The organism is Brassicibacter mesophilus (assembly GCF_050433385.1).
Classification (GTDB): Bacteria; Bacillota; Clostridia; order Tissierellales; family Proteiniboraceae; genus Brassicibacter; species Brassicibacter mesophilus.
The window spans coordinates 77177-134847 of sequence record NZ_JBNPXI010000005.1 but is presented as its reverse complement, the minus strand read 5'-3'; the positions used below and the strand labels follow the sequence as shown (position 1 = coordinate 134847).

Genomic DNA, 57671 nt, shown 5'->3' with positions numbered 1-57671 from the left:
ATGGAACTGAACATAGCATGAGACTCTCATTCCTCTTCTTATTAGCTCCTCTTTTGTTTCTTCTCCTTCAAGACCAACTAATATCATATCTAATGTATTATTTTTCTTACAATACTCAACGAACTTATCTATCCCTATTTTTTTTAATGTGTGTTCATATGATAATACTATTATAGGAAGCTCAGGATGCTTTTCTCTTATCTTTTCAATACCTTCAAGATATTTGTCATAGTCACTACAGTTATCTAAAGCAGCCTTCATTCTTCCACCTATGAACTCACTATCTAAAAAGGCATTATCAGTTGGAAAATCTGCCTCTACCATATCACACCCAGCTTCTACATATTCATCAACCATCTTTATACTTTCTTCAATAGATGGATATCCAAAAGATAAATAACATATTAATTTTGTTGACATTTTAGCACCTACTTTCCGTAATATACTGTTTTTAATAGTTCTGCAAATCCTTCTACCTCTGGTATTACTGGATTAGTTTTTGTACATCCATCTTTCTTTGCTGTTTCAGCCATTTCCATAAGCTTTTCTTCATATTCTTGGTCATTATCTATGATTTCCTTTAATGTTTTAGGTACATTAAGAGCTGCATTTAAGTCTGCAATAGCATCTGCTAAAGAATCTACACCCAATTTATTAGCTAGATATTCATAGCGTGCTTTTGCCTTTTCATCCTGCATATTGTACTCTACTATATAAGGAAGAATAACTGCATCTGCAAGTCCATGCGGTACTCCAAAGAACCCGCCAACAGTATGCGCCATGCTGTGAACTATACCTAATGATACGTTAGTAAATGCAAGTCCAGCTACCATAGATGCATTAAGCATCGCTTCTCTATATTCAAGATTGTCTCCTTCATTATATGCTTTAGGAAGATATTCAAATATATCTAAAATAGCTCTCTCAGCTAAAGTATCCGCTAACATGTTCCCTCTTGTAGAAGTGTAAGCCTCTACTGCATGAGTTAAAGCATCCATACCTGTTTCTGCTGTTATTTTCTTAGGCATTGAAGCTGTTATTCCAGGCTCTAACAATGCTACGTCAGGCATCATCTCCATATCTCCTATACCATACTTCATGTGTGAATTAGCGTCAGAGATAACTACTGAACGACTTACTTCACTAGCAGTACCACTAGTTGTAGGGATACATATCATTTTCGCTTTGTTTCTTAGAGCTGGAACCTTGTTTGGACTCATAATATCTTGAATGTTCTTTAATTCAGGATGCTCATAAAATACCCACATAGCTTTTGCAGCATCCATTGCAGAACCTCCACCAAGACCGATAATCCAGTCAGGCTCAAACTCTAACATTTTCTTTGCTCCTCTTAGTACAGTATCAAATGTTGGATCTGGCTCTACACCACTGATAACTTGAGTTTCTATACCTGCTTCCTTAAGATTGTCTTCTATTACCTTTAAATATCCATTTCTTATAACACTTCCGCCACTAATAACAATCGAAGCCCTTTTTCCCTTTAATGTCTTTAAATAATCAAGAGCGCCTTGTCCAAATACTAAAGCCTCTCCTGCTAATTTCATAGGTCTCATCATTTAAACCAACTCCTTTATTTTAACTCTCCCATAAGTTCTATTACTTTGTTTTTATCTACTGGGTTAGATACCACACCATCTATTTTCAAGCTTGAACCAACAATAGCTCCATCAGCAATCCCCATTTGCTCTTTAATGTTTGAAGTTTTTATTCCACTTCCTACTATTACTGGAACTCTAACTGCTTTTTTTACTCTTTGTACAGCTTCGATAGGTGTTTCCCCACCAGTATGAGTTCCAGTTACAATTATTGCATCAGCACCACAGCTTACTGCTACCTTAGCTGATTCCTCTATAGGAATATTAGGTATTAACATATGAGAGTGCTTTACTTGAACATCTGCAAATATCTTAACTTTTTCTGCCTGTATCTGCTTTCTATAGTACATTGCATCTCTTGCACACGGCTCCATTATTCCACCAAAGAACTCAACTGTATCAACAAATACAGCTAATCTTATAAAATCTGCTCCTGATGCCTTTGCGCAAGCTAGAGCACTTTGATAGTCACAAAATGCTGCATCTATTCCTACAGGAAGGTTTGTGTTCAGCTTAACAACTGCAGCTATTGCTGCTAATGCAGTTGATTGAGCTAAGTCTAAAGTTCTTCCATATGGAGCATCCCCAGCATTCTCAACCATAAGAGCTGTAACTCCACCTTCTTCAAGTGCTTTTGCATCTGCTAAAGCTTGTTGATACACTTTGTCCATATTTCCATCAAACCCAGGGGTTCCTGGAAGTGGCAACAAATGCACCATGCCAATTATAGCTTTTTTATCTTCAAATAAAGAAACAGTATTAACCATTATTTCGCCTCCTTATCATATATAACAAGACCATCTAAAACTACTTTTATTAAATCCTCCTCAGCCTTATCCCTTGCTTCTCCCTTTAAGTAATCCTTTAGGTTTTCTAAAACTGTAGTCATAGTAACAACACAACCCTTTATGCCCATAAGATTAGTTAGTGTAAGTATCGTCCCAGATTCCATGTCTAATCCAGATATATTATATTTCTTAAGCTCTTGTATCTTTTCGAATACATCATTTTGCATTTGCTTAGATAATCTTGACTCTCTCATCTCACTGTAAAATCCATCCATGCTACACATAATAGCATTCTCATATTCAAAGCCGTTTTCTGATACACTTTTATTCATACATGTCATAAGTTCAAAATCTCCTACTGCAGGATATGATGCATCTACATAAGTCTTGCTTGTAGCTTCTTTTCTCATAATTCCAGTTGGAATAATAAATTTCCCTAATAAATGATCCTTAAGACCCATAACTGTACCAAGTCTAACAGCTACCTCCATACCACATTCATACATTTCTTCTAATGCTATTGCTGCTGACGGCCCGCCTATACCAGTAGAAGTAACAGTAATTTTTACCCCTTTATAGTATCCTGTGTATGTGTAATATTCTCTGTTTACAGCTATCTCTTGAACATCATCCATATATTTGATGATTTTTCTCACCCTGCCAGGATCTCCAGAAAAAACAACGTATTTACTAACATCCTTTTCTTCTGATTGTAGATATAGAGTTTTCACTACAGTTCCTCCTCATAAGTTATTTTGTATCTTTCACCAATTTCAATTAAGCTAGGTATATTAGTTAAGCATCCCATCTCTTCTATAATAAATGATGACACTACTGTTCCTATCCTTCCTGCTTGTTCATATGTCTTTCCATTAATCAACCCATATATAAACCCAGTCATATAAGCATCTCCTACTCCTGTTGAATCTACTACCTTATCAGGTTTAGCAATGCTTACTTGCTTAGAAGTGACCTTGTCATCTTCCTTATATATAACTTCACTTCCGTTTATACCTTTAGTGACAACTATGCATTCTGCATTACCATCATGAATAAGCATACTTATATCATCAAATCCTAGCTGTGCTTCTATTTCCTCTCTTTCCCCTTCATTAGTGAAGATGATATTGCTGCTCGTTAAAAACACTTTCAATACATCTAATGGAAAAGCTTTGAAATCACATTTCATTCCAAATACCACTGGGATATTTTCTTCATTGCAAGCTCTCATAAACTGCATATTATAGTCGGTATTTCCTACTGTTATAACTCCGTACTTAGCTTTTTTTACTATGTCTTTATCTATTTTAAATTCGTACTTGCTATCCATTGCACCAGGGTAGAATAGAGTGATATGATGCCCTTCACTATTTTCCACAAGATAAGTGTTTGAAGTAACATCTTCATCAACTCTGTGTATAGCATCAAGATCGATTCCAGCATCCTCTAAAAATTCCTTAAATCCCGTCGATTCAAAATCAGCTCCTACGCTCATCATTGGCATTGACTTAAGACCAAGTCTAGCACCTAAATAAGCTATATTTACATTGCATCCACCATAATATATCTTGCTATTATCAGAGTTCTGTATAATAGAAGTAATACCAATAGAAGGAGTATCGTTCAATTTTATTATTCTATCAAGGCTGGGATAACCTACTGCAATTAGATCAATATCCTTTACCATTACAGTTCACCACCATCTAGCAATGCAAATAGTTCGTCTGTACTTACTACTTTACCAAAGTATTTGTGGATATCTGTCAAGTGCACTTCATTTACCACATCACTGTTTGTTGCAACACATTCTCTTGGAACTATAACGTTATAGTTTAATAAGTATGCATCATGAACTGTTGCTCTGATACAGCAATTTGTCTTTGTTCCACAAATAATTGTATTTTCTATCTTATGCTCTCTTAGTACCATATCTAAATCTGTGCCAAAGAATGAACTATATCTTCTTTTCTTTATTAAATAGTCAGTTTTTTCATTGTATCCAAGCTCAGGCATTAGTTCATCTCCACCTGTTCCCTCCATACAATTCTTCCTAACCATTGTAAGCTCTTTATCATATTTATCCTTTCTATGAGAGTGTTGCATAAATACAATTAAAACTTCTTTTTCACGACACTTATCTATTACTTTTCTAATTCTAGGAAGTATTTCAGCGTTTTGCTCATAGTAAACTAGTCCATTTGGATGTGCAAAATCATAAACCATATCTATAACTATTAACGCAGTTTTACTCATTCTTTAACCCCCTCATTGTGCTACCTTTTTTCTTTATAATACCAACTACAGTAAGTATAACTATAATAAATACAAATGGAATCATCTGAATAAATGAGCCTGGAATATTTAAGCTCTGTAAACGCATTTGTATTGCATCAGCAAATCCAAATAAAAAACTAAAAATATATGAACCAACAGGAGTTCCTTTTCCGCAGAATATAGCGGCTAAAGCTATAAATCCTCTACCACTAGTCATATTTTCAACAAACATAGTTAAATTTTCAAGGGCAAGGTTTATACCTGCAAGTGCTGAAAATACTGAACTAATCATAACAGCCGAATATTTTATTCTATTGATGTTGATTCCTATTGACCTTGCAGCCTCTTCATTTTCACCTACTGCTCTAACGTATACTCCAAACTTCGTTTTATATATTACATAATGAACTATAATAAGACCTATCAAGCTTACATAAACCATAGGAGTTTGATTATTAAGTATTGGTCCTATTACTGGTATTTTACCTAATATCTCTATATTCACAGGCTTAAATCCCACTATCCTAGGATCAGAAAACACTCCTCTTCTTCCAAATACCGTCTGAAGTACAAAAGATGTAAGTCCTAATCCAAAAATATTAACTGCCAAACCAGTTATTATGAAATTACCTTTCAGACTTATTCCAAAAATACAGAATAGAAGTGCAAATACCATTGATGCTGCTACTGCAGCAACCACAGCTAGTGCCATGTTACCTGTAGAATAGCTTACTATTACTCCAATAAAAGCACCTATCAGCATCATTCCTTCAAGGGCTATATTCAAAACTCCAGCTCTATGAGAAAAGAGACCTCCTAATGCTGCTAATGCTATCGGTGTTGCCATTCTAAGTGTTCCATGAAGTATATTTAATATATCCAAAGCTATACCTCCTTTGCTTTATCAGCTAGCCGACTTTTAAGTTTTTCTATTAAACTGAACTTAGTATTTAAGAAGTCAACTGCTAGGAAAAATATTATAAGTCCCTGAATAATATTTATTAAGGAACGAGGTACACCAACCATTAACTCCATAGTACTCCCACCATTTTTCAATATACCGAAAAAAATAGCTGCTGCTAATACTCCTATAGGGTTGTTTTTACCTAACAACGCTATGGTCATACCATCCCAGCCATATCCAGGTGAAAATCCACTTATAAAACGATGATGCACTCCTAGTATCTCACCAGCACCAGCTAATCCTCCAATCATACCACTTATGACCATGATTATTACTGCTTTTCTACCTACATACATACCTGTAGCTTCTGAAAAGTCTACATTCTTACCTATAGCATTTATTTCAAATCCAAGCTTAGTTCTCTTAAATAGAAAATACACGAAACAAACTGCTATCAAAGCTATGAAGAATGATGCATTGAGCTGAGAGCTTTTCATCAGCCTAGGTAAATAAGCACTTTCTGATATCATAGAAGTAGCTGCAAAGCCTACACCTTGTGCTTTAAAAGGATAACTTGCAAGATAAGTTGTAAATAATACTGCTACATAATTAAGCATAATAGTAACAACCATTTCATTCACATCAAGCAGTCCTTTTAATATTCCTGGTATAAATGCAAATAACCCACCTACAATCATAGCTGCTACTAAAGATAGTAACACATGGATTACTGGGCTAAGCCCTGTAAAAGTAAATCCAATATATGCTGCTGCAAATGCGCCCATATATAATTGGCCTTCTACACCCATGTTAAATATATTTGCTCTAAAGGCAATAGCTGTGGCAAGTCCTGTAAATATCAATGGAGTAGCACTAAATAATGTGTTATATATGCTGCCCTTTCCTACTAATGCTCCTCTAAAAAGTGCACCATAAGCCTCAAGAGGATTCATTCCAGATATTCCAATGAGTATAGCACCAATTATAAATGCAAATATAACTGGTAATAGGGAAGTTAAAATTACTTTAAAATATTTTGTTATACTATTCTTCAATGTCATCTCCCCCTTTTTTCTCTTTAATACCAGCCATTAAATAACCTAAGCTTTCTTTAGTTGCATCCTTAGCACTCATTTCTCCAATAATCTTTCCTTTATACATGACAATAATTCTATCGCTTAATCCCATAATCTCAGAGAGTTCAGATGAAATTAAAACTACTGCTTTACCCTCATCTCTGATTTTAACTATCTGTTTATGAATAAACTCTATAGACCCTATGTCTACACCTCTAGTAGGCTGACTAGCAATTAAGACCTGTGGATTCATAGACATTTCCCTTGCAATAATAACCTTTTGTGCATTTCCACCTGAAAGCTGTCCTACTTCTCCATCATCAGAGCCTACTCTTATATCAAATCCTTCTACGAGTTTTTGTCTACGATCTTGCATACCGCTAATATCTAGCATCCCTTTCGAGCAAAATGGCTCCTGCATATGATAACCAGCTATAAGATTCTCTGATATTTTCATAGTTTTACATAATCCATGCTTATATCTATCTTCTGGAATAATTCCTATCCCTTGTTTTCTGATTTTGTCAGGCCAAAGATTAGTAATATCTTTTCCCTCAAATTTTACTTCACCTTCTGTAGCTACCATAAGTCCTGTTAGTACCTTCATTAATTCTGATTGTCCATTACCCTCTACACCTGCAACTCCTAGTATTTCTCCAGAATGTACTTTAAATGAAACTTTATCAAGTACCTTTACGCCTCTCTCATCATTTGTTGAAATATCTTTAACCTCATATACAACGTTGCCTGACTTTTTATCCTTTTTTTCTACTCGAAGTAGTACATCTCTTCCTACCATCATTTTCGCAAGCTCTTCTTCACTTACTTCAGCAGTCTTCACGCGACCTACTACTGTTCCTCTTCTTATGACAGTAACACTATCAGAGCATTTTTTTACTTCCCCAAGCTTATGAGTTATAATAATTATCGTCTTTCCATTTTTCTTAAGCTCCTTTAAGCTTTCAATCAGCTCATCAACCTCTTGTGGAGTAAGTACTGCAGTTGGTTCATCTAATATTAATATGTCTACATCTCTATAAAGCATCTTAAGGATCTCAACGCGCTGTTGCGTTCCTATAGAAACATCCTGAATTTTGCTTTTTGGATTAGTATCAAACCCATATTTCTTTATCAATTTATCTACTACATCTATTTCTTTTTTTCTATTTATAGTAAGCCCCTTTGTTAACTCATCTCCAAGTAGTATGTTCTCATAAACAGTAAAACTAGGTACAAGCTTGAAATGTTGATGTACCATACCTATGCCAAGCTTTATAGCATTCTTAGGATTTGATATTCTTACACTTTTTCCTCTTACAAGAATTTCACCAGATGTTGGAGCTAAAAGACCAAACAGCATATTCATCAAAGTTGTTTTACCAGCTCCGTTTTCTCCAACAATAGCGTGGATCTCTCCTTCTTCAACCGAAAAGTTGATTTTTCCGTTAGCAGTAAAATCGCCGAATTTTTTCGTCAAATCCTTTGTTTCTATTATCTTCAAGAGCCTCCACTCCTTATCAAAAATTTCGTACTGCAGTCATATGACTGCAGTACATATTGATTATTGTTGAGTAATATCAGTTACGACAATTTCTCCATCTATAATTTTTCCTTTTAATTCTTCTACCTTGTCCAAATATTCTTGTGGTAATAAATCCTTAGTATATTGCATTGGACTTAACTGTACCCCACCTTCTTTAAGTCCTAAAACCATGTCATTTGAATCCTTAATAGATCCGTCTTGAAGTGCTTTTGCTAAATCAAACACAGCAACGTCAACACGCTTCATCATACTAGTCAACACATTTCCTTCTGCTATATAGTCTTGATCAGAGTCTACTCCTATTGCAAATACGCCTTTTTCCTTAGCAGCATTTATTACTCCTTCTCCTGTACCACCAGCAACTTGATAAACTATATCAGCGCCCTGCTCCATTTGAACTAAAGCCATTTCTTTTCCTTTAGCAGGATCTCCGAAAGAATTTGAATATCCTGAAATAACTTCTACCTCTTTATCTATATATTTAGCTCCTTCTTCAAATCCAACTAAGAATTTATCAATACCTGGTGACTGAATACCACCTATAAATCCTAATTTTTTATCTGCATTCATTCCTTTAATCTCTGTGTTTGAAGTTACTAATGCTGAAAGTGCCCCAGCTAAGAATGAACCTTCATGCTCTTTAAATATAACTGATGTAACGTTTGGTTGGTCTACCTTGATGTTAAAAATAGCAAATCTTGTTTCAGGAAATTGTGGAGCAACTGTGTTTAATATATCAGCATGTCCATATTCTAAAGTCGCTATTAAATCATAGCCTGCCTTTGCAAGCTCTGTTAAGTATTTTTCTCCTTCTGAAACATCTTTTGGCTCAACTACTTTAATTTCCATTCCTAGTTCTTTCTCAATCTTCTTTAATCCCTCGTATCCTGAGTCATTGTAAGAACGATCTCCTAATCCACCCATACTACAAACCATAGCTACTTTAAGCTTTTCTGTAGCATTTGAGCCATTATCTGACCCATTTGAATCTCCACATCCTGCTAATAAACCAATGGATATTACAAAAACAAGAATTAATGCAAAAATCTTACTTTTTTTAAACATAAACGTCCCTCCCATTTTAATTGTTTTTTTAAATTAAACACATGAATATGTTAAAAAAATTGTCCTGCTTTAAATATCACCTCCATGAATTAGCCTCTTATTTGTTCGATATAAAATTTTGATCGATCTGATCTATAATGGGTTTTAAAAAACTCTACAATAGTTTCTTCTCCATTAACTAGACCGTATACCCAACCTCTGAAGAATAAAATGGGTTTGCTCTCATCTATCTCTAATAATTTTGCTATCTCATCATAAGCAAGAACTGCTTCTATAGTTCTGTTAGCCCTTAAAACTTTAATATTATATTGTTCTTCTAATACTTTATATAAAGAATTCTTGCTAAAATCATATTTTTCGATTCCTGGAACAAGCTTATATGGTATATATGATTTAGTAGTATTTATTGGATACCCATCACCATAAAAGACTCTTTCTGTAAAGAAAACCTTTTCATTTGATTCTAAATTAAAGTATTTCTGTATCTTTTTATTAACCTTCTCTATACCTGCATGTATAAGCTTTGCTTCTGGTTTAAAACCATGTCTTTTTAGTTCTTCTGTACAGCTTGTGAGGTTAATTAACCCTTGAGTAAATTTTTTTCCTTTCACATAAGTACCTTTTCCCTGAACCTTGTAAAGATAGCCTTCATTTACAAGTACATCTATAGCTTTCCTAACAGTAGTTCTACTTAACCCATACTGTTCCATAAGTTCCCTCTCAGAAGGTATCAACTCATCAGATTTTATTTCTTCATTATCAATCATTTTGATAATTTCTTCTTTAAGCACAAAATATTTTGGTACCATTGAATCTATCATTGAATTAACCATAATTGCCCCCTGTAAACATTAGTAATTAGTAACGACGATACAACATCGTGACGTCACTACCAGTTGATTTAATTTTATCATTTAGATAATCACTTTTCAATAGTAAATTTATAAATAATATATTATATTGTTTAATGTGATATACAATATATAAAAATGCTGCTAGTTGTATGCAATTAAAAAAGCATCTAATTCAAAAATTAGATACCTCAATTAATGTTTTGCTAATTATAGATTAGTTCAAGTGAGATTTTAAGCTTTGTTTTGATTTTATTTCTATTCATCGGACAAAGTTCTCTAGATTCATAATATGATTCTTTTCTTCGTGTATAATTATAGATAAAGCTTCATAGCTGCCAGTTTGACTATCCATCTTTTTGCGCACTAACAAACCCTGTATACTTAAAGCTAATGCTAAATTTTTTCTTTCAAAATCAATAACAAATTGTAATAAATCACTTGTATTATTTATGCTAGAATACTTAATACTCTTAGACAGTTCAGAAGCAAGTTTTGATGCTTTATCATACACGTCAAATTCTATTTCTATATTATTTTTTTCTGTTATCTGCTCCTTCAAGTTTTTATATATATTTATATGTCTCTGCTCTTCTCTTGCGAAAACTCCTGCTGCAAGCTTTATACTTCCTTTTAGCTTAGAGTCCTTTGACATATCAGTGTACATTTGAAGCCCCTTTTTCTCAATTTCAATAAACTTGTCTATTAAATCAATTACTGTGTACATTTAAATCACCCTTTCTATTATCACAAATTTACTTGTATACTATTATGATATACCCTAAGTCTATTATAATAAAGCACTATTATATTTGTAATTTTATAATATTTGTATTTTAAAATTACATCAATCTAGTTATAATAGTTTAGTAATGATTTCTTATATGGAGGATTTATATGAAGCCTAACATCATTTTTGAAGATAAAAATATCCTTGTAGTTGAAAAACCCCCTATGGTTCCATGTCAAAGTGACAAGTCAAAAGATGAAGATTTAATAAATATTTTAATAAATCACCTTAAAGGAAAAAATGTTCATTTAGTTGAACCATACTTAGGACTTGTTCATAGATTAGACCGTCCCGTTGGAGGTGCAATGGTGTTTGCAAAAACAAAAGAATCAAACTCAAATCTATCAAAGCAAATATCTGAGCGCCGTTTCAATAAGCAATACCTTACAATCGTATGTGGTAAGCCTGAAACTATATCAGGCAGTTTGAATGACTTCCTAAAAAAACTTGTTACAGTCAATATGAGTAAGGTTGTGTCTAAAGAATCAAAAGGCGCTAAAGAAGCTGTGTTAGACTATCAAGTTCTTGATAGTATTCAAACCGAAGAATATGATGATCTAAGTCTCCTTAAAATAAATCTTAAAACTGGACGCCATCATCAAATTAGAGTTCAACTATCTAATGCTGGGTGGCCTATATGGGGTGATAATAAATATAATAAGGTATTTGTTAAGAAAAAGGAATGGACTCAAATATCATTGTGGTCATATAAGCTTGCCTTTAATCATCCAGTTAAGAAAACTCAGCTAAGTTTTACTTCTTTGCCAAGCAATGAGTATCCGTGGAATTTATTTGATGCTAAATTACTATCTAGCCTATAGATTAGCATTCAAATATAGAAGATCACCATTAAAGCTTAAAATCGGTATACAACAAAGCAGATAACGAAAATTCTAAAGTTTCCATTATCTGCTTTGCTGTATCTTAATGAAGTTGATTGCGTCTCAAAAATTCTTCAAACTGTACATTTGGTACAGGTGGGCTATAATAATATCCCTGTATCTTATCACAGTTATTTTCCTTTAGAAATTTAAGCTCTTCCTCAGTTTCAACTCCTTCAGCAGTAACTTGTAATCCAAGTTGATGCGCTAATAATATTATAGTCTTAGATATTGCCATATTTTTAGGATTTAAGTTTATATCCTTAATAAATGTTCTATCTATTTTAAGTTCATCTACACTCATTTCTTTTAAGTAGTTTAAGCTTGAGTACCCTGTCCCAAAATCATCTATAGAAATATGTACACCTATTTCCTTAAGTCTTTTTAAAACGTTTATAGTATATTTAATATCAATAATTGCAATAGATTCTGTAATTTCAAGCTCAAGATATTGAGGATCTAGTCCTGTTTCAATTAATACCCTTGATACTGTATCAACAAGACTATAATTTTTAAACTGTCTAGCAGAAATATTGACAGAAACACACATTGGCCCATATCCTTTGTCAATCCAAGCTTTGGTCTGTCTACATGCGTTTAGTAGCACCCAATCTCCAATTGAAACTATCAGTCCAGTTTCTTCAGCAATAGGAATAAACTTTGAAGGAAGTATTAATCCGTCTTTACGATGTTTCCATCTTAAAAGAGCTTCCATTCCTGCTATGTTTCCTGTAGAAGCTTCTACCTTAGGCTGATAATATACTATAAATTCATTATTCTCTTCAGCTTGTCTTAGTTTATTAATCAATATAAGATTTTCTAATTCTCTTTCACTCAAAGCTTCATTATATATAAAGTAGCTATTTCCTCCAGTGTCTTTAGCCTTATACATAGCTAGGTCTGAAGTTTTCATTAGCTCCTGAAAATCTTCTCCACCTTCGGGATATATAGATATCCCTATACTTGTAGTAATAAAAAGTTCATAATCAGTTATTGTAAATGGTTTTTTGAACTGTCTAATAATTGCCTCCGCTACTTTGATAACATCCGCATCATTGCTTATGTCCTTTACCATCACAAAAAACTCATCACCTCCAACTCTAGCTAATACATCTGTTTTGTCAAGTATTTCAGCAATTCTTTTTCCAGCCATCATAAGAATTTTATCCCCTATGTCATGTCCTAAAGTATCGTTAATATGCTTAAATCGGTCAATATCTAGATTTAGAATTGCATGCTTTTTGTCATCTTTCCTTGGAGCATCTATTGCTTCATTTAGTGCCTCAGTAAAGTAAATCCTATTAGGTAGTCCAGTCACCGTATCATAATATGCTAGGTTATGTATTTTTTCTTGATGAATAATCAAGTTCCTATTAGCATTTTCAAGTTCAGATGTCCTCTTAGAAACCTCGCTTTTCAATTTTTTATTCCAGAAAACAAAAAATAGTATTACTAAAACAATGATCAGTGCTCCAGAGACTATTTCCTTAATAAAAACTTGCAAAATATACCCTCGTGATAATAGATTCTCTCCAAACCATTTTTTATATATTTTTTGATACGTTCCATTTTTCTTTATAGTTTCTATTCCAAGGCTAAGCTTGTCTCTGACACGTCCATTTCCTTTTTTAGTTGCAGGTCCATATTCTACCACACCTATAGGTTCTCCTGCGATTTTTATTAGATCCGTCTTTTTCTCCTTTTGTAAATAGTAAAGCCCTGTGAGTCTATTTCCAATAAAAACTTCTGACTCTCCGTTTAGTAGTGAATGTATGGCTTCTTTTTGATTTTTTTTAGGAATCGCTATTATTCCTGGTATACTATGTATCATTTCTTCGTTAATATCTCCTTCTTGAAATGATACACGCACATCTGACAAATCAGTAAGCTCCGTAATATAGTTAGTTCCCTTCAGTACAAACATTGCTTGAGAATTAGTAACTGTCGGACTGGCAAACGAAAAGAGTTTTTTTCTATCATTTGTTTTTGACATACCTTGTATGGCATCAACTTCCCCTTCTTCAAGTGCATTTATTGCTTCTTTCCACTCCATTGGAGCAAATTCAATTTCTATTCCAAGCTCAATACCAACTGCTCTCATTATATCTACATTAAACCCTTTGTAATTTCCATTTTCATCAACGTACTCATAAGGAGGATGATCGTTATCTCCTGCAATTCTTAAAACACTGTTCTCACTGTCTCCTGTATTGTTCATAGCTATAGATGGAAAAACAATAACAAATATTAAAGCTATACTTAGAAACAGAACTCGTATTTTCAAGCTAATCTCTCCTCTGTAAAAGAATATTAACTGTCAAAAAATGAATATTCAGTATATTCATACATCTATTGCTATATTTATTCTACATATTTCTGCAAATTCCTTCACGAAAATAGTCCTGATTTACTGCACCCTTGTCTCTCTACACAAAAAAATACTAGCCTTCGCTAGTATTTTTTATCATCAGTCCCTTATAACTGATTCTATTGTAGCACCGCCTATGATCTCATCTCCATGATACATTACAACAGCTTGCCCAGGTGCTACAGCTCTTTCTTTTTTGTCAAATATTACCTTAATCCTATCATCCTCTAACACTGATATAGTAGCTGATAAAAGCAATCCCCAATGGCACACTTTAACATCACACTTCAGCTTCCCTTCCAGCTTCTCAAAAATAGTAAAATTAGGATTCTTTGCAATTAATCCTCTAGAATACGTAAGTTCATCATCGCCGAGTACTACTTCATTTTCTTCTGCATTTATACTAATTACAAACATAGGTTTATTAAAGTATTCTGCTAACCCCCTACGTTGTCCAATGGTATAATTAACTATCCCCTTATGCTTTCCAATAATATTCCCATTTATATCAACAAAATTACCTTCTTTCTTAGCTTCAGGTGCATTTGATGCTAAGTATGAACCATGATTTCCATTTGGTATAAAGCATATTCCGACACTATCAGTCTTCTTTGCCATATTTGGATCTATGTCATATGCAAGTTTTCTCACTTCCTGCTTTGAGCGATACTTTCCAAGAGGCAAAATTATGTGCTTAAGTTGTTCTTGCTTTAAAGAATGAAGCACATATGCTTGATCCTTTCTATCTGCTATTCCTTTGTAGATTCTATACCTTTTAATCTCATCATCATATCTAACAGTTGCATAATGTCCTGTAGCAATATAATATGCACCTAAGCGGTGTGCAGATTCTAACAATTTGCCATATTTGATAATTCTATTGCATGTAACGCATGGGTTAGGAGTCCTGCCCTTTAAATATTCATCTATAAATTCTTTTTTTATAGCATTGTCAAATATTTTACGATAATCTACAACATAGTGAGGTATTTGTAGAATGTCTGCAACTCTCTTTGCATCCTTAATAAATTGCGCTTCAACAACGTTCCCCTTTGCATCATATTCATCAAATAGGAGCATAGTAAGTCCTATGACCTCATATCCTTGTTTTTTAAGAAGATATGCTGTAACAGTACTATCTACTCCCCCACTTAATCCAACAGCTACTTTGTTTTTGCTAAGCTCCATAGTACCACCTTTTCTACCATTATATTAATTAAGCTTTATTCTTTTAATTATACATTATATTGATTCAAATAACTTAATGAATGATAGATAAAAACATTTTTTTCTCTGTAAAAAAATGATATAATTTGGTAATAACTCCGTTATTAATTTTTTTTAGGAGATGAAACCATGAAATTGAATTCTGAAAATATCTCATCCATGCTAGAACGCTCAAAGAAAATATCAACAGAAAATCCGCAGCAATCATTTGAGCTAGCAAGGAATGCATTATATATATCAATGCAAGATAATCTAATAAAAGAACAAGCATATAGCCTTATGTGTATGGCTTATGCCTCTAGAGTTATGTCCCGATATGTAGAAGGTCTGAGATATTCTTTTGATGCTTTAAGGATATTTATATGCATCAATGATGTAGAGGGTAAGATAAGAGCATATAACATAATAGGAATAATTTATTTCTATTACGGCAGCTATAAACAAGCCCTAGAATATATGCTGAATGCTCTTGAACTTCTTAAGTCTACTGAAGACTATTTCCTTACTTCATGTGTTCTTAACAATATTGGAGAAATATATAGAGAAGCTGATGACAGTAATAATGCAATTATGAACTATAATGAAGCTTTGAAGATTTCAGAAAAATATGGTTTTGAACAGAACAAAGCAGCTATTATGTTGAATATAGGTAAAATATATAGTAATCTTAAAAAATACTCTGAATCCTTAGATTTTTTCTATAAAAGCAGAATCATCCTATTAAACACAAATGATATAGTGACTCAAGGAGAAGTTGAGTGCGAAATTGGTAAAATAATGTATAGTTTAGGTCATTTAGATATAGCAAAAAAACATTATTTTACAGCACTAAAGAAATTACATAGTATACAAAATAAATTCTATATAATAGACGTTCTTGTAAATATAGGTATTCTTGAAGCTACGATTTATGGCAATGCGATAGAGTATTTTAATATAGCTCTTAAATATGCTGAAGAAATAAAGTCAGATACAAAAATAAGTATGCTGTATAAGCATTTGTCCAGCTACTATTCTAATCAAAATGACTATAAATCTGCATTGGATTTTTTTAAAAAATATCACTATAAAGAACAAGAAATTGAAGCATCTAACTTAGCCAGAAGACTTGAGATAAAAAAATTAGAGTATGAATATAATAAGAAGAAGAATGAAGTTGAAAACCTACGACATTTGAGCAAGACTCTTGAAGATGAGATATCTGTATCATTTGAAAAAGTTGAAAAGCTAAAAGTTATAAATGAAAAATTAAAAAAAGAGACAATAATCGATGAATTGACAGGTATCTATAACAGAAGAGGATTAAACCAAAAGCTAAAAGAGCTTATAGATAATCACAATAATTCTAAGGAGCATATTGTCATTTTTCTAATAGATATTGATAGATTCAAAAAGTATAATGATTACTAGGGACATCTGCAAGGTGATAAATGTATAATAGATATCTGCAAGTGTATAAATAATATCCAGCAAAAAGATAGTTTCTTTGGAAGGTACGGTGGGGAAGAGTTTCTGTATATAGCCAAAGCTAAAGACTTTGAGTATGCAGTTATGCTTGGTGAAAAAATAAGAAAAAAAGTTGGAGACCTAAATATCAAATATAATGGCAATACAAATTCAGATAATGTCACTATTAGCATCGGTGGAGTATATACCTCTCTTTCACCATCTAAAAGCATTCACCAATTAATAGATGCAGCTGATTCTCAATTATACCATGCAAAAAATGAAGGAAGAAACAAAGTATGTGTAATTTCTTTAGGTATATAATATAGACATTAAAGCATCTATACATTTTGTAAAGATGCTTTTGTTTTTGACTTTTTAGGTTCTTTAATAATACCATATATAGATAATATAATTATCGCACTTCCAACCAAAACATTTATAGTAATACTTTCATGAAAAAGAATAGCACTCATAACGATACTTGTAATAGGTTCAAATGTACTTAAAATAGAGGTGTTCGATGGTCCTATTATTTTTACAGCTACAGAAAAGGCTATTAGTCCAAATATTGAAGTCAGGGCTATCAATATAATGAATATTAAAGAATAACTTTCCATGTGAAACTTTAAAGTTCCTGTTAATAATCCAAATACAAATATCCCTACAGAAGAAAATAATGATACATAAAAAGTTAATACCGTACTATTAATATTCCTTATCTTGCTGTTACCTATTTGTAATATATAAATTGAATAAAAGATCCCTGATGCAAGAGCAAGTAAAACCCCTAAAATATGAAGCTTATTGGAACCAAAACCTATCAAAATATATACTCCAGCTAAAGAAAGAAATAATGATATAACCTTTCTTGCATATAGCTTTTCTTTAAAAATTATAAAAGACAAAAATATAACAACTGCAGGATAAATAAAGTGCAGTATTGTAGATAGTCCAGCAGCAATATACTCATAAGATAAAAATAAAGTCAACGAAGTTGCAGCATAGCCAACTACACCAGTAAAAATCATATTGGGTATAACTTTTTTGTCTAACATAATATCAACTTTTTTAATCTTAAGATATATAAAAAGAAAAACAGCTGAAAATAGAAATCTTAGAGACACAACTGTAATTGCATTAGTACCCCCTCTATATGCATAAATAGCAAAAGTGGGAAGAAGTCCAAATGCAACTGCAGATAACATAGCATAAACTATACCTTGAATTCTTTTCATATTTTCCATCTTCTACTCCTCTAAATACTTATTATCATCAATAAGATATTATACTCGTGAAGTAATAAAAAAGCTATCTTCTATTTGCGAAATAAAGCCTTAATTTCTTCTTATAATCTTGAAAAGCTATGCTTTGCTAATCATTATATTATATTAGTCTAAATTGCATTATTTCTTCAAAACCACAAATGCACCCTTTTTTATGTTGTCAAAAATAAATACATCTTCTTCCTTAGTAATATACTTATTTATAAACGATTTTAAAGTTACTGTTTCCATTTCTGATTCTATATGGAAAAACTTTTTAAAGTAGTCAATGGACTCTTCATAGCTATCAAAAATTTGAGGAAAATTGTATTCTATTTCTTCACAGTAATACTCATATCTAAGTCCATGTAAATCTTCAAGAAGCTTATCTACAGTCTTACTGAATTTTTTTAACTCCCTACCTAACATTCTGCTTAGCTCATTACCATTAAAATTATGATAATTATTTGTAGCTGGACATATTATAAAAGCATATTCATTTATATGACTATAGAGTTTTTGAATACTGCTTATTTCAGAAAATGCATTTCCGCTGTATGCACTTACTGCGAAATCATACACTTCTACATCAGCTCTATGAAATGGTGATACAATGCACTCTATATTTTTTACGTTGTTAAGTTCAGCTTTTCTTTTTAAATTTAATAACATATTATATGATGAATCTAATGCTGTAACATTTACACCCTCTTTTGCCAATTCTATAGAAAAAGCCCCTGTCCCAGCTCCAATCTCTAAAGCACTTTTCCCTTTTCTATTGGGAACCCAGCTTCTAATCTTTTCTAAGAACACATCAGGGTACTCATTTTTTTCATATGATAGTGCTTTTTCATATAAATCTATCTTTGGCTGAGGCCAGAGATACGAGTCTTTCTTTTTTAATTCTATTCCATGTTGATTTAATATATCTATCCCTATTCTATAACATTCATCTCTATTTACTTCATTAACTTCTATAACCTTAACATTTGCTCTCTGTCTTATATTATCTAGAAACTCACTCTCCCTCTGCTTTAATATTCCAAGAACTAATTTTTCACTATCAATTGCTTCATATACTTTCTGTTGGAATTTATAGGCTTTATTTTCTAGTACACCCAATTCGTCCATGACAATAATATCTCTACTATTCAAGCTTTTATCAATTATCTCTACTGCATATGTATCAAAAGTGTCTATATCTATAACAGCCTCTGAAATATCCTCACCTATACCCACTCTTGCAAAAATATGAGTACCATTATAATTGTTTAATGACGTAATCGATATTTCACTGCCCCATTGATAAGTGTTCTTTTTAGTTAAAAATCCTCCTATAGATACATTTACTTCCTCTAATACTCTTTTTAGTGCCGTTGATTTGCCGATTCCCACAGTCCCTGTAAAAAATATATTGTTAATCACAATAATCACCTTCCTAAAATATTACTTCATCATAGAAAATCTTTCTTATACAGTATTGACGAAATATTCTTGTTCCGTTATACTAATATTAATATAACGTTTTTAGTTTTTCAAGCCCAATATATTTTAAAGTTGATTAAAAATATTAAATTTGCCCTTCTGTATATACAAATATACATTTAAGCTTAGCTTCAGCTATATTGAAAAATCTAGCTGAAGCTAAGCTTGTTTTTGTTGATATAAATTTGCTGGTCATTCTTTAATTTTACTTTATTTACAAGTATTGTAAAATCACGCGAATAAAATTGTATTATATGTCAATGATATTCTATGAGAGTATTTATTGGAGGTGTCATAAAATAGATAATACAAGTAAACTCGAAGTAGCTTTATGGAGTATAGCTATTCCAGGGTTCGGACAATTATTGAATAAAAAATATGTTAAAGGATTGTTACTCATTGGATTAGAATTCTTAATAAATATGAATTCTAATCTAAATACTGCTATTGTATCAAGTTTCTACGGCAACACATCTGCTGCCATTGACCAAATAGATTATCAATGGCTCATGTTTTATCCTTGTGTTTATATGTTCGCTATTTGGGATGCTTATAAAGACTCTGTAACATCAACAGCACCATTATCTTTTATACCATTTGCTTTAGCTGCATATTTCGGGACGATAGGAGTAATTTATTCAAAAACATTTATATTATGGGGAGTATTATTCGGTCCTGTTTGGCTTCCAATATTGGCCATATTTTTTGGAATAGCAATAGGTTTATTAATAAGGAAAGCTATCCTATGAATATGCAATGGAATATTGAAACATTTATTTCCGTTTCTGCCATTATTGCTTGTTTAATAGGAAGCTATTCTATAATAAAGATCGATTGGAAAAAGTATGGATTATTATTTATAGTAAGTGCGATAATGGGGGGAATAATATGCTATGTTTTTATAACCATTGGATTTTATTCCTATCCATTTAGAAATTTTCCTACTATTTCAAGAATGCCTTTTGACACTATCCTCACATCATTCCCCTTTTTGGTGCTATTTAGCATAAGATTTAGTCCAAAATCATGGGCATATAAAATACCCTTTTACATGGGTATTGTACATATTGGTATGCTTGGTGAAACTTTATGCTTACTTAATACAGAGCTAATACAGTACAATTTTAAATGGGATTTTTGGGATTCCTACACTTGGTGGTGGATATACCTATTATTATTTGAACAAATTGGCAGACTAATAATACCAGACCATCTTCGCGAGCCTATAGACTCAGAAGCTTTTAACTATGGGAAATGGCTGTTTTACATTCTTCATTTTATTTTTATATTAACAATTTTCTTAGGAGGCTATTATTTAGGATTAGTCAAAGGTAAATCTTTATAATTTCATAACACAATAAAGCCACCAGATTAAATAAGGTGGCCAAATCATATCTATTTGTTTTTGATTTCAATTCTATTTTGAGCAAACTTGATATTCCCATTTTTCAGTAGTTTTCCTATAGCTCTTTTAAATGCACTCTTGCTCATGTTTAGTTCCCTTTTTATTTCTTCTGGTGAACTATTATCATTTAACCCTAATACTCCTCCATTGCTAGTTAAGCTATCCATAATTTTTTTAGCATCTTCGTCCATTTGCTTATATGATTTTTCTCTTAAGCTTATATCAAGCTTTCCATCTTCTCTTACCTTTGTGACTCTTCCTTCAACTCTATCTCCAAGCTTGTAATCTCCATACAGTTCAGTCTTATGTACTAACCCGTGGTACTTGTTATCAACTGCAATAAATGCTCCTATGTCACTTTTCATTCTATAGATTACTCCTTCAACTCTGTCATTTTCTTCATATGGAGATCTCTCTTCAAGTAACTTAGAAATGTTCATAGTAGCACATAATCTATTACTTTTATCTATATATAAGCCTACAAGATATTCCTTGTCCGTTTGAACTTTTGTGGTTTGCTCCTTAAACGGCAAAAGCACGTCCTTTTCTAATCCCCAGTCTAAGAATGCTCCTACTCTAGTTGTTTCTACTACTTTAAGCATTCCTAGTTCTCCAACAGTAAGCTTCGGTCTGTTAGTTGTAGCTATCATCCTATCTTCAGAATCTCTATATACAAATACCTCTATCTCATCTCCTATTTGCACGTCTTCAGGTATTTGCTTTTTAGGTAATAAAATATCATCTTCACTCTTATCATCTTTCGAATTTAAGTATACTCCTATTGATGTACTTCTTAAGACTTCTAGTTTTTGTATTCTACCTAATTCTATCAAACTATAAACATCCTTCCATTTTCTTATTTTCTTTATAGTATTTCCATTAATTATTAAGATTAGCTTTAATATCATATATTATTTGTATGCTACTTATAATATCATAAATTTATACAATTCAAAGTAATATTCTTAACCTCATTATCACTATTATAATAACCCCTTCTTCTTAAAATATATAATGGATATAAGAATAACAAGTCCACTTAAGAAAAATGCAAAAGGATATCCATACACCCAGCTAAGCTCTGGCATATTTTTGAAATTCATTCCATACCATCCTGCAATAAGTCCTAATGGTAAAAATATTGTAGTAATTACTGTAAAAAGCTTCATTATATTATTAAGATTTATGTCCACTTGAGCTTGATAAGCCTCTCTAACTTGAGTTACATAGTCTCTAAGATTGAGTACATTTCTATTTAGGCGTTCTATACGATTAGTCAATATTTTGAAATATCTTGTCATCTTCTCATCTAAAAGTCCATTTTCATTCTCCTCAAGCCCTTCAGCAATATCTAACAACGGTTCATAGTATCTCTTTAAAAACAAAAGCTTTTTTCTCAAATCTATAATTTCTTTGATATAGTCTTTTTTTTCTCCTTTTATAAGATTTTCCTCTATCTCTGATATTTCCATTTCTATGCTATTCAATATTTTATTGTCAGATGATGTTAATTGATCTATTAAAATATATAAAATCTTTTCTAAGCTGTGAGTATTATTTGTTGTTCCTTTAATTGCCAAAAACACGGCCTTTTTTACCATACTTACAAAGTTTGATTTTCCTTTTATAACAAATATAAGATGGTTTTTGGTAAGATAGAAATTTAATTCTTCTAAAGAAAATGTGCTATTCTCATTACTTATTATATTTAACACACCAAAGCTTACAGCATCATACACATCAAGTCTTGGCATTTGCCTTGAATCCAAGCATTCATGTATTGTCTGAGGGCTAAAATGGAAGAACTTATTTATATCCTGCATTTCTTGAGGTGTGACAATCATCCAATATTTATTTTGAGTATTTTCTAATACTTCCTCAAATGAGCATTCTTTAATACTACCCGATAAAATTTTATATATCTCCATGTGATTCATCGCTCCAACTATACTAGAATTGTAATCTATTATATATCTATTATAGCATAACTAATAGTCATTTTTCATAAGTTGGAAAATAACTTAGAGTTTAGCAATCAGCTTTACTTTGAAGAATATCTTAGTGTATACTAATATTATTATCAAAGAGCAAACACCGAAAGGAGTGGGCACCATTAAGATTATATTTAATTATGTAGCTTATTTGCTCCAAATTGTATTAATTATTGGAGCTTTTATACTTCAGTATTTTTCTAATAAAAAGATGGGCGTTGCCAGGTATCTTGTATATAAAAATGGTCAGTTTGAAGCTGGTCTCTTTTCTTCAAATATGATACTGGTATATAAGCTATTAACAATATTTGCAGCTGCGGCTATAACACTTTTGCTAATAAAAAGCTTCAGAGGAAAAAGACACAACTATATAAAAGCTACACTTGTTATTAATTCGGTATTAATAGCTTTTAGCAGTTATTACACTTTCTTTGCAGACTCTGCAAATATACGTGCTCTATATTTCATACTAATAGCATTTTATACTAATATAATAATTCAGTTTTTGAGATCATATTTCTTGCTAAAAAAACAGAGGTAGCTTTCAAGCTAACCTCTGTTTATATATCTATTTACTTCTTGGATCCCCTTTTTGCACAGGATTATTCTCATCCATTGCCCATACATGCCAACCACCATCATACACGCTTATATTTTCCCAGCCAAGTGTATAAGCAGTAATCCATGCTACTGATGCTCTCCAACCTGTTCCACAATAGAAGCTTACTTCATTGTCTTTAGTAATATCCCATTCTGCCCATAGCTTCTCGATTTCATAAGGGCTTCTTAATGTACCATCAACATCTATATATTCTTCCATATGATAAGGGTCACTGCCTGCATGTCCCCAAACGGCTCCCTTTGGTTCTCCAGCTTCTTTTATATAATCATACCCACTTGTTTCACCGATAAATTCTTTCCAGCTTCTGATACTTACAAGTCGATAGTTAGGGTCTTTTTGCTTTTCCATTACGTCTTTAGGAAGTGCAACAACATATTCTGGACGCTGTGGTACCGTTAGTCCAAAATCCTTTATAGCTGTAGGTTTGTTTTCTTTTATTTCTATTTCAAATCCAGCATCCTTCCAAGCTTTAAGACCACCATTTAATAATCTTACATCTTTTACTCCAGCCCATAAGAGTCCTTGAACTTCTCTTGCAGCTGCAGACACATCTTCAGAATAAATTACAACAGTAGTATCAGGTGTAATACCAAAAGCTTCAAGAGATTCTTTTACCTTATCATTTGGACCAAAGTTCCATTCTGGATCACTTTCGATATTGTCTGTATTAAAGTGGAATGCACCTGGTATATGACCTGCATTATATGCTTCAGAAACAGATCCCCATGATGTCTCAAGTATTACATAATCTTTGCCTGCATACGTCTCTGGATTTTCACCTTTTATTAATGCATTAACCCACTCAGGATAAACCACAAGCTGATAGTTTGGAAGTATCTCCATAGGCAAATCCTTATTATCTGCCCATTCTTTAAGGTTTTCAAACTTATATACATCTTTATAATTTAATGCACTTAATTGTTTTGCCATTTCATCAATTTTGTCATTATCACTATGATATAGGACAACAGTCTTATCTGATGCTATGCCTTTCTCTGTCAATAATTCCTCAAGAGATTTATCTTTTAACTCAGATAACCAGTTTACTGAAAACTGAATGGCATTTTTAATATGTCCACCACGGCTAATACCATTAATTTCCCAACCGTTATACGCTTCATCCTTCCTTAGGTCAACTATAACATAATCTGTATTGTCAAGATTCTTTTCAAGTTCGTCAATCGAAATCGTTTGCACATTTGTCTGAGTCTGTTCAGATGATTGTGCATCATTGGATGGTTGAGTCTCTTTATCTGGCTCAGTTTTCGCACCGCAGCCTGCTAATGATAATATTACTAAAAGAGCTACAACTATTAAAGAAACTTGTTTTTTAAACTTTTTTGGCACTCTTTACCACTCCATTCATGTATAATTTTTAAAACAATATCAGTATATCTTCTGGCACTCTTCGTTTCAAATAGATTATGTGAATAGATGTTTTCTAATCAATAGAAAATTTCAATAGTTAATATGTGACACATATTTCGTATATCTCTTCTTATGTGAACAATAAAAAAAGTCAGAGAAATTCTTCCCTGACTTTTTTTTATTCTATTTTATTTTTAGATGCTGATTCTATAATTTCTTAATCATATTATAGGTGCAAGCAGAAGCACCTCTTCATTCTCATTATATATTGTATTAAATTGAGCTATAGGCAGTGGATTCCTCCCTATACCTGTTTCAAAAGTATATCCCGGTCTACCATATTCTTCAATAAACCAGTCCTTATATCCAGCATAAGCAGCTTCATAAGGTGTATCTAATACAGCATATCCTGACGCCCTAGAAAAAATCTGTGCAATAGCCAAAGCGTTAGGAGGTGCAAGATTAAGATATTTCCAGTAAATAACTCTTCCCTGTGTATGGTATGCAAGAGTAAGTCTAAAATCGTGTTGTCTTGTAAAGCTTACCATAGCCTGTGTTTCTGGTTCTGAAAGAGGATATGGTCCACCAAATCTTGTAGGTCCAGGTCCGGTAACTCCAAGAGCTGGTTCTTGAGCCTTAGCTTCTTCCCAGCTTGCTGGATAGTTTCTGTTTAAATCAACTCCCCTAATATTTGCATTCCATACTTGTGAGAGTGGTCTTCCTGTATCATTCCATCTTAGAATTTCATCATAATACGGGTTTTCAGGACTTATTCCTTCGATTACAACATTTACCCCATCTGGATTTACCATAGGGACTATATAGATGCTACTTCTTTCCCATATTTCGGGCACATTGTATCCTCTAATAAAAGAACCACTTACATAAGCCTTTAAAAAACTTTCTGCAAACTTCATTAATACAGGCGAATTAATCCACTCTAATGCATGATGAGAAGCATTATAAAATACCTTTCTTGGACCTCTACCTAACCTTAAATAATATAAATTTCTTCCTAATACACTTTTCCCAGCAACTCCTACCTCTAAAAATGGATACCTTGCTTTTAAACCATTGATATTCTTTTCCATGATTTCATAAGTATACCCAACATCAGTTAGCACCACATCAATACCATATGGAACTACAATTCTTGTTCCTACAACCAAATTGTTTGGAGCTATGCCAGGATTTGCAACAATTATAGCGTTTACAGTCGTATAGTATCTTCTAGCAATATTATAGAGAGTATCTCCTGTTCTGATAGTATATGTGTCATAACCAATGATAAATCGATCCAATAACCTCCATGTCATTGGACCAACAATTCCGTCTGAGGTGAGCCCATTATTACGCTGGAACTCCATCACTGCTTGTCTTGTAGCTTCTCCATATATTCCATCAATAGTTCCAGGATTATATCCTATTTTGGTAAGAATACTCTGTACTAGCTTTACATTATTCCCTGTGGATCCAAGCCTCAATATCTCCATGTCTTCACTCCTATTATAGTTCTCTTATACATAATATTACAGGAGTAAAGTATATGTGAGCATATTCCATTCATAATCTACACTCAGTTATTATTAGTCTTTTGCTTACGACTTCTTTTGTGTGCTTTTTAGTACTAAAAGATGTTTTATATTATCTACTATTGTAAAGTTATGTACTTGAATCATAAGCCATAGTGTTCCATTAAACGGTTTTGCTGTTTTCATTAGTTCAAGTACTTCTTCATCAAATTCATGAGACAAGCTTTCAATCATAGGTACTAAGTCGAGTGTAATTACAACTAATGTCACAAAGCCATGTTTTTCAGGATATAAAGTACAAAGTGATTTCCCAGATTTCTTGTATTTTATATTCCATCCAGGCTTGCCAGAGCATTTGCTATACATTATCTTAGGTGAAGCATTGTATTCATTTTGAATAAAAGAATTTACATCCTGCCACATTCTTTGTGTATATTCGTCCATATAATTAAATATTTCTTCATAAGTAGGAGTATGACTAGCATCTTGAATTAAATCTCTATCAAACATTAATATATCTCCTCGTATAGTCTACTTAATGATTTTTTCATTTCTTCGATGTTACTTATCAAAGGTGAGATAGGGGTTCTCCCTTAAAAATTTCTCATTTTACTGGAAATACAATTTTAGTTAAAAGCTCACTTTCTGGCACGTCCATAGGTGAGTTATAATAAAACTCATAAGACACCCCTGTAGCTGTATATTCATTTTCCTTTATCCATTGCATCATTTCATTATAAGGAGCTTCCATATCTTTATATGGTCCTTTAAACATGCAAGATATTTGTTTTCCTGCAGGAATTTCGCTGGATTCTATATTGCCCTTCCCAGCCATAGGCTTGGAAACAGGGAATCCCATCTCTACATCAAGATTTTCCATATCTAGATTGTAATATGCTACAAAAGGAACATCTGACGGTTCACTCTCAATTTCTTTGAGATACTGCATAATGCTGTTATATGCTTTGCCTATCTCCTCCGGAAGATTCTCGACAGAAGTCCTTGTTCTAATAGAAAGCACATGTTGTGAAGGTTGATCAGTTAACTCAATTTTAAAGTTCATTATTTTTCCTCCTTACATTTTTTCTTAATTATACCATTCCAAACATGACAGCTGTGTGTCATGTTTAGTTAGAATATTTTTTATATATTCCTTGTGCTATTTCAGCAAGAATATTTCGAATATGTAAAGGGCTTACTACCTCCACTCCAGTACCAAAACTTAAGAGAAAACCATAAAGCCAATTATTTTCAGTAAGCATAATCTTAACCATGATTCTGCCATCTTCCCTAGTTACTGTGCTCCCTCCAAACCATTCATCAACGATGCTCTCCAGCTCTTTCTCGAAAACAAGCTCAAGCTCGACCATATCTTCTGTTTTCTGCCAATCACTATCCCATGGAAGCTGTTCCATTAGGACTTCTCTAGGGGTAAAGATTGTATCCGAAGCAGTCATTTCATTTATTCTTGACAGTTTAAAAAGGCGAAAATCTTTCCTCACTAAACACCAAGCATAGAGGTACCATTTTTGTCCTTTCAAAACCAGTGAATACGGTTCGACTCTGCGACAGGTTCTATTGCCTGATGAATCTGTATATACAAACTCGATTTCCTTAAAGCTTTCTATTGCATTTCGTATAGATGCTACTTTTGCTTTAAGAAGCTCATCTCCCCCCCACGGAGATAAATCTATCACAAGCTGTTTTGCTTTTGAATCCAGTTTTTCAAGCTGTGAAGCCGAAAGTGTATTTTTGATTTTATCAATTAAAACAGAATGTCTACTATCAGGAATAGTTCTATTGACTCCGTTCAACATAGTTATAATTGCAGCCATGTCATCTCCGGTCAGAACACTTTTATCTAAACGATACCCTTCTACAATCCCTATTCCACCATTTGTACCTTGATATGTGACTATAGGTATTCCTGCAAGATTTATGGCCTCTACATCACGTAGTATAGTTCTAACAGATACATCAAACATATCGGCTAATTCTTTTGCCTTAACACGCTCTTTTCTAAGAAGAATAACTAAAATTGAAATTAATCTATCAAGTTTCAATCTATCACCGCCTAACTAGCAAATATTATACTTAACCTCAGCATAATAATGTATCTTACTTCCATATATTAATAATATCTTTTTATAGAAATATATTCAATGATAGTAAAGGTATATTAACCAAAATAAAGGTTTTTAAATAAAAAATTGAATATATTTATATAATATCTTTAATCTCACAAATTTCTTATGATAGGTACTGAATATAAATTAACTTAATAGATTTATTCCAATACATATGCCACCATTTAAACATAAATCCACATAACTATTAATACTAAGTTTTAGTTATGCGGATTTTCATCATATACTAACAATTTTAGGTCGTCTCTTAAATATCAGTTTTAAAACGCTGGGATCACATTTCCTTTATAAACTCTATTAATTACCTCTTTTGTTTCTTCCTGATGATATATATCAGCTAGTTTAATGAGTGCTTTATTGTCTTTATCTTCTGGCTTTACTGCAATAATGTTTATATATGGCTTTGCATTCTCGCTGCTTACATCCTCAATGAAAATAGAGTCTTGTGTAGGAGTAAGTCCTGCCTCTACTGCTACACCATTATTTATTACTGCAATACTAGCATCATCAAGAGAACGTGGTATTTGTGTTGCTACTAGCTCTATTAGCTCTAAGTTTTTTGGATTTTTAACTACATCTTTGATTGTTGGAAGTAATCCTACTCCATCTTTTAATTTAATTAGTCCTGCCGATTGTAGTAAAATAAGTGCTCTTCCTCCATTTGTCGCATCATTGGGCAAAGCTACCTTATCTCCGTTTTTCACTTCATCAATAGTTTCTATTTTATTAGAGTAAATCCCCATAGGTGCTAGTACTGTATTTCCTATAGAGACAAGGTCTAGTTTATGGTCACTCTTAAACTTATCAAAATAAGCAATTGTCTGAAATGCATTTGCATCTATCTCTCCTTCAGCTAAAGCTAAATTAGGACGTACATAATCTGAAAATGCAACAATTTCTAACTCGATATTTTCATGAGCTAGCTTCTGTTTTACGTAGTCCCACACTTCATGTTCCGCACCAGTAACACCCAATTTAATTGTAGTCTTTTCAATAGTAGAATCTGTTTTTGTATTACTGCATCCCACAAATGAAGATAAAATAACTATTAATGCTATAAATGTTATAAAAATCTTTTTAACTTTCATTTAAATTCCTCCTAGATTTTAGTGATTTATTTTTTTTAATAAAAACTCTCCGAAGCCTTGCACCAAGTTCACAAGGATTAATAGAACAATAATAGTCACAACCATGATATCTGTCTTAAAGTACTGATATCCGTAGCGTATGGCAAAGTCACCTAGCCCTCCTCCGCCAACCGTACCTGCCATAGCAGAAAGTCCAATAAGACTTATTATGGCAATTGTTAATGCATAAATAATTCCTGGGAGTCCTTCTAGTAGTAAAATTCGACATATAATCTCAAATGGACTAGAGCCCATTGATTCAGCAGCTTCAATAACACCTCTATCAACATCAAGTAAAGCTGATTCAATTTGTCTTGCAATAAAAGGAGTAGCTCCAAAAATTAATGGCACTATAGCGCCCTTCATTCCAATAGTTGTACCTACTATAAGCCTAGTAACTGGAATAATAGCAGCCAGCAAAATAATAAAAGGAATTGACCTTAATGTATTCATAATTTTACCTACAATCTGAAAGCTCCACTTATTCTCTAAAATATGTCCTGGTCTTGTAACTACTAATATTACTCCTATAGGTATTCCTAATATAGTCGATATCACTCCAGATATAGAAACCATACATATAGTTTCATACAATGCTTTAAGCAAATCAGGATATAACTCGATTAGATTCGGTGCTAATGTCTTTATCAACGTTAACATCTTTTATCACCTCAACATAGATATTATGGTCTTCTAAATACTTAATTGCCTCTAAAATGTTCACTTTATTTCCACTAAGCCTAACTATAAGACTTCCAATAGGAACATTTTGGATGTTTTCAATATTTCCAAATAAAATACTAGCATCTATTTTATATACTCGAGAAATACGAGAAATAAATGGCTGCCCTGTTTTTTGTCCCATAAATGATATTTTAGCAAGCATCTGACTCTCAGCAATTTCATTTACAAAGTGCTCATCTTCGTAGAAGCTTTGTATATTGTTATAATGAAATATATTAGAAACAAAGCTTTTTGTAATACTCTCTTTAGGCTTCGAAAATACTTGTAAAACATCTCCGTTTTCAACAATTTCTCCATTTTCCATCACCGCAACCCTATTACATATTTCCTTAATTACTTGCATTTCATGTGTAATAATTACAATAGTTAAACCTAACTTTTCATTGATTTCCTTTAGTAGTTTTAGTATAGACTTTGTTGTTTGTGGGTCTAAAGCAGATGTAGCTTCATCACATAAAAGAACCTTTGGATCATTGGCTAGTGCCCTAGCTATTGCGACTCTCTGCTTCTGACCCCCACTAAGCTGAGAAGGGTATGCATGTGCTTTATCATTTAAGCCAACTAATTCAAGAAGTTCATACACTTTGTTTTGTATCTGATTACTATTTAATCCACTTCCTTTTAAAGGATAGGCAATGTTTTGAAATACACTGCGTGCCTTCATTAGATTGAAATGTTGGAATATCATGCCGATTTTTTTCCTGCTTTGCCTTAGCTGCTTTGGTGAAAAACTAGTTAGCTCTTTTCCATCAACAATAACCTTTCCTGACGTAGGTCTTTCTAGCAAGTTAATGCATCTAATCAATGTACTTTTACCAGCTCCACTGTATCCAATAACCCCAAATATTTCTCCCTTAGAAATGTTAAGATTTACTTTCTTCAATGCTTCTACAGCTTGATTCTTAGTAAAATAAGTCTTGTTGACATCATTAAGCAGAATCAATACAATCACTCTCCTCGTAAGAATAATTTCAAAATTATTAACAGAAAAACAGCAATAAAAAAAGCCCTATGGAAAGGACATATTATTCTACTATACCTTCCCATCTCTCAGAACTGTGTTCTGCTGGATTTAGCACCTGGCATTAATGCAAACGCTGGTTGCTGAGACTTCATTGGGCCAGTCCCTCGGTCTCTCTTGATAGGTTATCTCTTATTATTTTTTTACTTCATTTAATTCTTAACGTTTTACTGATTTAAACTCTTGTTTAATCTGATTAAGAAGCTCTGTATCTATAATCAAATCTAACCCTGTTAATGCTAGTGCTTTTGCCCCTAATAACAGTGCATTGTCGGCTTCTGCTGTAATAGCAGCATTACGGAAAGCAACAGTATGACCTACTAAGTTTTTATTACCTATTTTTATTGTAGGATGAATAGTAGGTACAACTTGGCTGATGTTTCCCGTATCAGTTGATCCAATACCTTTTTTACTACAAGCATCAAATTTTTCCCCAAGGTTTTCTAGGTTATTTTTGAAAACTTCATCAAGCCTTTTATTTATAAGAAGATTATCTACAGGGTTCTGAAATGCTATAATATTTAATTTGGATCCAGTAGCCATCGCAGCACCTTCTGCGATTGCCTTAACTTTTTTAGTTACTTCATCAAGTTTTGATTTTGTTTCTGCTCTTATAAAGAATCTTGCTTTTGCATAATCTGGTATAATATTGGGAGCATCTCCACCATGTGTAATAATTCCATGTATTCTTACATCATCAGCAACATGTTGTCTAAGAGCATTGATCCCATTAAATAAAAGTATTACAGAATCTAGAGCATTGATTCCTTCCTCAGGAGCTGCAGAAGCATGCGCAGATTTGCCTATAAATTCAAAATCTAAAGGATCTACAGCAAGGCTATTTCCTGTAATAGTAGTCCTGTTAGAAGGATGAAGCATCATACATGCATCAATTTCTTCTAATAAATTCTCTCTCACAAAGCTTCCTTTAGCACTTCCATTTGGCCCGCCTTCTTCTGCTGGTGTTCCAAAAACAACCACTTCTCCACCTATTTCATCTATAATACTTCCTAATGCAATGGCTGCTGCTACACTAGTTGCTCCAATAATATTGTGTCCACACGCGTGTCCTAAACTAGGTAGTGCATCATATTCTGCTAAAAAGCCTATCACAGACCCTGAAGAACTGGCAGCCCTTTTACGGCCAATAAATCCTGTTGGGTGTCCAGCGACACCTACTGAGACATTAAATCCGTGATTTGCTAGCGTATCTGACAGTAGTTTACTGGCAAAAAACTCTTCATTTCCAATCTCCGGTCTGTTATGAATCTGATGACTAATAGATATATATTTTTCTCTGCCCGATTCAATACTTGAAATAATATGCTTCTTAAAAAATTCAACCTCCTTTGTGCTAAATCTCAATCATATCACTCTCCTTTAACTTTAATAAAATTGAACAATTATAAAAAAGGCTTCTAAAGAAACATTATAATGTTGCCTTTTTTGAAACTCATATACGGAAAGTTCTTGTTATTAAAAATATAAAAGTAGAACTTTCCTATTCGTTATAAAACAAAAAACCCCTTCTTATATACAATAAGAAGAGGCTATACATTCAGTCAAAGAAAGCATCCACACTCTTCTTATCTTTCAAGCTAATCGCTTGCTGGAATTGGCACAGTATTCTCAAAAATTGAGAATCCGCTGCCGAGGTTTCAAAGGGCCAGTCCCTCCACCTCTCTTGATAAGAAGTTTTTCGTATTCAATTACTTGAAACTAATTATAAGGGTTTCTTAGTTTATTGTCAATATAATTTTTCATCATAAATACAAAATCCATTCTATATTGATGAAATGTTTCACATCTCCAATTATCCGAAATTTTTTCAAAACTAGCGCTTAGTCATATATCCTATATACTGTAAATTACTCTAAAATATCACTAATAGCCCAACTGCCATCACTACCATTCCACCTATTAACCCAAATATTGACAGATGATGTTCACCATATTCTCTGGCAGCTGGAAGTAACTCATCAAGTGATATAAATACCATAATTCCAGCAACTGCTGCAAATGAAATTCCAAATACTACATCATTCATAAATGGCCTTAAAATAAGATATCCAATTAATGCACCAAGAGGCTCAGATAGTCCAGATAATAACGACATAATAAATGCCTTTTTCCTACTTCCTGTAGCACAATATACTGGTATTGATACTGCTATCCCCTCAGGAATATTGTGTATTGCTATTGCTAGAGCAATTGCAATTCCTAAAGATGGTTGATTAACACCTGAAATAAAAGCAGCTATTCCCTCCGGGAAGTTATGTATCGTTATTGCTAAAGCCGTTAAAGTTCCTGTTTTTAATAGTTTTTTTGAATTGTGATTTATATCGCAGCTATTAGTTTCCTCTATTTTGTGCTGTTCATGTGGATTTTCGGGATTTGGAACAAATCTATCAATTAGCGCTATTACCATCATGCCTAAGAAAAATGAAGCCGCAGTTGCCCATTCTCCACTTTTAACACCTAAACTATTGATAAGATGTTGTCTTGCTTCATTAAAAATCTCTACAAAAGATACATATATCATAACTCCTGCCGAAAATCCCAAAGCAATTGACATTAGCTTAGCATTAGTTTTTCTAAAAAGTAGTACAAATAATCCTCCTATACCTGTTGATAGCCCTGCAAAAAGTGTAAGAAGAAACGGTAAAACAAAATTACTAATCTCCATTATATGAATCCCCCATATTCATTAGAATATCTGATATTATATAGGCATTGAAAATCATTCTTAATAAAGTATACTTTCTTAAGCTTATAAAGTCAATATTTACAAAAGGTTTACTTGAAATAAAGGGTTTTAAACAGAAAAATTGAATATTTTCTATGATATATTTTTTACTAAAAATCTGTTAGAACAGGTGATAAATATGAGTGAATTTATTAGATTTGAAATAATTACAAAAGATAAAATTGGTATGACGTTAGATATATTATCTCAAATTTATTCAGCTAATATAAACCTCAATTCTCTAGAAGTATTTCCTGAGAAAGTTTGTGTGAAAATAAGAAGTATAGATGAAAGCAGAAAAAATTTACTTATAAACAAATTATCAAGATTAAATGGAGTAATTGCCATAAATGAAGTTGAATTACTTTCATACGAAACAAACGAAAGAAAGCTTCACGCCATTATTAACTCTGTAGAAGATGGAATAATTTCTGTAAATAAGAACTTTGAAATAGAAATTTTTAACAATTATTGCGAAAAGGTTTTCAACTGCAAAAAGGAAGAAGTTCTAGGTACTGATATAAGAACACTAATAGGTAATAGCTCCTCTATTGTAAAATTGAATGGAAAAGAAAATAATTATAATGATTTTCAGCTTAGTTTAGAGAATGCTAACAATAAACAGTATATAACCACAGAAAATCTTATAAAAGATGATAACAATAAAACCCTTGGAGCTGTTTTGTCTATCAGAGATGTTAAAAAAGTTATAGAAATAGCGAATATAATTTCTGCGAAAAGCGAGGATGCTTTCAAGGATATTATAGGAAATAGTGCATTAATTGAAAAAGCAAAAAAAATCTCAACACTCGTTGCTAAAAATGATTCGACTATTTTATTACGCGGAGAAAGCGGTACTGGAAAAGAATTATTTGCAAAAGCTATTCAAAATCTAAGTAATAGAAAAAACAAAAGCTTTGTTACACTAAATTGCGCTGCTCTTCCTGACAGTTTAATTGAAAGCGAATTATTTGGTTATGAAAAGGGAAGTTTTACGGGCGCTTTGGAAAATGGTAAGGAAGGTCTCTTGAAAGAAGCAGATGGCGGCACACTATTTCTAGATGAAATAGGTGAGCTTTCTATGCCTATGCAAGCAAAGTTACTAAGAGCCATACAAGAAAAAAGTATCAGACGGATAGGAAGTAAAAAAGAAGAAAAAGTTGATGTTAGAATTATTGCAGCCACCAATAAAGATTTAGAGAAAATGATAAATGATAATACATTCAGAGAAGATTTGTATTATAGGTTAAATGTTATCCCCATATATATTGCACCACTTAGAGATAGGCTTGAAGATATTCCTTTACTGATTACCTTTTTCATAAATACATTAAATAAAAAGCTAAATAAAAAGGTCGAAGGTGCAGAAATGGAATTTATAAATAATCTTATGGAATATAGTTGGCCAGGTAATGTTAGAGAACTGCAGAATGTTATAGAAAGAGCTATGAATCTCTGTGAAGGAAATCTATTAAAACTAGAAAACTTAATTATAACCCATAATAAAGTTATAACAAAACCCCAAATCGACTTTACTTTTGCTGGCGACTTAACATTGAAAGAAATTATAGAAAACTGTGAAAAAAGAACAATTATAGATTCCTTAAATAAAAATGAAAGTTTTAGAAAAACAGCTAAAGCTTTAGGTGTTTCGCACACGACTATTATTAACAAAGCTAAAAAGTATAATATAAAGTGTAAAGAATAATTTCCATTCGGAAATTATTCTTTACACTTTTGGTGTTTATATGGTTTAAAAACTTTCCACCTTTTTTTTGTTTGTTTATAATAACATAGAATAGCTATTCTTAGCAGTTATATGCATTTATTTCAGATAATGAATTTTGGTATAATTATTGCTTATTATATTTATATCAAATAAAAAATATGATTTTTGGGGGGAAAAGTTATGGATAAAGAACAATTAAAAAACATGGGATTTGGAACAAAAACTATACATGGTGGTCATAAAAAGGATATAGCAACTGGTGCATTAACTACTCCTATTTATCAAACTTCAACTTTTGTATTTGATTCTGCTGAACAAGGTGGAAGAAGATTTGCTTTAGAAGAAGGCGGCTACATATATACTCGATTAGGCAATCCTACAAATACTCAGGTCGAAGAAAAAGTTGCTATATTAGAAGGTGCAGATGCCAGCATGTCTACTGCTTCTGGTATTGGTGCCGTTTCTTCAGCTTTATGGACAGCACTAAAAGCTGGAGATCATATAGTTGCTTCAGAAACTCTTTACGGCTGTACTTTTGCATTTTTAAACCATGGATTAACTAGATTTGGCGTTGAAGTTACATTTGTAGATGTTACTGATCCTGAAAATGTTAGGAAAGCTATGAAAAAGAATACTAGAGTAGTATATTTAGAAACACCTGCAAACCCTACTTTGAAAATTACCGATATAAAGACTATATCCAATATAGCTCATGAAAATGAAAACTGCTTAGTAATGGTAGACAATACTTTTGCTACTCCATATATCCAAAGACCACTAGAGCTTGGTGCAGATGTTATTATTCACTCCGCTACTAAATATTTAAATGGTCATGGAGATGTTATAGCTGGATTTGTAGTAGGAAGCCAAGATTTTATAAACCAAGTAAGACTTTTTGGTGTTAAGGATATGACTGGAGCTTCTTTAAGTCCATTTGACGCTTTCTTAATAATGAGAGGAATGAAGACTTTAGAAATAAGGATGGAAAGACATTGTCAAAATGCAATGAAGGTTGCTAGATTTTTAGAGTCCCATGATGCAGTTGATAAAGTTTACTATCCAGGACTTGAAAGCTTTGAACAGTATGAATTAGCTAAAAAACAAATGAAATTACCAGGAGCAATTATCTCCTTTGAACTAAAGGGCGGTTTCGAAGAAGGCAAAAAAGTTATAAATGGCACTCACCTATGCAAAACTGCTGTAAGCTTAGGAGATGCAGAATCACTAATTCAGCACCCTGCTTCAATGACACATTCTCCATATACACCAGAAGAAAGAAAAGCTGCTGGAATAAGTGAGGGTTTAGTTAGACTATCTGTTGGCCTTGAAACCTGTGAAGATATTATTAATGACTTGAAAAATGCTTTAGACTTAATATTATAAGACTTCTTGATTACTTAATTAAATACAAAGCCACTTAACTTTTAATTTTAGTTAAGTGGCTTTATATGTTATCATATAATACTATCTTAAGACTCTTTAATACCTAGTATTTGCTGAGATTATTTAAAGTCAACTTCTAGTAAGTTTCTACAAACAATTCAAAATGAGCTTTAGGATGAATACATGCAGGACATTTATCAGGTGCTTCTATGCCTTCATGAACATAGCCACAGTTACCACATTTCCATAAAACTTTTTCATCCTTTTTAAACACTTTATCATTCTCTATGTTTTCAGCAAGCTTATTATATCTTATCTCATGTCTTTTTTCGGCTGAAGCTATCATGTTAAATGCTACAGCTACTTCAGGAAAACCTTCTTCTTGAGCTACTTTTGCAAATGCAGGATAAAGATCTGCCCATTCTTCATTCTCACCACTTGCTGCCGCCTTTAGGTTATCAAGAGTTGTTCCCTGTGCTACAGGAAAGCTAGCACCTATATCTATAGTGGCAGGTAGTTCACCTTGAAATCCCTCTAATAAAAACTTATAAAATCTTTTTGCATGCTCTTTTTCGTTGTCAGCAGTTTCTATAAATATGTTTCTTATTTGTTTGTAGCCTTCCTTATCAGCTGCTGAAGCATAGTAAGTATAACGATTACGCGCCTGTGATTCACCAGCAAATGCCTTCATAAGATTCTCTGCAGTTTTTGTTCCTTTCAAATTTTTCATCGTTGTCCTCCCTTTTTTTATTTATTTATTTTTTCAAGGCATTTGTTACATATGCCTTTGAAATAGACATTTTTTTCATCTACCTTAAAACCATATAGAGCTCTAGTAGAATAATTATCTATATCTATAGGAAAATCATAAATTTTTCCACAAGCTTTGCATTTAAAATGTCCATGATTTATAATATCTGCGTCATATCTTGCATCATTATCCTCGGTAGATATAACTCTTACTATTCCTGCATCCATAAATAATTTTAGTGAATTATACACAGTAGTCTTTGATAAGGTTGGAATTTCATTTATTAGCTCAGTATATATTTGATTAACTGTAGGATGATTCTGATTCGTTATAAGGTAATCAAGCACTTTTATTCGTATATATGAAGGTTTAATATCTTTTTCTAATAATATGTTGATAGCATTTTCTCCTATCACATGCATAATAAACCCTTCTTTCATAAATTTATTTGTATTTTTTTCAATATTGTAATGATTACATTTTTATTATAGCTACATTTTTTCACGCTGTCAATACTATAATTAAAAGATTACTATAGAAAATAACCTCCTTGTTATATATTTTTTAATACACCTGGCAAGAAGGTTACGCTTAAATTCTTATTTTTAACTATGTTTCTGTAATAACTACATGCTGTTTTTCAACATCTGACAATGCATTAAATATTTCCTTTATTATCTGACAGGAAACATTCACATAATTTCTAGTATAAAATGATATAGCGTGCTTTTCACGCTTATTAGCTTCTCTAAGCAATAAATCATCTGTATTATGCCTAGTGTAATCCGGTCTATGTAGCTTTGGCAGTTTTTCAAATGCTCCTAATCTTTTATGTATCCTTGCATGCATAAATTCTATACTGCTTAATTCTTTAAAAGTCTTCTTTATTTTTTCGTCTGTAGCTAATCTACTGGCTTCTTCATAAAATTCTCCATTAAATACTTCTAATTTCATGGCCTTCTCTAATACTTTTAAGCTTTCAGTATCTAATGATTTAATATCTAGTTCATAAATTTCTCTTTCATTATCTAGATAAGCTTCATTTGCTCCGCAGAAAGGACAGTTTATAATCTTATTTTCTTTATTTTTTTTAACAAATGTATGGTAATTCAAATTATAATTTTTTTCATTTATCTTCATGCCACATAATAAGCATTTTAATGTCCTCACAGTATTCTCCCCCTTATGTTAACTTTGAAAAGTTTATAATAAATGTATATAATCTTTAAGAACTTCTCGTGTTCTTCCTTCTTTTCCTATGACTCTTTCCGCTGTGATCATAGAGTTAAGAACCGCTTCTTCTTCACATTCAGCTACTGCTCTAAAAACAGTGTCAATTATATTATCATTTAGAACCTGTATATCCATTATATTCTTGTTAGGTTGATTTTTAATTATATTTGCCGTGGAAAAAGCAATCATTATTTCGCCACTACAATGTCCAATATATGAACCTAATCTTGCCAGTCCTACTCCAGCTCTCTTGCATATTCTATGCAGTTGTATACTGCTGACAGGTATATCAGTAGCTATTATTGATATTATTGAGCCTTTATCTGTCACTACTTTCATGCCCAGCTCTTTAGAAATCATATTTCCAATATTTTTGCCATTAATAGATAAATCATTTAGTAATCCATGATTTGATAAGACCAAAACTCCTATGGTATAGTCTTTTCCATCAATAGTTAAAACACGTGATGCTGAGCCTATACCACCTTTTAGTTGATGGCATATCATCCCTTTTCCTGCACCTACATCGCCTTCTTCAAAATCTATTTTTGCGTCTCCTATAGCTTTAAACACATGTTCCTTTTTTACTGCTCTATTTTGAATATTATTTAGATAACCATCATTACATTCACATACTATGGGATTAATAGTTTTTATTTCAATACCATCTTTTTTAGATTCTTCTACCATAAACTCAACTACGGCATCATGAACCAGCCCAACGTTTAAAGTATTTGTTAAAGCTATAATTGATTCCATACTTCCTAATTCGTCAATTTGAACAAGTCCTAAAGTTTTTCCATAGCCATTTAACACATATGCTGCTGCAATAAGTTTATTCTGATAGATATTTTCTTCCATCGGAAGTATTACGGTAACACCAGTTTTATTCTCGTCAGTGTCTATTGTGCAGTGACCTACCTTAACTCCCTTTACATCCGTAATTTTATTAAGCTTTCCCTTTGGTAATTCTCCAATACTTATTTTATAATCTTCTATTCTTTTTTGTTTTGTCACTCTCACTCCACCCCTTAACTTATATATTACATACTCTACATATCATGTATCTCTGTATTCATATGCATACAAAAAGTTTTCCCCAGTATATATCAATAATACCTTATTATCTGATATAATCCAAGATATGACCAAAGGAGTTAAAATAATGTATAAAAAATAATGAGACAGATTCACTGTCCCATCTATGTTAATAATTTTTAAATGATTTAAATACTTCACAAGCTTTTTTCTGATGTTTTATAGTTCTGCTCCAAAAATTGCTATGTTTTGATTAAACATAGTGAATTGATTTCTCTGCCATTTCAATGATGTCTGAATATATCCTAATGAATCTGCATTGTATCTGCCTGCAACTTTTTGATATGCTAACAGCTCATATACCCCATTTGAGTCAAAATCAATCGGATAAAGCCCACTTAATGGATTTACAAACCCTTCTATCGGTGACTTCAATTTGCCATCTGAATCGTATATTTCATCTAAATAATCTTTTCCTTTATAGGAAATATCAATTATATATTTAATACCTGCCGTAATATTAACTACTTCAACCTTATAATAATCCTTATACGTCACTTTATAATCATAAGCTTCATTGAATACATTGTAGTCAAATAATAATCTTGGTATATTCATCAGATATGAATAGATGTAATGATACATAATAGCACCACTTCCGCCTGAATTAATGCTTATTAGTATGTCATCGACTCCATCACCCGTAAAATCTCCTAAAAAGAGAGTGGGATTATACCCAGCATCTGATTTAAGAGGAATAGAACTAAACATACCTGTTCTTCCATCTTGAACTACAAGAGTAATCCTTTGTACAAATGGACTATCTGGTGTTTTTACACCAGTAAGATAAACGTTATCTGGTATCCCGTCGCCATTTACATCTCCTCTTGCAAAATAGACTATCATTGCTCAATACCTCCTCCACAAGCATTTATTATTATCATATGCTAGTGTAGAGCAGAAGTTCTAGTTTCGCAGTGTTAAGTACTAAAGTACACACAATTTTGAGTTGCCAGTAGTATCTATTTCACAATATTTGTTTTTTCTAGATTCTAATTATGCTATAGTTTTCCTGAGTGTATTATAGAAAGCCAATAATATGGAGCGGGCAAAATGGTTTATTCATTGATTTTTCCTTTTATTATTAATCTGTGAGTTGATTTAGTCATAGGGTGACATGTTACTAGTGTTATTTCTTTATCTTTTTTATTGCCATTCAATACCCACACTTCTTCTGGCTTAACATACAATTTTTCTGATACAGTATATCTATACTGATTTTTTCCATCGTCAACCTCTAGTATGTCCCCTATCTCTACTTCATCTAACCTATTAAAATTTCTTCCAAAAGTACGACTTCTGTGACCAGCTATGGAATAATTTCCGATTTTTCCCGCTTCCCCTGTATTTTCTATACTTGCCGCTGACATTTTTAAATTTTTATCTGTAGCTCCATGTAATATTGGTAAACTCAAATTGATTTTTTCAATTATAAGCATTCCTTCCATGTTCTTTTTTATGTATTCTTTTCTTCTCTTCTCTTCAGCTTCTTTTTTCTTTCTTTCGTTTTCTTTCTTCTTTTTTTCTGCCTCTTCATATCTTTCACTATAACTCGAATAATCTTTTAGCGTTCTATTATTACTAATATCTTTATTTTGTGCTTTTTCTTTACCTAGTAATATGGTCTCATTATTTTCTTGAGGTGTTGTATAACTACTTTCTATAGCTAATAAACTTTGTTGCCATTCTTTTATGAGTTTTTGTTGTTTGTAGTTATGGAATAACTCTGACCCCTTAGGATATGCTACTACTAATAGCCCTGTTAGTATGATTATTGTAGAAACAATTCTCCTTAGCATTATATCTATCCTTCCTGTTCTTAGCGTTCCTTTATGGTAGATTTTAAAAAGGCAGAGATTTAGTCTCTGCCTTTTCTTTGAACTGTCTTCTTCTATGCTATCTTCCTTCTTAGGAATATTCCTGCTAACATCAATAGTAATCCTATGAGATAAAATCCTGACCTGCTATGTTCACCAGTCTTAGGAAGCTCGTCTGGAATACCAATAGGTATATCTTCTACATCTATCTCGACAAAAATTTCTTCTTCCGTTCCGTCTGGATGAACGATTTTTATTGTAAACCTATCCTTTCCTACGAAACCTGAGTTAGGTGTATATGTCCATTTTCCATTTTCGTCTATAGTAACTGTTCCATTTTCAGGAGGTTTACCAATCTCTGTAGTGCTATCCTCTGGAACTTCTACCTCACCATCCTTCGGTGTCTCTTTAGGTGTAGTTTCTTCAATAGGCTCCTCTGGTTCTTTAGGATCCTCTGATTCTTCTGGTTCCTTTGGTTCTTCAGGCTCTCCTGACTCTTCTGGTTCCTCTGAATCCTCTGGTTCTTCAGGTTCTTCAGGTTTCTCTGGTTTCTCTGGTTTCTCTGGTTTTTCTGGCTTCTCTGGTTCTTCTGGTTCTTCAGGCTCTCCCGGGTCTGTTGGTACTGTTTTCTTTTTGTTTTTTAGAATATGTTTTACTGTTTCCTCATTCTCTTTGATTTCAAATGTATGTTTTTCATTATTTATTACATATCCGTCTGGTGCTTTTGTTTCTTTAAAATAATATTTACCAAATGCTAATCCTTCAAACTTCACTGTTCCATTTTCATCAGTTATCTTTTCTTCTACTAAGGTGTTATCTTCAGTATATACTGCTATCTTCGCATTTGGTAAAAATTTTGATGCTGATATATCTGTTTTAGTTAGCTCGAAGCTTCCTCTTATTTTAGTATTAGATATGCTTTCTGGATCTGCTTTAACTGTTACGCCTTCCTCTTCTACGGTTGCTTCTAAAATTTCTTTTGTTATGTTATATCCTAAAGGTGCTTTAGTCTCAACTATTTTGTAGCGTCCGTATTCAATATCCTTAAACACTACTTTTCCTTGCTCATCACTTATGGCTGTCGCAATTGGGGTTTTAAATTTTTCATCGTCTTTAATATATAGAGTGAATTCTGCACATTCAATTGGCTCTCCTTCTTCACCTATTTTGGTAAATTCAATATTTCCTTTGATTCTATTATTTTCAAAGTTATATGTTATATTTTTTGAATCTTCTTCATTCTTAAGTGTAAATTCATAAAGCTCATTACTTAATACATAGCCTGTAGGGTGAGTTTTCTCTCTTATATAATAAGTAGTGTTGAATTTCAGTTTGTCAAATACTATTTTCCCATCTTCTCCTGTTTCAGTAGAAGTTTTCAAAATATTTTTAAACTTATCTAGAAGTTCAAATGCAGCACCTTTTAATTTTGATGTATGATCCGCACTATCTACCTTAATGACAGTAATACTGCCATTAGATCCTGAGGCTCCTCCCCCTCCAGTTTGGAAACTAACTTTTGTTCCTGAACTAGTATCCTGTTGGTTCAATCCAGTTCCTTTGAAACTTATCGTATTCATGAAAGTATGGTTCTTGTGAGTGTCAGCAATATTAGTTCTAAACTTTAATATATACGCATCATCAATGGTTTCATTAAAGCTAAATTCGAATTTTCTTGCCTCCACATCGTATTTTACATTACTTCCATCTAGTGCTATTTCTTCTCCTTCTGTAAGCTTGCCATCATCTGCAGTTATTAACTTGACTAACCTAACTGATGAGGTATCTAGTTCAAGCCCCTCTTGTAATGTGTCCTCAAGAATAGCATTTTCTATTGCTAGATGATTTTGGTTAACTATTACTTCCCAATCTATATAGGAGTTACCACTTGTATATTTCCCTATCTTACTAACTACAGTATTTTTTATAGTTACATCTCCACTTGATTTAACACTAGCAGGAATATCATCTCCAAATAATTCTGTAGTATTATATATTTTTTTATCTCCATTAGTGTCAAAGATGGAAAGGTCAGTTATCCTCGTTTTAAAGATTATAGTCTGTATATCGTTAATTTCCTCAGGAAAATTGTACCTAAATGTTTTTGTATCTTGGTCAAAGCTGTAGCCGTCTTTATCTTCTTTGTTTCCTTGTGTTGCAGAGTTGCCGTTAATCGTAACTGACTTTTCTACAAATTCTTGATATTCACCTATTTTATCTATAACGTATGCGTTCTTCATAGGCATCTTGTTTTGATTAACTACTATTATCCAAGTTGCTTCTCTAGTAAGGTAATCATAATTCGTGCCAGTTTTTTTAATGACTTGACTGCTTACATATTGTTGTCCTTTTGAAGTAGACTCAGGTATGTTATCACCAGATAATTTTGCAATGTTATAAAAAGTTTTACTCGCATTATTAGCATAGATTGTATTATCTAATACCTCAGTCTTAAAAGTTATTGTATAAGTATCACTAATTTCCTCTGGAAAAGTATAAGTGAAGCTCCCTGTTTTTTCACTGTCATTCTCATCTGCTGGAATGTAAGTAAATTTATCAGTGTTCAATCCGTTGTCAATTGTAAAGGATCCATCAACATACTCCAGCCCTTTAGGTATATCATCACTAAATATTGCATTTTCTATTTTAATCTTGTTGCTATTAACAGTAATCTTCCATGTAATTTCGTGAGTTGTTTTGTTATATCCAATTCCTTCTTTTTTAATCACGCTAGTAGGAACTCCTACACCTTTTTCGTCTGTAGCATTTCCTGGAACCCCATCTCCTATTAATTCTACAAAGTTTTTATATGTTTTTGGTGTGTTAGAGTTATATGCATCAGGGTCCACAACCTTTGTTGAAAATGTTAATGAATGGGATTTACTAATTTCTTCACTAAAACTATATGTTAGGACATTCCCTGCATATGTTAAAGGTCCATCAACTGTTACTTCTATACTATTTCCATCAAGCTTTATTGTGCCTTGTTCTAATTCTAATCCGTCTGGAATAGTATCTACAATCTTGGCATTTGAAATATTCATGTGATTGTTATTGATTGTTATCGTCCAGTCAATTTGTTTCGTTGCACTATTATATTTCCCAGTTTTACGAATAAAATCTACCGTTGTATTAACTTGAGCTTCATTTGAAACAGATTCTCCATTATCCTCATAGGCTACCTTGGATTGATTCTTAAAGTAAATCTTTTTCCCTTCAGAATCAAATCTACTAATATCAGGTTTTGTTTTAAATGTGATTGTGTACTCTTCATCTGGAGTTGTGTTAATTTCCTTATTAAATTTATAGGTCAGAACTTTACCTATTTCATCCCATGTAAACTCTCCCGTATTTACATCAGGAGTAATTTTAGCAGATCCATCAATGTAGCTTTGTCCTCCCTGAATAGTATCTGTTATAACTACATTACTTATGGGTCTTCGGTCAGGTGCAGTCTCAGGAGTAACCACAATATTCCATGTTATCTCATTATTTTGATTGTCATAATTTCCTGATTTAACAAGATTAATCACAGATGTTTCTGGTTCTTTTTCAAAGTTAACCGTTATTGATTGGCTACTATTTGCTCCAAGGTCAAATTCAATCTTAGTTTCTCCATCATTGCCTATCTCTTTCTCATTAAATTCAGTGTAGACATAAAAATATCCTGCTATGCCTGATAAAGTACTTGCATACTGTGTGAAATCAATAATCACGTTATTATCAGTACCTATATTAGCTGTGGCTATTAATCCTTCTTCTCCATTTAATGGAATTTCTATTGGGCTTACTATTTTTATTTCATTAGGAATTATTAATGCATAAGTATCTCCCTCATTTACTCCTATATCATCAGGAATTGCAAAATAATAAGTGATACGAACCTTTGAGTTCTTTTCTATATCTTCTCCTAATGGATTACCATCTTCATCTGTAAGCTCCACACTAGTAATGAACTGGAACTCTCCAGGCTCTGAATAAATGTCTTCTGCAACTGTAAGATTGCTATAATTAGTTAACAGAAAATTTTCAGTTTTTATTGGTTCTATTGTTCCAACCTCATCGGCAAAAGAATAGTGCAATACCCCAGGTGCTATCATCTGAAGTATCAATACCATAATTATGATCAAGCTTAATTTGTACTTCTTCTTACTATAAAACGCTTTCAATATAGTCCTCCTCTCCATAATTTTTGTATTTTTTAATAATAAGCTGCATAAATTTAATAGACTTTGTGCGCTTACCATTTGATTATCTTTAATTTTCAAATATAAATCTATGCTTATGTTGCTTATATTCATCCCTTTTTTTGCTATTTAAGCAAATTATTCATATAATAAATAAAAAACGACTTCACCTTTAAAATGAAATCGTTTTTTTAAAAACTACAATCTATTTATTTTTTAGATCAGTAAGGATTTTATTAAGAGAGAACTATTTTGAGTTATTAGATTGCTTAATCTTTTTTTCTAATGTTATCATCCCTACACCATGTACTGGCACATAAAGTTTTTCTTTATAATGTCCATCTAGATCTAGATATTCTAAAGTAACTTTAGGATATGACCTACCATGAAGATATCTTAGTTCTTCTTTGGTCATATCTTCAGGTGTCCCCATGATTATCCATTCATCAGCCACCGATCCATTCTCTATGTTTAACTGGTACTTTGTTATCTTATAATAGCCTGAAAGCCCACTTATATTTATATCTATTTCTTTAGCTACCTTATTCTCATATACTAAATATCTTTCTGTATTAGTCAACGCAGAAGTATCTCCATTTAAGAATAAATCATCAAAGTAAGCATAGTTATAGACTAGTATCTGAATGTCTTCATCTTTTTTTGTAACAATGTATTCATCCCCCTGCTCGATTATTTTATCTCCTAGCTTTGATAATAAATAGTATGCAAAGTATGAAGGTTTTTTCAATCCGTTTTTATTGATTAACCCAAAACCTCCGTGGAATGCTGAAGTGCCTGCTTTAGCTTCTTCATTAATATCTGTGAAAGTCCAATATCCTATGGAATCAGCTTTCCCTATGCAATTTAAAATATTACTAATAATAAAATTTGCTACAAAACACGTATCATGAATTAAATTTCGATTAGATGCAGATGCATTCCATTCAGTAACATGAATTTCTGGAGTGTATAGTAAACTCTGATTTATTTTCTCCCTCACTAATTTTAAGATGTTGTAAGTATGATTTTTACCAAAATAAATCTTTTCTAGATTTCCCCAATATGTTAATATATCTGCTGGTCTTTCTCCTCGTTCCGTCAATAGTTCTAATTCATTTAAGCCATCTTTTACTGGGTAAAACTCAGGATATATATGTAAAGAAACGAAATCCAAAGGAACACTGTTCTGACAGCAGTATTCTAAAAAATCCTCTAGCCAAGAACTGTCAACAATAGTTTGGTGAGAAATAGAAGGCCCTCCTACCTTCAATCTATTGCAAACTGACTTGACAGATACAACAGTTTGTTCATAAAATTTAAAATACTCTTCTTTTCCTCCAATCCAAAAAACATATTCTTGATCTGGTTCATTCCATACTTCATAGTACCACGTTTCAACTTCTTTTAATCCATACCTATTGATACAATGCTTTACAAATGCTGATACTAAATCTGTCCATAGCTTAATATCTCTTGGTTGCGATATGTTTGCCTTCCACCAAAAAATCGTTTCGTCTGATTTTTTTATTTCTGAAGGTATGAATCCCAACTCAATAAAAGGCTTGATATTCACTTTTTTCAAAAAATCAAAAAGCTCATCTACATAGGACCAATTGTAAACAATATTTCCATCATTGCTAATATTAAATATCATCATATCGTCTGCAAAGATTCCATGGAATCTTATGTATTCAAATCCAATTTCATTTTGCAGCTCTTCAAGTTGATTTTGCCATTCTTTTCTCAATCCTTCTGCTGCTCTAGTAAAGGAAGTTAGCTTTTTCCAATAAGGAACATAGGACACTCCTTCACTATCTGCATCTACAGATATATTATCTCTAGTTCTAGGAATCATATTGTGATGCTGCTTCTCACTGTATGAAAGCTCTATATAGCTAAATAGCTTTTTAAGTGCCGCTTTTCTATCAACATCTAAATACGTCCTACTCTTTTTCTGTTCTTTATCCACATCTGCACACTTTATATTGCAGTTCGTGTTTCCATGTTTTTTTCTGTATTCTGAAGGCGATTGTCCATATATATCTTTAAAAAGCTTATTAATAGATTTGGTTGAAGGAAATCCACTTTCATAAGATATTTCTGTTATTGTTTTGTCAGTATTTAGCATTAGATTAATAGCCTTATCTAATCTTATATTATTTAAATATTCCTGAAAGGACATTCCTATATTTCTTTTAATGAAATGGGATAAGTAATATTTATTAAGTTGATGGTTATCTGCTATTTCTTGAAGAGTTATTTTTCTTTCTAGGTTTTTATTTATATAATTTATAATGTTTTGCATCCTATTTATATCTTTACTTATCTCCACAGATTTTCCATCATCTATAGGCATATGATCAAAGTTATTTACTAGATAAGCTGCGAGCAAATGAACCTCACTTCCTACTATAAACTGATATCCTACTGTTTTTTTGTTAAGCTCCCATACTATTTTGGCTAGATAATGTCTAATTACATCAAACTTTTTCTGAGCATGCTTTCCGTGAAAAAAAGATTTACAATCAAATATCATTTTGCTGAAGCGTGGATAATAGGTAGAATACCATTCAGAGTTAATTTGCAATGCCAATAATATGTTATCTTCTTTAGTTTTGCTAGTACTATGAATTTCATTACTGTTTATTAGAATTAAATCATTTTCTCTTAGAAGGAATCTTTCATTTCCAACTCTTATATTTACTGTCCCCTGTAAAACTAAAAGTATTTCTATTTCATTGTGCCAGTGCATTTTAAATCTATTGATACTATGGATAAATACTTTTATCGGAAGTCCTTCTTGACTTCTTACTATTTCATAATTGTATTGCATTAAATTCACTATCCCCCTTGTACAGTTATCCTTTTTTAAGCTCTCAAATATTTCTTCAATGAACTGGAAGTATAATTTCAAAGCCTATTTCTATATTTGATTTCAGTTTTTATAGCTATCTTTATTAGCTAATATCCCCTTTTGATAAAGATTTCTTCAAGCAAATTTAATAATATAATTTCATCATATATAATATATATTTTATCTAGATATTCAATATTGTTTTGCTCGTCATTCCTATAGTTCTATTTTGCAATAGCATCTGCATATGCTATATCTTTGTTTAATTCCTTAATTTCTGCATAAATGCCACTGTATAAACTCAATATTTTTAATAATAAATCTTTATCTTTCTTTGCACTATCTCCATACAATATTAAACATAGATACAGTTCTCTACTCATCTCTACAAGTTCTTTATAGCCAAACATAGAGCTAGTTTCCCTTAACATGCAAAGAAATTTTTCTATATTTTTAAAATTTTCACGCTTTCCATTTAAGCAATACTTCATCAGATTACTAAACTGCTCATCTTTTTTCCTCATCAAATTTTTTATGAACTTACGTTTATTTTCCACTTTTCCACCTTCTTATTTATTAAAGTATTTCGTTTTAAGCAAATACCATTACATAGGAATAGAAATTGACATTATTTTATAAAAGATATTGATTTTTAGCTCTTTATCATCCTTTTTAAGTGAATTCCTAAAATAATGTCTATCATATTATATAAGATCAAGTTTAGTCACATCACTCCCTTTGTTGCTAAAATGTACATAATTTTTTGCTATTTAGTGTACTGTTTTTTGCCTTTTTCAGAATAAATATTGTTTTCTCCATAAATATTTTATATGTTTGTACATGGATAATACTGGTAGTTTATCCTTGTAGTTCATTTATTCCTTATATTCACACTTATGGTTTGATACCCCATTTTTTTTGATTGTATCACTAAAATATCCTCATAGATAAAATATTTCCTAAGCGATTCTTAAAAACGACTAGGTTTCATTGTAGCCATACCTAACATCAAACAAGCTTGACATGTATATAAATCTATTTAAGAAGATTCAATAATAAATTCTATGAAAAGATATAGTTTTATCTTTTAAACACTTTACATTTCACAAAAGTATATTGATAATGCTTTTTTTATCTATTTAAGATGGAATGATAAAAACAGCTATAACTTAGGGATAATAAGAAGGTGGAAATATATGCTTTTTTCTAACTATAAAAAACCTTTTTACAAAAAACTTTTTAACTGTTTTCTAGGTATGTATAAGTAAAGGGGTAATAAAAGAAAAGTTAGAAATGAAGTGAAAAAAGATAATTAGCTAAGATATTTTAAAGAATATTATAGATAGAGCTTTAATCAATTATATGATGAGCATATAGACAAGGTACTCCGTACTACAATAGCCATTAGAGAAAATAGAGAAATGACAAAAGATGCTGTTCAAGAAGCATTTATTAAAGCTAGTAAAGCACAAATAAACCGGGATGTTTTCTTCATCCCGGTTTAAAACCTATCCTTCTAGATAAGCTTTCTTCACCTTTTCATCCTGTAACAGTTCTTTTGCATTACCCTGCATTTCGATTTCTCCGTTCCTAATAATATAAGCCCTATCTGCAGCATTAAGTGCCATATAGGCATTCTGCTCTACAAGCAATACAGTTGTACCTGCTTTATTTATATCTCTTATAATGGAGAATATCTCCTTCACTATAATTGGCGCAAGCCCCATTGAAGGCTCATCTAATAAAAGAATCTTCGGTCTTGACATGAGAGCACGACCTATGGCAAGCATTTGCTGCTCTCCTCCAGATAATGTACCAGCTATTTGTTCTTTTCTCTCTTGAAGTCTCGGAAACAAGGAAAAAACTTTTTCATAGTCTTTTTTGACTTCTACTTTATCAGTTCTTGTGTAGGCTCCCATTTCAAGATTTTCCATAACACTCATTTTAGAGAAAATCCTTCTTCCTTCAGGAACATGAGATATACCCAATTTAACAATATCTGGTGCATTTAAGGAATTAATTAATTTTCCATCCAACTTTATTTCTCCGCTTTTTATCTTCTGTATACCAGATATAGCTTTTAAAGTAGTGCTTTTGCCCGCTCCATTTGCTCCTATGAGAGTAACTACTTCTCCATCCTCTAGCTTAAGACTTATATTCTTTAAAGCGTGAATAACTCCATAAAATACATCTATATTTGTAAGCTCTAGCATTCTCCATCCTCCCCACCTAGATAAGCCATTATTACCCTTTCATCTTTTTGTATCTCCTCTGGTATTCCACTAGCAATTAAAATTCCATAATCAAATACGAATATTCTCTCACAAATTTCCATAACTAAGGACATATCGTGTTCGATAACAATAACAGTAAGGTCAAAAGCCTCTCTAATCCATATAATAAGGTCCTTTAACTCTTTTGTCTCTTTAGGGTTCATTCCTGCAGCAGGTTCATCCAGAAGAAGTAGCTTAGGCTTTGCAGCTAAAGCTCTAGCAATTTCAAGTCTTCTCTGATCTCCATATGAAAGATTTTTTGCAAGCTCATCCTTTTTATCTAATAAATTAAACTTTTCAAGGAGCTTTATTGCTTCCTCATAAGTATTATTCTCACTTTTAAAATAGGAAGGTAATCTAAAAAAAGCTGATATGACTCCATACTTTAGACCATTGTGAAATCCAATAAGCACATTGTCAATCACTGACATGTTTTGAAAAAGTCTTATATTTTGAAAAGTTCTAGCAATACCATAATGTGTTATTTTATAAGGCTTTAAATCCTTAGAAGTAACCTTTTTATTTATTTCGTATTCAATTTCTCCTGAGGTAGGAGTATATATTCCTGTTAGTAAATTGAAAAAAGTGGTTTTTCCTGCTCCATTTGGACCAATCAAGCCAATGATTTCTCCCTTTTCTACATCTAAACTTACATCTGTAACTGCTTTAATACCACCAAAGAACTTTGATAGATTACTTACCTTGAGCACTGGCATTGTGTTTGGCCTCCTTTTTGAATAATTTGAACTCCTGATTTCCCATTAGTCCTGTTGGTTTATAAACCATTATCCCAAAAAGAATAAGAGCATAAATAACCATTCTAAGCTCTGGTATATTTTGAAGAAATAATGAGATTATAGATAAGGCAATCGCTCCAACAATTGATCCTGCAATACTTCCCATACCTCCAAAAACAACAATAACAAGTATATCTATTGATTTCATAAAACCAAAAGAGTCAGGTTTTATAAAATAAAAATAGTTTGCATAAAGTGCTCCTGCTGTCCCAGCAAAAAACGCACCAATAGCAAATGCTAATACCTTATAATAAGTTGTATTTATCCCCATGGCTTCTGCTGCTATCTCATCTTCCTTAATAGCTATACAGGCTCTCCCATGATAAGAACTAATGAAGTGTCTTATTATTACAACTGTAACTACTGTCATAACAAAAACCCAAGTCCAGTTTGTATATTGAGGAATATCGTTAAAACCTATCGCTCCACCTATATAATCTATATTTAATGCTATAATCCTAATGATTTCGCCAAATCCAAGTGTTGCTATAGCAAGATAATCTCCTTTTAATCTAAGAGTTGGAATTCCAATAAGAACTCCTGCAAGTGCTGCTATAACTCCTGCAACCGCTATTGCAACAATGAAAGGCTGACCAAGCTTAGCTGTAAGGATTGCTGAGGTATACGCACCAATCGACATAAAGGCTGCATGTCCTAATGAAAACTGTCCCGTGAAGCCTGTAATCAGATTTAATCCTACTGCTAATATAATATTAATCCCAATAAGAATGATGTTCAATTGTATATAGGAGTCAATTATTCCTATGTTTATCAGTAGTTGAACTAAAACATAAGACAAAATTATTGCGCTAAAACTTATTATATTACCTTTAGTAAATCTCTTCATATTCTTCTATCCTCCTATACTTTTTCCTTTGTAATTTTACCTAGCAATCCATTAGGTTTTAATAAAAGAACTAAAATCAATATTGCAAAGGCAACTGCATCTTTAAATATGGAGCCTCCGTAAGCACTAACTATCGTTTCAGTCAAGCCGAGAAAAAACCCTCCGAACACTGCTCCAGGAATTACACCTATACCACCTAGTACGGCCGCAACAAAAGCTTTTAATCCAGGTGTTGCGCCCATAAGAGGGTTTATAGTATTATAATAGACTCCCACAAGAACCCCAGCTGCTCCCGCTAACGCTGAACCCATAGCAAAGGTAAATGATATGACATTATTAACATTGATTCCCATAAGCTCTGCAGCTTCCTTGTCAAGTGATACTGCTCTCATTGCCTTGCCTATTTTAGTTCTACGAACTATATATTGCAATGCGACCATTAATACAATAGTAACTGCAACGATATATACATTCTTTAAATCCAAAATGACACTTCCATTGAAGAACGTTAGTCTCTTGCTCGCTAACACTTCAGGAAATGTCCTTGTTTGTGGACTTACAAAATACATCATAGTATATTGTAAAAACAACGATACACTTATAGCAGTAATAAGAGCTGCTATTCTTGATGAATTTCGTATAGGCTTGTACGCTACCTTCTCAATAATCATACCAAGTATACTACATACTATCATTGCTATAAGTAAAGAGGGTAAAAATCCTAGATGTAGAAAGGTAGTTAATGCAAACCCGACATATGCTCCTATCATATAAATATCACCGTGTGCAAAATTAATTAAGTTTATAATTCCATATACCATCGTATAACCCAATGCTATTAATGCATATATACCTCCAAGTGATACTCCATTTATTAATTGTTGAAATAGCTGTTCCATCATTGTTACTTCCTTTCTATCTAAGATTCTTCGCTAACACTCAGGATATCATCTGTTTTTTACCCTGAGTGTAACGAATGGTCTAATATTTTCTTCAATTCTCTACGCTATTATTTGGGATCTAATTTCTTTAAGAAAGTTGGCGCCCCATCTTTCATTTCTATAATTGTTACAGATTTTACTGGATTGTGATTTTCATCTATAGATAAATTTCCTGTAACCCCAACAAAATTCTTAGTTTCAGCAAGTGCATCTTTTAGTTTTTCTGAATTAGCTTCTCCAGCTCTCTCTAGCGCATCTGCTACGAAATAAGCTAAGTCATATCCTAAAGCATTAAATGCATCTGGCTCTTTGCCATATTTTGCATTGAAGCTTTCTTTGAACTTAACTACCTCTGTTGCGCTATCCATTGGAGAATAATGACTTGAGTAATAAACATCATTCAAAGCATCATTACCTGCTATTTCAGTAAGTTTTGGAGATTCATATCCATCAGCACCAAGAATAGGTACGTTTAAGCCTAATTCTCTTGCCTGTCTTACAATTAACCCAACCTCTTCATAATATCCTGGGACAAACAATACCTCCGGATTTAAACCTTTAATTTTTGTTAGAACAGCTTTAAAATCTGTATCTTTTGCTTGATACGCCTCTTCAGTTAGAACTTTCCCACCTAATTTTGTATATGTCTCTTGAAAATTCTTTGAAAGCCCCTGAGCATAGTCACTGGTAGTATCACTTAGAACCGCTGCATTTTTTAATCCTAAATCACCGAAAGCAAATTCTGCCATCATGATCCCTTGAAAAGAATCACTAAAACAAGTCTTAAAAACATATTCCCTTACATTTCCGTTACTATCAACTGTTATATCATCTGCAGTAGCTGAAGCTGAAATCAAAGGAATTTTATTTTGCATTGCCGCAGGAGACGCAGCCTTTGTATTTCCAGATGTAGCAGGTCCTAATAAAGCTACAACCTTATCTCTAGTAGCTAGCCTTGTAGAAACACTAGCCGATTCTGTATCTTCTGACTTATTATCAACTTTAACAGTTTCTATCTGCTTTCCAAGTACACCACCATTTTTGTTTATCTCTTCAATAGCTAATTCAATTCCATCGGTCAATCCTTGCCCATAAGTTGCTACTCCACCTGAAAGTTCATAGTTTAGTCCTACCTTGATTATGTCTGAGCTACTTGATTTACTATTAACTGTGCCAGAAGAGCATCCTGCAAATAAGCTTAATGCAAGCATCGATGAAACTAATACTGATATTTTTTTATTCATATTAACCACCCCTATTAATTATTAATTGCTAATTTTTTGAATATTTAGTCATTTTAATATAATACCATCCTCATCTTGAACCACACGTAAAACCCCCTTTTCTGAAAAATTGTATTGAAAAACCTCTACATGTATACAAATACACGTAGAGGCTTTTTAATGCGATACCACTCTACTTTATAACTATCTCACGATAATTAACTCATTAGGTTTCATAGACTTTAGCTGTAGGATTCAACTAAACTCCTATTACAAACCTTGACCTTTTAACGGGGTCTAGCGATATGACTTACTTGATTTCAGTCATACAACTCCGAAGTGATTGCTCCCTATCAAATCAATGCTGGTTCTCAGCCGTTCCAGCTCTCTGTATTAGATCTCTAGATAGTTCACTCTTCATCATTGTTTTTAAGTATTAACTATATAACGACGCTGCAACTTTACTTATAATATTGAATAATATATCACGTTAATCTATCAGTGTCAATGTAATTTTTGCAATATTTCAAAAATAATATTTCAAATAATGAACTTTTCTAAATATAATCTTTATTCCAAATAATGTTTATAGTCATTTTTTATATGCCTATTTCTCTATTTTAAGCCATTCTAAAGACTGTGCGCCAAATAAGAAAAACGTTTTCCTATACGTTTTTGCATGAACTCATTCCTAATTATTCATTTGTCACACTATTGTGGTTGAATAATTAGAAATTTGAAAGCCTTACTAAGTAATAGCAAGGCTCTCAATTCCGTTATGAAATACTATTCTTTTATTCCTGTGTAAACGAGAACTGCATCTCTCAAAAATACCGCCAAACCAGGCTGTTCTTTGTCATAATATGCTGTAAATTTCTCATCATCTACATACATTTGAGCCAATCCTGCATGGGCTTCCTTAGTGTATCCTTTCCAAAAATAGTTTAACCATTGGCGATGTAAATCCGCTGCTCTCTGTGCAAGTTCACCTTCTGGCTCTCCAGTTGCATACGCTGCTTTCAATGTATCAATCACTCTTTTCCCTAATTTTTCCATCTCAGTATATTGTTCTTCAGTTATGTCTTTTAATTTCTTATTTGATTGATTCACTATCTCATCACCATATTTTTCTCTAATTCTTTCACCATATTTTTTCTCATTATCATCAATCATTTTTTGCTTAAATCCTTCAAACTTTTCTCTATCACTCATTTTAATCCTCCCTTCAGTTAAGGCTATAGATTTATCAACATTAGCTAATAGCAGATCCAGCTGTTTTCTTTTCTCAAGGAGTCTTTCACGATGTTCTCTAAGTGCACGTGCTCTATCAAAGGATGGAGAAGAAATAATCTCTTTTATACTTTCTAAACTTATACCTAACTCTTTGTAGAACAGTATTTGTTGTAACCTGTTAACTTCATCTTTACCATAAATCCGATATCCTGACGAATTAATCCTCGCCGGCTTGAGGATCCCTATTTCATCATAATATCTAAGGGTTCTAGTACTAATTCCTGCTAGGTTACCTAGTTTTTGCACCGTATATTCCATGCGCTCACCTCCTTACAAAAATAGATTACACCTTTACGTAACGTTAATGTCAATAGTTTTATAACTTTTTTCTCATATACGGCTCCTTAAGCAATAAAATCATAGCAATGTTTTTTGAATGCCTTAATCAACTAAAGAAATGTTAAATACGAGGTTTGCAAGTATCTATTTTAACAGGTTTATCTAAATAAATACTATTATCTGACACAACGGAGTCGTAAGCCAATATCTCTACTCCATTTTCACTTGCCAACTTAACTGCCTCTGCAAAAGCTCTATCCATTTGCCAATTTAGCTTGAATATTTTAGGTCCTTTCATTTGTATTAAAAAGAATATAATCCCTCTGTAACCTTGTTTAACTGCCTCTATCATTTCTAATACATGTTTAGTTCCTCTTTCGGTAGGTGCATCTGGAAACATAGATATCCCATGATTTTCTAGAGTCACGCCTTTTATTTCAATAAATCCTTTTTGTTTTGTAGATTCAAAATATATGTCATACCTAGATTTCCCAAAAGTAACCTCTCTTTTTAAACGTGATAAATCTTCAAGCTCCTCAATATTATTCTCTTTAAGCGCTTCAAATACTACAGCATTAGGCACTTGAGAATCCATGTTGACTAGTATATCTTCTTTCCAAACAGCAATAATTGAATATCTTGTCTTTCTATTTGTGTTATCTGAACAATCTTCTAATATTACTC

At 32.4% G+C, this 57671-nt stretch carries 50 protein-coding genes, 1 pseudogene and 2 riboswitches (2 of these 53 running past the window's edge); of the genes and pseudogenes, 7 read left to right on the top strand and 44 right to left on the bottom strand.

Translation table 11 applies throughout. The features are described from left to right. From HNR33_RS08185 to HNR33_RS08130, 12 genes are all read right to left on the bottom strand, one after another. A protein-coding gene (locus tag HNR33_RS08185; protein WP_429082168.1) for a tryptophan synthase subunit alpha crosses the window boundary here: on the bottom strand, positions 1–420 show its 5' portion. 303 nt of this gene lie to the left of the window's left edge; only the first 420 of its 723 coding nucleotides appear in the window; it begins with the start codon at positions 418–420; its stop codon lies beyond the left edge, outside the window. Positions 421–428: 8 nt separating this feature from the next. After that, positions 429–1577, bottom strand: coding sequence for an iron-containing alcohol dehydrogenase (locus HNR33_RS08180; RefSeq protein ID WP_429082165.1), 1149 nt, complete (start codon positions 1575–1577; stop codon positions 429–431). A 14-nt stretch (positions 1578–1591) separates the two neighbouring features. Then, entirely contained in the window at positions 1592–2383 is a 792-nt protein-coding gene (locus HNR33_RS08175) for a BtpA/SgcQ family protein (protein ID WP_429082162.1), read from the bottom strand. Continuing rightward, positions 2383–3135 (bottom strand): nucleoside phosphorylase, encoded by a 753-nt coding sequence (locus HNR33_RS08170; RefSeq protein WP_429082161.1) that lies wholly within the window; start codon positions 3133–3135, stop codon positions 2383–2385. The genes HNR33_RS08175 and HNR33_RS08170 overlap by 1 nt, the downstream gene beginning before the upstream one ends. Next, positions 3135–4091 (bottom strand): carbohydrate kinase family protein, encoded by a 957-nt coding sequence (locus HNR33_RS08165; RefSeq protein ID WP_429082159.1) that lies wholly within the window; start codon positions 4089–4091, stop codon positions 3135–3137. Before HNR33_RS08165 ends, HNR33_RS08170 begins: the two co-directional genes overlap by 1 nt. Then, a complete protein-coding gene (locus HNR33_RS08160; protein ID WP_429082156.1) occupies positions 4091–4657 on the bottom strand; it encodes a cysteine hydrolase family protein in 567 nt (188 codons plus the stop codon). Before HNR33_RS08160 ends, HNR33_RS08165 begins: the two co-directional genes overlap by 1 nt. Further along, positions 4650–5561, bottom strand: coding sequence for an ABC transporter permease (locus tag HNR33_RS08155; protein ID WP_429082153.1), 912 nt, complete (start codon positions 5559–5561; stop codon positions 4650–4652). Before HNR33_RS08155 ends, HNR33_RS08160 begins: the two co-directional genes overlap by 8 nt. A 2-nt stretch (positions 5562–5563) precedes the next feature. Further along, positions 5564–6637, bottom strand: coding sequence for an ABC transporter permease (locus HNR33_RS08150; protein ID WP_429082151.1), 1074 nt, complete (start codon positions 6635–6637; stop codon positions 5564–5566). Next, entirely contained in the window at positions 6627–8159 is a 1533-nt protein-coding gene (locus HNR33_RS08145) for an ABC transporter ATP-binding protein (RefSeq protein WP_429082148.1), read from the bottom strand. The genes HNR33_RS08150 and HNR33_RS08145 overlap by 11 nt, the downstream gene beginning before the upstream one ends. Before the next feature lie 60 nt (positions 8160–8219). After that, on the bottom strand, positions 8220–9266 hold the full coding sequence (locus tag HNR33_RS08140; protein ID WP_429082145.1) for a BMP family lipoprotein: 1047 nt from the start codon (positions 9264–9266) through the stop codon (positions 8220–8222). 89 nt (positions 9267–9355) lie between these two features. Further along, positions 9356–10099 carry a GntR family transcriptional regulator gene (locus HNR33_RS08135; RefSeq protein ID WP_429082142.1) on the bottom strand — a complete coding sequence of 248 codons (744 nt, stop codon included), beginning with the start codon at positions 10097–10099 and terminating at the stop codon, positions 9356–9358. 280 nt (positions 10100–10379) lie between these two features. Further along, positions 10380–10844 (bottom strand): hypothetical protein, encoded by a 465-nt coding sequence (locus HNR33_RS08130; protein ID WP_429082140.1) that lies wholly within the window; start codon positions 10842–10844, stop codon positions 10380–10382. Positions 10845–11014: 170 nt separating this feature from the next. Here HNR33_RS08130 and HNR33_RS08125 point away from each other — a divergent pair, with 170 nt between their 5' ends. Next, a complete protein-coding gene (locus tag HNR33_RS08125; RefSeq protein ID WP_429082137.1) occupies positions 11015–11728 on the top strand; it encodes an RluA family pseudouridine synthase in 714 nt (237 codons plus the stop codon). A 103-nt stretch (positions 11729–11831) separates the two neighbouring features. Here HNR33_RS08125 and HNR33_RS08120 read toward each other — a convergent pair whose 3' ends face one another. Together HNR33_RS08120 and mnmA are read right to left on the bottom strand one after the other, a co-directional pair. Then, the gene (locus HNR33_RS08120) at positions 11832–14072 is read right to left on the bottom strand and encodes an EAL domain-containing protein (protein ID WP_429082134.1); all 2241 of its coding nucleotides are present in this window, start codon (positions 14070–14072) and stop codon (positions 11832–11834) included. Between the two features lie 183 nt (positions 14073–14255). Then, positions 14256–15344 carry a tRNA 2-thiouridine(34) synthase MnmA gene (gene mnmA / locus HNR33_RS08115; RefSeq protein WP_429082131.1) on the bottom strand — a complete coding sequence of 363 codons (1089 nt, stop codon included), beginning with the start codon at positions 15342–15344 and terminating at the stop codon, positions 14256–14258. A gap of 168 nt (positions 15345–15512) precedes the next feature. On the opposite strand from mnmA, the pseudogene HNR33_RS08110 reads away from it, so the two are divergent. Then, positions 15513–17153 (top strand): annotated as a pseudogene (locus HNR33_RS08110) (diguanylate cyclase domain-containing protein). 17 nt (positions 17154–17170) lie between these two features. Here HNR33_RS08110 and HNR33_RS08105 read toward each other — a convergent pair. Together HNR33_RS08105 and HNR33_RS08100 are read right to left on the bottom strand one after the other, a co-directional pair. Next, positions 17171–18076: a DMT family transporter gene (locus HNR33_RS08105; protein WP_429082128.1), complete on the bottom strand. Its 906-nt coding sequence runs from the start codon at positions 18074–18076 to the stop codon at positions 17171–17173. A gap of 159 nt (positions 18077–18235) precedes the next feature. After that, the gene (locus HNR33_RS08100) at positions 18236–19519 is read right to left on the bottom strand and encodes a nucleoside-triphosphatase (RefSeq protein WP_429082126.1); all 1284 of its coding nucleotides are present in this window, start codon (positions 19517–19519) and stop codon (positions 18236–18238) included. 314 nt (positions 19520–19833) lie between these two features. On the opposite strand from HNR33_RS08100, the gene HNR33_RS08095 reads away from it, so the two are divergent. Further along, complete coding sequence (locus tag HNR33_RS08095; protein WP_429082123.1) at positions 19834–20328, top strand: hypothetical protein; 495 nt, start codon at positions 19834–19836, stop codon at positions 20326–20328. Then, the gene (locus tag HNR33_RS08090; RefSeq protein WP_429082121.1) at positions 20325–20924 is read left to right on the top strand and encodes a CBO0543 family protein; all 600 of its coding nucleotides are present in this window, start codon (positions 20325–20327) and stop codon (positions 20922–20924) included. Before HNR33_RS08095 ends, HNR33_RS08090 begins: the two co-directional genes overlap by 4 nt. Positions 20925–20974: 50 nt before the next feature. Here the strand turns inward: HNR33_RS08090 and HNR33_RS08085 are convergent, their stop codons facing one another. Both HNR33_RS08085 and HNR33_RS08080 read right to left on the bottom strand, forming a co-directional pair. Then, entirely contained in the window at positions 20975–21892 is a 918-nt protein-coding gene (locus tag HNR33_RS08085) for a CvfB family protein (protein ID WP_429082119.1), read from the bottom strand. Positions 21893–21967: 75 nt separating this feature from the next. Then, positions 21968–22912: a magnesium transporter CorA family protein gene (locus HNR33_RS08080; RefSeq protein WP_429082116.1), complete on the bottom strand. Its 945-nt coding sequence runs from the start codon at positions 22910–22912 to the stop codon at positions 21968–21970. Between the two features lie 133 nt (positions 22913–23045). Here HNR33_RS08080 and HNR33_RS08075 point away from each other — a divergent pair, with 133 nt between their 5' ends. Beyond that, positions 23046–23516, top strand: a complete 471-nt coding sequence (locus tag HNR33_RS08075; protein ID WP_429082113.1) for a hypothetical protein — start codon at positions 23046–23048, stop codon at positions 23514–23516. A gap of 27 nt (positions 23517–23543) precedes the next feature. Here the strand turns inward: HNR33_RS08075 and HNR33_RS08070 are convergent, their stop codons facing one another. The 10 genes from HNR33_RS08070 to zupT all read right to left on the bottom strand — a co-directional run bounded on the left by HNR33_RS08070 (position 23544) and on the right by zupT (position 34222). Further along, on the bottom strand, positions 23544–24944 hold the full coding sequence (locus tag HNR33_RS08070) for a rhodanese-like domain-containing protein (protein ID WP_429082111.1): 1401 nt from the start codon (positions 24942–24944) through the stop codon (positions 23544–23546). A 242-nt stretch (positions 24945–25186) separates the two neighbouring features. Continuing rightward, positions 25187–26458, bottom strand: a complete 1272-nt coding sequence (locus HNR33_RS08065) for a M14 family metallopeptidase (RefSeq protein WP_429082109.1) — start codon at positions 26456–26458, stop codon at positions 25187–25189. A 105-nt stretch (positions 26459–26563) separates the two neighbouring features. Continuing rightward, a complete protein-coding gene (locus HNR33_RS08060; protein WP_429082106.1) occupies positions 26564–27007 on the bottom strand; it encodes a DUF3788 domain-containing protein in 444 nt (147 codons plus the stop codon). A 94-nt stretch (positions 27008–27101) separates the two neighbouring features. Continuing rightward, positions 27102–27560 carry a GyrI-like domain-containing protein gene (locus tag HNR33_RS08055; protein WP_429082103.1) on the bottom strand — a complete coding sequence of 153 codons (459 nt, stop codon included), beginning with the start codon at positions 27558–27560 and terminating at the stop codon, positions 27102–27104. Positions 27561–27624: 64 nt separating this feature from the next. After that, positions 27625–28560 (bottom strand): helix-turn-helix transcriptional regulator, encoded by a 936-nt coding sequence (locus HNR33_RS08050; protein ID WP_429082101.1) that lies wholly within the window; start codon positions 28558–28560, stop codon positions 27625–27627. 344 nt (positions 28561–28904) lie between these two features. Continuing rightward, the gene (locus HNR33_RS08045; RefSeq protein WP_429082098.1) at positions 28905–29732 is read right to left on the bottom strand and encodes a MetQ/NlpA family ABC transporter substrate-binding protein; all 828 of its coding nucleotides are present in this window, start codon (positions 29730–29732) and stop codon (positions 28905–28907) included. A gap of 18 nt (positions 29733–29750) precedes the next feature. Continuing rightward, entirely contained in the window at positions 29751–30431 is a 681-nt protein-coding gene (locus HNR33_RS08040; protein ID WP_429082095.1) for a methionine ABC transporter permease, read from the bottom strand. After that, entirely contained in the window at positions 30379–31458 is a 1080-nt protein-coding gene (locus HNR33_RS08035; RefSeq protein WP_429082092.1) for a methionine ABC transporter ATP-binding protein, read from the bottom strand. The genes HNR33_RS08040 and HNR33_RS08035 overlap by 53 nt, the downstream gene beginning before the upstream one ends. 97 nt (positions 31459–31555) lie before the next feature. Beyond that, a riboswitch (SAM riboswitch) is annotated at positions 31556–31663 on the bottom strand. 32 nt (positions 31664–31695) lie between these two features. Then, positions 31696–32901 carry a M20 family metallopeptidase gene (locus tag HNR33_RS08030; RefSeq protein WP_429082090.1) on the bottom strand — a complete coding sequence of 402 codons (1206 nt, stop codon included), beginning with the start codon at positions 32899–32901 and terminating at the stop codon, positions 31696–31698. Between the two features lie 218 nt (positions 32902–33119). After that, positions 33120–33230, bottom strand: a riboswitch (SAM riboswitch). A gap of 179 nt (positions 33231–33409) precedes the next feature. Next, on the bottom strand, positions 33410–34222 hold the full coding sequence (zupT, locus tag HNR33_RS08025) for a zinc transporter ZupT (RefSeq protein WP_429082087.1): 813 nt from the start codon (positions 34220–34222) through the stop codon (positions 33410–33412). Positions 34223–34421: 199 nt separating this feature from the next. Between zupT and HNR33_RS08020 the strand changes: the two genes are divergently transcribed. Next, on the top strand, positions 34422–35990 hold the full coding sequence (locus HNR33_RS08020) for a sigma 54-interacting transcriptional regulator (protein WP_429082085.1): 1569 nt from the start codon (positions 34422–34424) through the stop codon (positions 35988–35990). Between the two features lie 201 nt (positions 35991–36191). After that, positions 36192–37394 carry a methionine gamma-lyase gene (gene megL, locus HNR33_RS08015; protein ID WP_429082083.1) on the top strand — a complete coding sequence of 401 codons (1203 nt, stop codon included), beginning with the start codon at positions 36192–36194 and terminating at the stop codon, positions 37392–37394. A 136-nt stretch (positions 37395–37530) separates the two neighbouring features. Here the strand turns inward: megL and rbr are convergent, their stop codons facing one another. The 16 genes from rbr to sfsA form a co-directional block, all read right to left on the bottom strand. Further along, positions 37531–38124, bottom strand: a complete 594-nt coding sequence (rbr, locus tag HNR33_RS08010; protein ID WP_429082080.1) for a rubrerythrin — start codon at positions 38122–38124, stop codon at positions 37531–37533. A gap of 17 nt (positions 38125–38141) precedes the next feature. Next, positions 38142–38567: a Fur family transcriptional regulator gene (locus tag HNR33_RS08005; RefSeq protein ID WP_429082078.1), complete on the bottom strand. Its 426-nt coding sequence runs from the start codon at positions 38565–38567 to the stop codon at positions 38142–38144. A gap of 187 nt (positions 38568–38754) precedes the next feature. Next, a complete protein-coding gene (locus HNR33_RS08000; protein ID WP_429082075.1) occupies positions 38755–39315 on the bottom strand; it encodes a ferritin family protein in 561 nt (186 codons plus the stop codon). A 33-nt stretch (positions 39316–39348) separates the two neighbouring features. Then, a complete protein-coding gene (locus HNR33_RS07995) occupies positions 39349–40395 on the bottom strand; it encodes a P1 family peptidase (protein WP_429082072.1) in 1047 nt (348 codons plus the stop codon). Positions 40396–40635: 240 nt separating this feature from the next. Then, positions 40636–41322, bottom strand: a complete 687-nt coding sequence (locus HNR33_RS07990; protein ID WP_429082069.1) for a VCBS repeat-containing protein — start codon at positions 41320–41322, stop codon at positions 40636–40638. Between the two features lie 212 nt (positions 41323–41534). Beyond that, on the bottom strand, positions 41535–42275 hold the full coding sequence (locus tag HNR33_RS07985) for a class D sortase (RefSeq protein WP_429082068.1): 741 nt from the start codon (positions 42273–42275) through the stop codon (positions 41535–41537). Positions 42276–42367: 92 nt separating this feature from the next. Further along, positions 42368–46462: a SpaA isopeptide-forming pilin-related protein gene (locus HNR33_RS07980; protein WP_429082066.1), complete on the bottom strand. Its 4095-nt coding sequence runs from the start codon at positions 46460–46462 to the stop codon at positions 42368–42370. A 265-nt stretch (positions 46463–46727) separates the two neighbouring features. Continuing rightward, positions 46728–49313 carry a GH39 family glycosyl hydrolase gene (locus tag HNR33_RS07975; protein WP_429082064.1) on the bottom strand — a complete coding sequence of 862 codons (2586 nt, stop codon included), beginning with the start codon at positions 49311–49313 and terminating at the stop codon, positions 46728–46730. 245 nt (positions 49314–49558) lie between these two features. Further along, complete coding sequence (locus HNR33_RS07970) at positions 49559–49858, bottom strand: hypothetical protein (protein WP_429082062.1); 300 nt, start codon at positions 49856–49858, stop codon at positions 49559–49561. Between the two features lie 984 nt (positions 49859–50842). Then, positions 50843–51547, bottom strand: coding sequence for an ABC transporter ATP-binding protein (locus tag HNR33_RS07965; RefSeq protein ID WP_429082060.1), 705 nt, complete (start codon positions 51545–51547; stop codon positions 50843–50845). Next, a complete protein-coding gene (locus HNR33_RS07960) occupies positions 51541–52323 on the bottom strand; it encodes an ABC transporter ATP-binding protein (RefSeq protein WP_429082057.1) in 783 nt (260 codons plus the stop codon). Before HNR33_RS07960 ends, HNR33_RS07965 begins: the two co-directional genes overlap by 7 nt. Continuing rightward, entirely contained in the window at positions 52301–53251 is a 951-nt protein-coding gene (locus HNR33_RS07955) for a branched-chain amino acid ABC transporter permease (protein ID WP_429082056.1), read from the bottom strand. Before HNR33_RS07955 ends, HNR33_RS07960 begins: the two co-directional genes overlap by 23 nt. 14 nt (positions 53252–53265) lie before the next feature. After that, positions 53266–54150 (bottom strand): branched-chain amino acid ABC transporter permease, encoded by an 885-nt coding sequence (locus tag HNR33_RS07950; RefSeq protein WP_429082053.1) that lies wholly within the window; start codon positions 54148–54150, stop codon positions 53266–53268. 110 nt (positions 54151–54260) lie between these two features. Beyond that, positions 54261–55436: an ABC transporter substrate-binding protein gene (locus HNR33_RS07945; RefSeq protein ID WP_429082050.1), complete on the bottom strand. Its 1176-nt coding sequence runs from the start codon at positions 55434–55436 to the stop codon at positions 54261–54263. A gap of 765 nt (positions 55437–56201) precedes the next feature. Then, positions 56202–56966, bottom strand: coding sequence for a MerR family transcriptional regulator (locus HNR33_RS07940; protein WP_429082048.1), 765 nt, complete (start codon positions 56964–56966; stop codon positions 56202–56204). A gap of 142 nt (positions 56967–57108) precedes the next feature. Continuing rightward, positions 57109–57671, bottom strand: the 3' portion of a protein-coding gene (gene sfsA, locus HNR33_RS07935; protein ID WP_429082046.1) for a DNA/RNA nuclease SfsA. 142 nt of this gene lie beyond the right edge of the window; the window shows 563 of its 705 coding nt (coding positions 143–705); its start codon lies off the right edge, out of view — the gene reads right to left on this strand; it ends in the stop codon at positions 57109–57111.

Coding starts and splice junctions, on each gene's coding strand:
- HNR33_RS08180 (WP_429082165.1), bottom strand. CDS start 1,577: ATGATGAGACCTATGAAATTAGCAGGAGAGGCTTTAGTATTTGGACAA.
- HNR33_RS08175 (WP_429082162.1), bottom strand. CDS start 2,383: ATGGTTAATACTGTTTCTTTATTTGAAGATAAAAAAGCTATAATTGGC.
- HNR33_RS08165 (WP_429082159.1), bottom strand. CDS start 4,091: ATGGTAAAGGATATTGATCTAATTGCAGTAGGTTATCCCAGCCTTGAT.
- HNR33_RS08160 (WP_429082156.1), bottom strand. CDS start 4,657: ATGAGTAAAACTGCGTTAATAGTTATAGATATGGTTTATGATTTTGCA.
- HNR33_RS08140 (WP_429082145.1), bottom strand. CDS start 9,266: ATGTTTAAAAAAAGTAAGATTTTTGCATTAATTCTTGTTTTTGTAATA.
- HNR33_RS08135 (WP_429082142.1), bottom strand. CDS start 10,099: ATGGTTAATTCAATGATAGATTCAATGGTACCAAAATATTTTGTGCTT.
- HNR33_RS08130 (WP_429082140.1), bottom strand. CDS start 10,844: ATGTACACAGTAATTGATTTAATAGACAAGTTTATTGAAATTGAGAAA.
- HNR33_RS08125 (WP_429082137.1), top strand. CDS start 11,015: ATGAAGCCTAACATCATTTTTGAAGATAAAAATATCCTTGTAGTTGAA.
- mnmA (WP_429082131.1), bottom strand. CDS start 15,344: ATGGAGCTTAGCAAAAACAAAGTAGCTGTTGGATTAAGTGGGGGAGTA.
- HNR33_RS08105 (WP_429082128.1), bottom strand. CDS start 18,076: ATGGAAAATATGAAAAGAATTCAAGGTATAGTTTATGCTATGTTATCT.
- HNR33_RS08095 (WP_429082123.1), top strand. CDS start 19,834: ATGTCAATGATATTCTATGAGAGTATTTATTGGAGGTGTCATAAAATA.
- HNR33_RS08090 (WP_429082121.1), top strand. CDS start 20,325: ATGAATATGCAATGGAATATTGAAACATTTATTTCCGTTTCTGCCATT.
- HNR33_RS08085 (WP_429082119.1), bottom strand. CDS start 21,892: ATGATATTAAAGCTAATCTTAATAATTAATGGAAATACTATAAAGAAA.
- HNR33_RS08080 (WP_429082116.1), bottom strand. CDS start 22,912: ATGGAGATATATAAAATTTTATCGGGTAGTATTAAAGAATGCTCATTT.
- HNR33_RS08065 (WP_429082109.1), bottom strand. CDS start 26,458: ATGGAGATATTGAGGCTTGGATCCACAGGGAATAATGTAAAGCTAGTA.
- HNR33_RS08060 (WP_429082106.1), bottom strand. CDS start 27,007: ATGTTTGATAGAGATTTAATTCAAGATGCTAGTCATACTCCTACTTAT.
- HNR33_RS08055 (WP_429082103.1), bottom strand. CDS start 27,560: ATGAACTTTAAAATTGAGTTAACTGATCAACCTTCACAACATGTGCTT.
- HNR33_RS08045 (WP_429082098.1), bottom strand. CDS start 29,732: ATGAAAGTTAAAAAGATTTTTATAACATTTATAGCATTAATAGTTATT.
- HNR33_RS08040 (WP_429082095.1), bottom strand. CDS start 30,431: ATGTTAACGTTGATAAAGACATTAGCACCGAATCTAATCGAGTTATAT.
- zupT (WP_429082087.1), bottom strand. CDS start 34,222: ATGGAGATTAGTAATTTTGTTTTACCGTTTCTTCTTACACTTTTTGCA.
- HNR33_RS08020 (WP_429082085.1), top strand. CDS start 34,422: ATGAGTGAATTTATTAGATTTGAAATAATTACAAAAGATAAAATTGGT.
- megL (WP_429082083.1), top strand. CDS start 36,192: ATGGATAAAGAACAATTAAAAAACATGGGATTTGGAACAAAAACTATA.
- rbr (WP_429082080.1), bottom strand. CDS start 38,124: ATGAAAAATTTGAAAGGAACAAAAACTGCAGAGAATCTTATGAAGGCA.
- HNR33_RS08005 (WP_429082078.1), bottom strand. CDS start 38,567: ATGCATGTGATAGGAGAAAATGCTATCAACATATTATTAGAAAAAGAT.
- HNR33_RS07990 (WP_429082069.1), bottom strand. CDS start 41,322: ATGATAGTCTATTTTGCAAGAGGAGATGTAAATGGCGACGGGATACCA.
- HNR33_RS07985 (WP_429082068.1), bottom strand. CDS start 42,275: ATGCTAAGGAGAATTGTTTCTACAATAATCATACTAACAGGGCTATTA.
- HNR33_RS07975 (WP_429082064.1), bottom strand. CDS start 49,313: ATGCAATACAATTATGAAATAGTAAGAAGTCAAGAAGGACTTCCGATA.
- HNR33_RS07970 (WP_429082062.1), bottom strand. CDS start 49,858: ATGAGGAAAAAAGATGAGCAGTTTAGTAATCTGATGAAGTATTGCTTA.
- HNR33_RS07965 (WP_429082060.1), bottom strand. CDS start 51,547: ATGCTAGAGCTTACAAATATAGATGTATTTTATGGAGTTATTCACGCT.
- HNR33_RS07960 (WP_429082057.1), bottom strand. CDS start 52,323: ATGCCAGTGCTCAAGGTAAGTAATCTATCAAAGTTCTTTGGTGGTATT.
- HNR33_RS07955 (WP_429082056.1), bottom strand. CDS start 53,251: ATGAAGAGATTTACTAAAGGTAATATAATAAGTTTTAGCGCAATAATT.
- HNR33_RS07950 (WP_429082053.1), bottom strand. CDS start 54,150: ATGGAACAGCTATTTCAACAATTAATAAATGGAGTATCACTTGGAGGT.
- HNR33_RS07945 (WP_429082050.1), bottom strand. CDS start 55,436: ATGAATAAAAAAATATCAGTATTAGTTTCATCGATGCTTGCATTAAGC.
- HNR33_RS07940 (WP_429082048.1), bottom strand. CDS start 56,966: ATGGAATATACGGTGCAAAAACTAGGTAACCTAGCAGGAATTAGTACT.